The organism is Acinetobacter sp. I-MWF, assembly GCF_025433935.1.
Lineage (GTDB): Bacteria > Pseudomonadota > Gammaproteobacteria > Pseudomonadales > Moraxellaceae > Acinetobacter > Acinetobacter guillouiae.
On the sequence record NZ_JAMBAR010000001.1, the window covers coordinates 1,359,907 to 1,417,577 of the forward strand.

The window sequence follows — 57,671 nt, forward strand, 5'->3', positions numbered from 1 at the left end:
AAGATAATCAGCCAATAATGGGTGCTATTTGAATGCTCTAGACGCCTATCAATAATTCTTTTAAACATATATAGAATAAAGGTTGTATTCCTTGTATTTAAGGCGTATAAAGGTGCTTCGTTGATGCGGGATGGAGCAGTCTGGTAGCTCGTCGGGCTCATAACCCGAAGGTCGTTGGTTCAAATCCAGCTCCCGCTACCAACGAAAAAAGATTTAAAGTTTATAGCCTAGTTTGCTTCATGCTTACTAGGTTTTTTTTATGCTTTTAAATCAGTTAGCTTTAGATCTTAATAATTAAAGCGCGGATAAATGCTGTGAAAAACTTGCAATTGAAAGCGAATTATGAGGTCAATGTCTAACTTAAAACAAAAATAATATGTAAAGGGTACTTTACATTACGCGATGTTTGACCTAAATTAATGTAAAGCTTACTTTACATGGGTGCCTGATGAAAAAATATAGATCTCTGATTGAGTTTAGCGCATCAATGCTGCTTTATCTTGTTGTGCTTATCTGTTCATTAAAATATTTAAAGAATGACGATATTCGCTATTCAACACAAATTTTTTTGACTTTATTGCCTATAATCCCTTGTATATTGGTGGGCTGGAGTGTAATTAGACAATTAGCTCGCTTAGATGAAATGCAACAACGCATCCAATTACAAGCTTTTGCGCTTGCGTTCGTGGGTACAGCACTCATTACATTTAGCTATGGTTTTCTTGAAAATATTGGCTTTCCTCATCTTTCTATGTTTTTTGTATGGCCCTTAATGGCAACGCTTTGGGGTGTTGGTATTGCAATTGGGACTTGGCGTTATCGATGAAAAATATCTTATCTGAATTAAGAGCAAAACAAGGCTGGTCTCAGCAGCAACTAGCTGAATATTTGGGGGTCTCTCGACAGACGATCAATGCGATTGAAAAACAGCGTTATGATCCTAGCTTACCTTTGGCGTTTAAAATTTCAAAAATGTTTGGCTTATCGATTGAAGCAATTTTTAACGCTGAAGATGATGACTAAAACTCATGATGAACGTCATTTTAAGACGCGATAAGATTGAATAAATCTTAAATAAGTATTGTAATAAATTTTTGTTATTTTCAAAAATGAAGACTATGGCTAAGAAGCAAATAATTACATTTGATGAGTTTACGCGTGAACAATTAATTAGCGCATTAAAAAAATATGCATTAAAGGAACTAGACTTGGATCTGGGTAACTTTCCAGCTCAATTTTTATTTGATTTTATCGTAGAAGAGTTTGGACATCATTTTTATAATCAAGCGCTCAATGATACCCATGAGTGGTTAGCAGAAAGATTTTCTCATCTAAATGAAGATTTATTTATCTTGTCTAAAGAAAAAATCAACAAAACAAAATAAGCAGCATCTTGGAAATCTTGTTCAGAATAGTGTCAATGCTCTAGGCCATAAAGTCATGAGTAGGGGGCAGTGATGAGTACCCAACGTATGCTGATAAGATTTTTAGAAAGCCCTATGTTGGGTCATGTTGATTTGATAAGGGGCTATTAAGCATTGAGTCGATCTCTGAAAAAATGTTCATTATTGATGCTGACCTCAGCATTCAATTTAAATCCTAGTGAATAGACTCCTTTTAACTTTTTGGTGTTGGGAGTACTAAAATTGTGATTGATTCAAAGCTCATTGGTTTAAATGCTTTATTTATAATTTTATCAAAAATTTACTTACCAATTCCCCATACAGAGGGGGTAGTGCTAATGCTAAGTCATTATCTCTATCTTCATATTGTAGTCCTTCCCAGCTAATAAATTGACCATCAACAATGATGGCGTTTTATGCAAGATTGAGCCAAGCTATATTGAGACTAAGTATAAAGATGAAGTGACACTGGTTTTACTTAATGCCAATTTAGCTGATGAAGTGTACTAATGATTTTCTAACTTTAGCTTAAGTGCATTATTCATTCGTTCAAAGCCTGGTTTGGTCTTTGTCTGTAAATTGTCTAGGAATGGTTTTACTAAAATTCCACTAAAAGCTTCACTATGGATTAACCTTGTTTGATTGGTGGTTATTTGTACTAATCTAAATTTATGTTCTCCATCAAATATTCCCTTCACTAATAATTTTCCGCGCCAGCTAAATTGTTTATTTTCCTGATTTTCAAGCACAACTGCTTTAAAAGACATTTTACTTGTTGCATCATTTTGTATGGTGACATTGATCTTACCGCCTTGATGGATGTCTCCTGAAAGGCTGATGATAAACGGATTCCAATTTTTATAATCTTCAAAGTTTGTTAAGGTTTTCCAAACAATATCAATAGGTGCGTTGATCAAAATTTCTGTTGTTATCTCAAATTTCATATCGGCTCTTTAATTAGCGTGTATTTTATACAATATACATGCCTTTTAATTTTTTAATATAACTAAAATTAAGATCACTTAACTGAAAATAAGAATATTAGAAACATTGAATTGTGTAAGTGTTATTTTATTGATTATTTATGTTATTGATTTATTTTGAAATTAAAGAATGTTTTGAATGATCAACTCAGCATTTAAATAATTAAAAATTTAGACAATTTCCTCGCTAGTAAGCATGCGGTATGAAGTCTGATTTGTAATAAAACATAATATTAGTGTGATATATTTCACGTAAATATTATTTAGTTTGAATCATAATACGTTTTTGTGTAAACTGTAGCAGTGGTTTTGTGATTTTAAAGAGGTAATAACGATGATTTGTTATGATGGAGAACATATTTTCCCAGAACGTGCTAATGAATTTAAAATTTTTTTAAAAGAATACCTTACAGAGCATCAAGCTGAATATTTACTAGAACAAAAAACCTTTGTATATGATAGTGATTGTGACGAGTTTTTAGAATCTGATATTCAGGAATTTTATAAAATTTGGTTGATTGTTTAACAAAACATGATCTGATATTTAGTGATAAAAGAGGTTTCTATAGCCTGATAAGCTTTAAAGCAAGTAAATGGGCGCTATCCTATTTCTTTATAGATTGAAATACTATCTAGAATAAAAATGTCCTGCACTCTGTAAGTTCTAAAGTAAATCATCAAGTCACTTTGGAAAATAATATCCTGCCACATTAGCTCTAAAAATTCATAGTTGATGGAAAGATGTAATGAGGCTTTATCTCATAGCACTGTTCATTACCATTTTTTTATAAAAAATCTAACCGTGTTTTCTTTAAATAAATTTTGCCGCCTCGATACGGCTAATTCAAAACTTACTTACATATTAACATTTTCCTGAGCATTTCCTCTCCATTGAGGAACATTCACAGAAATACTGTTCAGCTTATCTTTTGGGCTGATCGAGAGAGGATGTCTTCAGAATTCGCTTTCTGATTTACATATTATTTTTCTTTTAGTTGTTTTAAAGAACTTCTTTTGAATATGTAGGGAAGAATTGCTTGTAATTGGTGTGTTAAATATTTTAATGAAAAGTGTGGTAATAAATAAAAGTATAATTAAAGCTTATATTTGAATATATGTTGTTATTATTTGATTGTCATTAAATATATTATTTTCATAAGTATCTATATTTAATATTTTTTATCTTTAAGTTTTTGGTATTTTTTAGTTTTTATTCATGTTTTTATTCATTCTTATATCTGCATTATTAATTTTATTTGTTGGTTTTATTTTTTATTAAATGTTTTAAATATGGAATAATATTAACATAAGCCATTGTTTTTATTAAAATAAATTTACAAATTATTATCATTAAATAATATTTTATGGTAATTTTATGATACTTTTAAATATGAGTATGCTTTAAATCCTACTCATATTATCTCTACTTAATAAAAGGCATATATAAATGGCTAAAATTGACTTAACACCTTTAACCGAAATTGACGGATTCACAGCAGCAGCACTTGTTGATAGTACAAGTGGGTTATCATTGGCTGCATACGGAACAGGAATTGATTTAGAACTCGCTGCTGCTGGAAATACTGAGGTTTTAAAAGCAAAAATGAAAACAGCAGAAGCTTTAAAATTACGCGATACGATAGATGACATTTTAATTACACTAGGTAAGCAATATCACTTATTGAGACCGTTGGATAAAAATAATAATTTATTTTTATATTTAGTATTAGATCGTCAAAAATCTAATCTAGCAATGGCACGACATGAACTCAGAATTTTCGAAAAAGAATTAGATTTCTCTTAAAATAGGGGGTGGCTATTGCATCAATAATGTTGCGATAGCCTTTCATAATTTTCTTTTAAATTTAAATATTTGATAATATTTACAGTGATTTATAATGTTTTCTTGTTTTCATTGAAAATAGAATAATTTATTTAAATTCAATAGTATGGGGTAATGCTCCGAGTGTTATAGGATTAAAAGTTTTCATTGGAAATCTTGTAAATATTATTACAATTCTATAGCAAAGAAATCTAAGGAAAATGCGCTGTGGAAAATAAAACTGCAAGATTAACAATCCTGATTGATCCAAACAAAAAGCAAGCTTTTGAAGAATTGTGTAATCTTCAAGATTTAAAGCCATCTCAAGTTGTTCGTCAATTAATTCGTGAATATTTAGATAAGCATAATGTTGAATATTCAACTCAATCATCTGTAGCAAAGAAGAAGTAAAGATAATAAGTATAAATATTTCTGTTCGAAAATATTTTATTTGGCCTTAAATTTTATTTTATATTTCGAATTATTTTTAAAGTATAGAAATTAAATACTTCAATCACCGAAATTTAAGTTAGGATTGATTTCATCATGTCCGGTTTGTTGAATCACCCGTGATTAAGAAAATCATTTGCCATAAAGCTTTAATCATTTTTACCATACTTATTATATTTGGTCTTGGTATTCTGCTCAGTAAATCAGAGCTTCCTTTATCGCAAAAAGGGCATATTGAGACGGAATGCTTTGGTATCATCATTCCTGAAAATTTAAAGTACACCCAGTCTAGGCTGTACTGTAGGTGCTTTAAAAGCCGATTGAATTACAGCAATAGAAATGACATTCAGAAAATGTGTTTAGATAAATTGGGGCTGAAGGCACTGTAAAAATTGTATATTTGTCAAAATAAAAACACCTAAAAATCGAAGCTGAATAGGTATTAAATAGGCTTGGTTCTAGCCCATTTTTAAAAGCATAAATCAACATAAAATCCTCTGATCCTAATTTTTCTCAAAAGAGAGCTGGGATTTTTTATATCAAAATTCTCCATTCAGTATGATTGCTTTTGATTTATGAACAAGACATCTAAAGATGCTGAGGATGTATAAATCTTAATGATAATCAATAGAATAGGTTGTTTGGAGTCATGGGGTTATACATTTTTTTATAAAATAATTTTTGCTGGCTTGTCTTTTTTAATGTTATTTAGATTTTTTGATGTTTGATAAAACAGTAAATAAAATCAACAAAACTTATCTATTATCTACCAATTAAAAAAATATTCAATTTCAAAATTGCTGCAATATCGTTCAATAATGTTACTGCATCTTGCAGATCAAAATGTATCTGACTATATTAAAACTACAGTAGGTCGACAAGACGCTACGAAGTAGTTGGACAGATCAATGACGGCTTATTGAATTTGTGACTCCAGTTCAAATAAAAAATAAGCACTAGCTTTCCAACATAAAAAGCTCGCAGAAATGCGGGCTTTTCTTTTTCTGATTTTCTGAAACGTCATGAAATAATTCAATCAAGCTGTATTTACATAAAGTATTCAAAGCAACTCTTTATTTTATAAATAAAAAAAACAGTATTGTAGCTGAATTTTAACATTGCCATAAAATCTAACAACTTTCAGCTAATTTTTAGATTGGGGCATGCTATAAGAAAACAGTATATAAAAAAGAGGACAGAAAAATGACTGAAATGATTACAGTAAGGGTCAAGGATCAATATAGTAATGAGCTGAATGCGATGGCTTGGTTAAATAAACTGCAAGAGCATGAGGACACAGATAATTTATCATTGTTCCAAAAAATTGATCATATCGTTGTTGATGGCGAGAAGATCTTACCAAGTATCGAGTTGCTTTTTGAAAGTAAAGAGAGTGACAGCATTTATCGTGTGATTGAACAAGTCAGTTAATTTCTAGGATGAATTAAAAAAAGTGTTGGGGTAAATAGCCCAACACGTTTTATTTGTAACTTATTTAATAGAGATTAAGCAGCTTTAAAATGATCGAGTGTTACGGCAACAAGATGATATAAGGCTAAACGATTTTTGTTAGCATGCTCAATTGCATTTTTTTCAATTTTAAACTTATCTTGAAGCGTACCTCGAGAATAGCTTTCAACCAAAATATGTTGAGATGAAATAGGATCGCTTTTGATGCGTAGATCTTTTTGATATTTAATATTGGACACCGCAGTTAAACATTGTTCAAACGTTGGGTAAAAATTTGAAAGCTCTAAAGCTGTTTGGTTGGTCGATTTTGTAAGATATTGAGTCATAAGTGTCTAATTATTTTAAATCATTGGCTTATGATTCTACAGAATGCTTGTAAAACAGACAATGCGATTTTGTAAAGAGATATGAATGCATGGGAATAGGCTTGAGCTATTTTAAAAATTAATGTGTATTTCTCCTATTTAAACTTTCAAAGTTAGGATAACGTTGTGCCAATAAATCATCTCAATATACATACAACTTTGATTTATTGGCGGTAGCTTATTTGGCTTTAAGATTTTGATATTCGAAAATAAATCAAAAATACCCTTAAATAAAAAGACTTAGAATGACCTTAAAAGCACTTCATTTGTCATTCTAAGCACATTGAAATAAATATTTAGGAGCGATTTAAGATGATTGTAAATGTTGGAGTGAATAATTGATTTGTTGCATGGTCTGGTTTAATTCTTGAGGGGAGATTCGACTTTCTTGAAGTGCGGTAATCCACTGCATTTGACAAAATTTAATATCTCGAATTGATTTTGCCTGCTGTATTTGCATGACCAATTGTTTGGTCATCAAGCCGCAATGCGTTTGTAGCAGGGTAGACATTTTGTATTTGATGTCATCAAAATTTATATAATTCAGTTCAGGCGTAATTTCGGCATGCTCTACGTGTGTAGATGTGACCGTGCTAAAACTTTGCTGGATGGGGTTTGGATCTGCTGATTTTGTATTTTGACTTAGCTGGGTATCATTAATAATTGTTGAATTTTCAACTATTTTAGGCGACGGTTTAAAGCTAATTTCAGTTGTATGATTTGAAGGGGTTAAATGATTTGACTGTTCTAGCTTTAGTGATTCTGATGTTATTTTTGACTTTGTTTGAGATGCACCATTCACCTGATTTTGAAAAATTAGACCGAGTTCTTCTAGTTGCTGAATAAGTTCTGGTGTTGCAAGCCGTTGCTTTAGTGCACTATTCAAAATTTTAAAATCATCTGTGCCGATAAGAAGCAGTAACTGTCTTTGGCGAGCCGTGAGTTGAATTGAGCGGTGTTTTAAAGTCTGAATTCCCAAATCAGTTTTAAAATAGTGATCCATGAGTCAAATTATTCCCCAATAAATTGACCCCAGAATAAAGAATGAAAATTACACTAATATGACTTTTTTGTTACAAATCACCAGCTTAAAGTGTGACAATATTCGCATTCTCCAAAGCTTTACGTAAATAGGGGTCTAGCTCATCTTGACGAAGCAGCCATTGAACATAGTCTTTCGGTAACTCTGCAATCGCAGTCCCACGATGCTTACCAAAGTTAATACTACGTGGGATACGCGCATCTTCTGAGGCTTTATATAATTCTTCAATGGTCTGAATTTTGAGTTGGTAAACAATATGCATGAGAATATTTGCAGTTAAAATAATATCTGCATCTGCACGATGCGCACCTTTTAACATTTCACGTGCTTTCTCACTGCCTTTACTGATCATATAAATCAGTGCGGATATATTGTGTGCTTCAGCATCAGGCCAAACAAGACGAGCAAGTGCCAGCGTACAAATGGCTTTGATATGAGATGTATCTATTCCACACTGCTGTATAGCCCGAATATCGTAATCAATATTGTGCCCAATGATGTAAATGGTTTGTTGAGGAAGTTCAAAACTGGAAAAATTAGGTTGCCCTACAAGATCAGATTCTAAGATGTGATGAACTGCCATTGAGCCAAAAGAAATTTTTTCATTGCCAATACTATAAAGTTGATCGAACATTTGTTCTCGATCTAAGCTTAATTTCCCTTGTTGAATTTGAATTGGTGCATAAGCAATTTCAATGGGCAATCCATTGAGTGTATGAGTTTCAGTATCTAAAATAATGGCTTGCATACCTTTGTTCCTCAACAAATAGATAGGAAAGAGCGCCATATTAAACTAACTTTTTTAGGTGCGAAATACAAATGAAACCCATCTAAAATCAAGATAAGTGCTGACTTTTGCTTAAATCGCATTCAGTATCATTTTTTTAATGTGAAATATCTAAAAAATACTCAGAATTAATACTTTTAAATTGGTTGAAAGTTAAATCATAAAATCAAATATTGGTAAGAAATTGTTTATAGTTGAACTTGTTGAAATGTAATGAGCGTTGGGGTGTGTAGGTGATTTGTGAGAGGTGAGTGTATTTTAAAATATATTAATTTCAGTTGATTAATTAATAAATAATTAAATTATTAAAATAGTTAAGCAAATTTGTGAATTAAATTTCACTTGCCAAATTTATATTTATGGCTTAATCATAGTAAAGCTTAGCTTAAATATTTTGCGATATGACGTAGATGATAAAAAGTCATGGAGCAAATGATCAAGGGGTAGTGTTGACAAATGATTTGTTAGCACTGGAGTGATCGAAAAAATGATAAACAAGGATAGGATGAATCATATGAAATTAAATTTACTCTCAATCATGTTGCTTGGGTCTGGTTTATTTTTAACGGCCTGTGGTGGTGATGACAACAAGGGGGATAATTCGACCACAAGTCCAAATGTAAACGTTGATATAAACAATATTAAAAATCCTGTGGTGAATACACCAAAACCCTATGTCATTGAAAATTTTGATGAAGAATATTTTACTGTGCCGAATGCAGAAAAAGGTGTGGTGATGACCTATAAGATGAAAGGCATTAAAGGGCAAGAAACTCAGGCAACTGCATTGGTATTTACCCCAAAAACTGTACCGCCTGCTGGAGGTTGGCCTATTGTGGTTTGGGCGCATGGGACTACAGGTGTGGGCGACGAGTGTGCACCAAGTAGAAATGCATTAATTACGAATTCGATTTTAACTGGCGAAGATAGATCTATCTATAATATGATCGATAGCTTTGTTAAAGAAGGTTATGTGGTGGTTGCACCAGATTATGAGGGGTTGGGTGAGCCGAGTGGGAAAGAGATTCATCCATTTTTAAATTTAAAAAGTGAGGCTTATTCGATTACCGATGCAGTGGTGGCAACCAAAAGTTGGTTAGGTAATAAAGTCTCTAACAAATGGGCTATCTTGGGGCATTCGCAAGGTGGTCATGCTGCATTGGGTGCAGCACAGTATGCAGCACGTGCCAATATGGACTATAGGGGTGCAGTCGCAACCGCACCAGCAAACAATCTGGAGTTGATTGAAAACTTATCAGAAATGGCTTTGGCGAATAATAAGAATGTGCAAACTCAAATAAATGGCTATATGGTGCTCGATACGCTTACAGCCTATATGGCAGCAGGTATGAAAAGTGTTTATCCGACTGAACCTGTATACAGTATCGTATTTAAATCACCGACTGATAAAATTGCTGAGCAAGCAGAAGGCGAGAGGCAATGTATTGAATCGATGGCTTTTGGGTTTAGGATACCAATGATAAGTTATAGTAGGAAAAATAAAGGAAGTCTAGTTGGTTATCCACGTAAAAATGAGGGTTATACCCAGCATCCGATTGTAAGACAATTTCTTGATAAAGACTCACCACCACTACAAACTGTGGTTAAAACGCCGATTATTATTTATCAGGGCGGTAAAGATGTGATTGTATTGCCGCAGGCAACAGATGCCTTAGTGGCACAGGCGCGTGCTTTAACTACTAAAATTGATTATAGAACGGATCCGACTTGGGATCACTCTAGCGTATACTCAGTTAATGTTGAAAATGGTCAGTTGTTAAAAGATATTAAGACCTTGCTCGCCGATTAATCTTTGAGTATTTCTTGTTTTAATCCTTACAATGCAAAAATACCCTTATTTCTACGAATAAGGGTATTTTTTATATCATGGAGATCGGTATTTAATTTTAGAAAAAGCTCAATTGGAGACTTTTGGTCTATCTCTAGGCTATTCCTGTGATCTATCTCATTCATTGCTTCTACTAAAAGGCAGATCTTTGATTGGGTGATACAAAATTAAGATGGGTACTGCTTTTGGCTTAAATCACACTCAGGATCATTTTTAATGTGAAATATCAAAAAATACTAAAAAATTAATTCCTTAGAATTGACTGAAAGTTAAATAATAAAACTAAAGATTGATAAGAATTTGTTTATAGTTAAGGTTACGAAAAATATATTAAAAATAGGGTGTTAATAAGCAGTCCATGCAGGCTGATATTTTTTTAATGTTTTAACTTCAGTTAATTAAATAATGAAAACTTAAATTAATGAGATAATTTAATATATTTTAATGATTAAATTTCACTTGCTAAATTTATATTTATATCATAATTGTAGTAAAGCCTAGCTTAAATATTGCAAGGTATTATGAAGTAATAACTACACAAACATTAAACAAAGATGAGTGATCTATTGGATCAGCGTAGGCAAACGATTGGTTGACCCTGCTGAAGTGATAGAAAAAATGATAAAAAGGAAGAATTATATGAAATTTAAATTAGTTTCAGTCTTATTGGCTGGATCGACTCTATTTCTAACGGCGTGTGGTGGTGATGATAAAAGTGATCATTCATCCACTGGTCCAGATGCGAATACAGATGTGAACAATATTCAAAATCCAGTAGTAAATACACCAGTCCCCTATAATATTAAAAATGATGTTCTTCCGCCAAATGCGGATGAGAGTGTGGTGATGACCTATAAAATGAAAGGCATCACAGGGCATGAAACTCAGGCAACTGCGTTGGTATTTACCCCCAAAACAGCACCGCCTACTGGAGGTTGGCCAATTGTGGCTTGGGCACATGGAACGACAGGTGTTGCTGACACATGTGCGCCGAGTAAAAATAAATTATTTGTGGCTGGAATAGATGAGCATACTCAAAAAATGATCGATAACTTTGTTAAACAAGGTTATGTGGTGGTTGCACCCGATTATGAAGGTATGGGTGAGCCGAGCGAGAAAGAGATCCATCCGTTTTTAAATTTAAAAAGCGAAGCTTATTCGATTACTGATGCTGTGGTGGCAACCAAAAGTTGGTTAGGTAATAAAGCATCCAACAAATGGGCTGTTGCAGGACTCTCACAAGGTGGTCATGCAGCATTAGGTGCAGCGCAGTATGCAGCCCGTGCCAATATGGATTATAAAGGTGCAGTTGCAATGGCACCCGCAAATAATCTGGAATTGATCGAAAACCTTTCAGAAATGGCTTTAGCAGATCAGGATGGGGTAATTCAAATAGGCGGTTATGCTGCACTAGATACTTTAACAGCTTATATGGCAGCGGGTATAAAGGCAGTAAATCCAACTGAAGCTGCATACAGTATTATATTTAAAACACCAACTGATAAAATTGCTGAGAAAGCAGAAAAAGAATGTATTGCGGGAATGGGAGCAGCTTTTGCACTACCGATGACTGTTTATAATATTAAGAACGGCAGTCTTAAAGGTTATCCACGTAAAAAAGAGGGTTATAAGAATGTTCCAATCGTAAGACAATTTTTGGATAAAGATTCACAGCCGTTACAAACTTTAGTTAATACGCCGATTATTATTTATCAGGGTGGTAAAGACACTGTTGTATTGCCACAGGCAACGGATGCTCTGGTGGCACAAGCGCGAGCTTTAACCACTAAAATTGATTATAGAACCAATTCGAGTTGGAGCCATACAGGCTCATTCACAGCGAATGTTGATAATGGACAATTGCTAGAAGATATTAAGACCTTGCTTGCTAATTAATTTTTGATCATTTTAATTCTAACAGCGTAGAAATGCCCTTATGACTAAAAATAAGGGTATTTTTATATCATTAAGATCAGCCTTCAATCTTTCTTTGAAAAAATGACTTTAGAATTTTTGTTTTAATCTAGTTATTGATTATTTCTATTGAAATCAGTATTGGTTTTTGATTTACTCATCATCAGTGTTAGTTTTTAATATACATTAACTAAAAAGTCGAAATATTAAGTATTTAAAATTGATTGAAAATTAAGCAATAAAAATAAATATTGAGAAGAATTTATTTAAAGTAAAGTGAGGAAAGATACATTCCTATATTAACCATAATTCACAATATTTGTAGATTGTGTGAATTTAATTGTATTTTAAAATGAACTTAAGGTAAATATAAGGTTATATAAAATAATGCAATATTTCTGTGAATAAAGTTTCTTTAAGCTAAATAGTTAAAAAATAATTCAAATAATGTAAATGTTAAATTTCACTTGCAAATTTATATTTCCAATATAAATATAATGAAGCTTAGCTTAAATATTGCACAATGCAATGTGACGAATAAAACAAACATTCACTATGCATCAGGCTAGCGATTCGTTGATTAGAGTCGGTAAATTGAATTTGCTGACACTGAGGTAATAAAAAATATTATAGGCAAGGATGAATCAAATGAAATTAAATTTACTCTCGGCCATGTTGGCTGGATCCTCTTTTTTATTCCTAACAGCTTGTGGAGGAGGAGATGGAAATAGTGATAGTCCATCCACCACTACAAATGTAAATGCAGATATAAACAATATTCAAAATCCTGTAGTGAGCACACCAGAACCGTATAAGATCGAAGGTAATACTCTTCCGCCAAATGCTGCAGACAGTGTGGTGATGACTTATAAAATGAAAGGCATTACGGGCCAAGAAACTCAGGCAACAACCTTAGTATTTACTCCCAAAACGGCACCTCCGACTGGAGGCTGGCCAATTGTGGTTTGGGCACATGGTGCAGTGGGGGTTGCCGATAAGTGTGCACCGAGTAAGCAGAAATTAATTACGAGTCTACTTCCAGGTGTGGAAGATAAGTCTACCTACAATATGATCGATAGCTTTGTTAAAGAAGGCTATGTGGTGGTCGCGCCAAATTATGAGGGACTAGGTGAACCTAGTGTGCCGGAGGAAATTGTCGATAAGGAAATTCATCCATTTTTAAATTTAAAAAGTGAAGCCTATTCAATTACAGACGCTGTGGTGGCAACCAAGAGTTGGCTAGGCAATAAAGCCTCGAATAAATGGGCAGTGGCTGGGACCTCGCAAGGTGGTCATGCAGCGCTAGGTGCAGCACAATATGCGGCGCGTGCCAATATGGACTATAAGGGGGCGGTCGCATTTGCACCAGCAAATAACCTAAAATTGATTGAAGAACTGTCGGAAATGGCTTTGGCAAACATGGAGGATTTGTCACTCCCTCAAACATTAGGCTATGTGGTTTTAGATACTTTAACGGCATATATGGCTGCGGGGATGAAAAGTGTTTATCCGAGTGAGGCTGTATATAGTAAAATATTTAAGTCGCCGAGTGATAAAGTTGCTGAGCAAGCAGAATCACTGTGCCTTATCGAGTTGGGGCTACAGTTTCTGGGGCCGATTGCAACCTACACAAATGCAAATGAAGGGAGTTTGAAGGGTTATTCATGGCGTAAAAATGAAGGCTTTAAAAGTGATCCGATTGTGAAGCAATTTCTGGAAAAGGACTCACAACCACTACAAACAGTGGTGAAAACCCCGATTATTATTTATCAGGGTGGCAGCGACACTATTGTATTACCACAGGCAACCGATGCCTTGGTGGCACAGGCGCGGGCTTTAACCACCAAAATTGATTATAGAACAGATCCAACTTGGACTCACTTTAGTGTATACACGGTTAATGTTGAAAATGGAAACTTGTTAAAAGATATAAAAGCCTTACTTGCTGATTAATATTTTGAGTGTTCAATACTTCATTGTAGCAATGTAAAAATGCCCTTATTGCTGGTTGATAAGGGTATTTTTGTGACCTATGTTTAAATCTCATAAAAAAGATTGCTAGAAAAATAATTATTTGATCTTGCTATTTATACTTCGCATGATTCTTCAATATTTTTTGTAGAAGTGAACGGTTATCATTGCGATAAGACATAAGCTAGAAATAAGACGCAAATAAAGATAAGAAACAGGCTGAAAAAAGATTTTATTAATTACTATGTAATTGATTTTGGTTGTGAAAAATTTTAATTTTTAAAAAGTTTAAATTCTGATATTGGCATCAAAGGCTAAAAAATTGCTGTTGCATTAGTTTCGATTTTGGAAGAAGATGCACATTTTAATCTATTGAAAAATGTTTAAAAAATAATAAGAAAAAAGCTTGTATAACAGATTTTTTTGACGTATTTATGAAAGAATTATACGCGTTAAGTCGTATATAATTACTTTTAAAAAAATTGTGCTTTAAGGAATAAGTCACATGAAAAAAAATCTATTATCAATTTTAATTCTAAGTTCTGGTTTGGTTTTATCCGCGTGTAATAACGGTGGTAGTGGGGGGAATTCTTATGAATCACCTTCGAATACGGATGTAAATAATATTGCAAATCCTGTTGTTGGCACACCTACAGCATATACCAAGACAGATTTTTCTGCTGTCGCTGCTGATAGTGTGGTGATGACTTATAAGATGAAGGGGATTAAAGGGACTGAAGTACAAGCAACCTCATTGGTATTTACACCTAAAACAGCACCACCAGCTTCGGGCTGGCCTATCGTGGTGTGGGCACATGGTACAACTGGCGTTGCCGATGTATGTGCGCCAAGCCGCAATGCGACGAATGTTTATATTAAAGGGATGATTTCTAAATTCCTAGCTGAAGGCTATGTGGTTGTTGCACCAGACTATGAAGGTTTAGGGGAGCCAAGTGGAACTGAACTCCATCCATTCTTAAATGTAAAAAGTGAAGGTTACTCGATTACAGATGCTGTAGTCGCAACACGTAATTGGTTAGGCAATAAAGTCTCGAAAAAATGGGTGACTGTTGGACACTCTCAAGGTGGACAAGCGGCTTTAGGTGCTGCGCAATATGCTGATCGTGCAAATTTAGATTATAAAGGTACAGTTGCTGTCGCACCTGCGTCACAATTGAGTTTAATTTTAAATGCGGGTCAATTATCAGTTATAGATGGAACGCCAGCTCAACAAATTCCAGTCTATGCATCATTGGATACATTTACAGCGTTGATTGCAGCGGGTCTACGCAATTCAAATCCAACTTTAGACTATAGCCAAGTCTTTAAAGTGCCGACTGATGCAATTGCAAAGAATGCTGAGTCTGTTTGTTACGATACACTGGGGCAACAGTTTGGTGTAGCAATGGGGCAATATGCTGCAGTCAATGGCTCATTGAAAAATTATCCAAGAACAACTGATACGTTTATGTCTTTGCCAGCGGTTAAAACTTTCCTAGAGAAAGATTCGCAACCGTTGCAAGTGCAAATCAAAACGCCGGTGATTATTTATCAAGGTGGCGCTGATACAACTGTACCGAAAGTGGCAACAGATACTTTATATGGTACGGCTAAAGCACTGACGACGCAGGTGAACTACATTACCAATCCAGCTTGGGATCATAGTACAGCTTATGCCTTGAATATCGATAATATTGTGGCTGATGTAAAAGGAATGTTTGCAGCACAATAACTATTTTAAATTGTAGATTTTAGCAAATGGCTTATGTTTTCAACATGAGCCATTTTTATTTAAAACGGAACAAACTTCATTCTGTTTAATTACAAACTTCATGCTACAATACGCGCAATCTTAGCACGGCTTAAAAGCCCTAATTCATAGGACCTCGCTAATGTTCGCCAATATCTCTATTTCTGAATTTGATCCAGAAATTGCTCAAGCAATCACTCAAGAAGATGCCCGTCAAGAAGCTCATATTGAATTAATTGCATCTGAAAACTATTGCTCACCAGCTGTTATGGAAGCACAAGGGTCAAAACTCACTAACAAATATGCGGAAGGTTACCCTGGCAAACGCTATTATGGCGGTTGTGAATATGTTGATGTGATCGAACAATTGGCGATCGATCGTGCTAAAGCATTATTTGGTGCTGACTATGCAAATGTTCAGCCACACGCAGGTTCTCAAGCAAATTCAGCAGTTTATCTTGCTTTACTTAACCCAGGTGATACTGTTTTAGGTATGAGCTTGGCACATGGTGGTCATTTAACCCATGGTGCTAAAGTCAACTTCTCTGGTAAGTCATATAATGCTGTTCAATATGGTTTAAATACAGAAACTGGTGAAATTGATTACGAAGAAGTTGAGCGTTTAGCTGTAGAGCATAAACCACGTATGATTGTTGCGGGTTTCTCTGCATATAGCCAAATTGTAGATTGGCAACGTTTCCGTGAAATTGCGGATAAAGTTGGCGCTTATTTATTTGTAGATATGGCTCATGTTGCCGGTCTCGTTGCAGCAGGTGTATATCCAAGCCCTGTTCAAATTGCTGATGTAACAACGACAACTACGCATAAAACTTTGCGTGGCCCACGTTCTGGTTTAATCCTTGCAAAAGCAAACGAAGAAATTGAGAAAAAACTTCAATCTGCTGTATTCCCTGGTAACCAAGGTGGTCCATTGGTTCATGCGATAGCAGCAAAAGCAATTTGCTTTAAAGAAGCAATGATGCCTGAATACAAAGAATATCAAAAACAAGTGGTTGTAAATGCTAAAGCAATGGCTGAAGTGTTGATTTCACGTGGTTATGATGTTGTATCTGGTGGTACAGAAAACCATTTATTCTTGTTGTCTTTAATTAAGCAAGATGTGACTGGTAAAGATGCTGATGCTTGGTTAGGTGCTGCTCATATTACGGTAAACAAAAATGCCGTACCAAATGATCCACGTTCTCCATTTGTCACTTCTGGTATCCGTATCGGTACGCCAGCAGTAACAACACGTGGTTTTGGTGAAGCTGAAGTTCGTGATTTGGCAGGTTGGATTGCGGATATCCTCGATGCAAAAGGTGATGAAGCTGTTATTAATGCTGTGAAAGCAAAAGTTGAAACAGTTTGTGCAAAATTCCCCGTTTATGCTAAATAAGCATTAACTTGAGAAGGCCTCCTCTCAAGGGGGCTTTTTTTATGGTTGTTCAATAAGTTGAAAAGCTTCGGGTCTGCTGACAATTCGTCTACGTTTGCGACTAGGAGTGGTTTTTAGATGATACAAGGCACGAAATATGAAATTTAGTCATTCTAAATGAATAGTTCGTAACAATGTAGCGGCAAAAACCACTCTAGTCCCGAAGGGTTGTGGCTAAAACTATCTCAGCCTGTGTTATGAAACTTGAAAATAGTCTCGCTATTCTCATCGTTTCATGCCTTGCCTGCTCAATTTTAGCCTACAACGCAAGCCATTTATGGAATGTCAACAGACCCTAAACATGGAAGAAAATATCTGTTATAAAAGAAGTAGATTATTGGAGTTTATTGATACTTCGCTTTACGTTTTCGACATATAGGTTGCATGCTGTAATTTACGGCTTGTAGCTTAATTCATTTATGAAATGTCAACAAATCCATTATAAACATCGCTGCTATACCCAAATGATGTGAAAGATCGAAGGAATTAGGCACATGGCTAGTAAACCAAATATTATTATTTCAGAACAAGATTTACATCGTTTAGAAACGATGTTGGAACATCAGTCGAAGTTGACTGTGACGATGCAACATTTAGAAGAGGAATTGGCACGGGCAGAAGTGGTTGCCCCTCAAGATATGCCGCCTAATGTAGTGACGATGAATGCAAAAGTTCTAATCACTGTTGCACCCTCGACAGAAGCAACCGAAATTACCTTGGTCTATCCGCATGATTTTCGTGGTGAGGCAGGGCAGGTCAATGTAGTTGCACCAGTAGGCACAGCAATTCTTGGTTTGGCTGAAGGGCAGGAAATTGAATGGCCTCAGCCTGATGGTCATTTAATGAAAGTTAAAATTGAAAAAGTCGTGTATCAGCCAGAAAGAGAGGGTGATTATCTCTAATAAAAATTTAAGAGATAAAATTTACCTGTTTAAATAAAGCCCAGTGATTACTGGGCTAAATTTTGTATATAAAGACTTAGAAACCTGAAGTTCTTCCTTTGCTTGGATACTTAAATTGGTGCTGAATATCTAATTTATAAATCTGTTTCGGATTTAAATCGATTTGCCATTGGTTGATATTGGGTTGTCCGTTCCATTGTGTTGCAGTTGGTGGAAAGCTATAACTAGACTGTGTGCTGAGTTTACCGTTCTGGCTTTGTGGTTCCGCTTCAAAAATCGTAACTTGAATTGGGTAGCTATGTAAGTTTTGCACTGAATATTGCTGTTTTCGGATGGTTTCAGATTGAGTACCTTTGACTGGATTTTTCTTATCAGTTAAATCAGTCACTTTAACTTGAATTTGATCATCTGTACCAAAGCTCATTTGTAGTGCTTCATCTGCGCTATTGCTCCAAGCTCTTTGTCCAATATAGTCGCCATCACGATAAAGTTTTACTGTTCCAGAAGGCCAATTTTGATCAAGTTTTGAAATTTCAGCGTTAATTGTCGCTTGAGTGCTTTGCTTAGGGATTGCCCAAACTGAAAGTTTTGCGGCATATTGTTCAGTACTTAAAGGTAAAAAGATTTGCTGTTGGCTGCTGGGAATGGAGGCGTTGGTTTCTGAACGGAATTCAGTGCTAAAATTTAAATCAGCCGCTTGAAATTGTGGAAATTGAGGCGGGGCTTTTTTGGCCTTAGCAGTCGACTTTTCATCATAACTCATCTCAGTCAAAGCCATAGGCGCTGGTGCAACGGGATAAATTGGTCGTACAGGTTCTGGTTCATAATAGTTGACCCACCATTGTTGTGGCTGCACTTGTTGAACGTAGTTTTGCGGTGTTGCTGTGGACAATGCCAATTTAACATTGTTCCAGTCTTCCCCAGTTTTTTGTGCAATCATCGCCATGCGCGTCAGTTTGATTTGCTTGGTTTGGGTGTTTAATTCTGCTTTATATATCGGTTGCCAACGTGCATAAGGCACCATATAGCTAATTTTAATTTCACCACGTTGTGGCGCATTGACATAAAATTTAAGTGTGCGTTGGTTAAACTCACTGTCTCCAATAGCATTTAAGTCTTGCTCAAGCTCTTGTAAACGTTGTTCTAATTTTTCTTTCTCTGTTTTGGCTTGATCAATGGCAATAAAAGCCTCGTAGGCTTGTTTACGTACTTTAGGTGCAGAGCCCTTGATGACATTTTCTAAAAACTTATTTTGTAATTCAGCTGCTTGAATAATTGAGTTTTGTTCAGAAATTTTCCTTTTAATATCCTCTATATTATTGCGCAATTGAGAGGATTCATTTCCTGCGGGTTTATCCAGTGCACTATCTGTATGAGAAACCGCATTGACTTCAATATTGCTACTCTGATATTGCAGTTGATCGATATTGAAGTTTGCTGCAAGCCCGTTCAGGGTAACGAGTTGTTCTCCTGCTTGTACAGGAATAGTTCGTTCAATTTTTGCCAATGTAGGATACAGCGTGACTTGTTGAATTGGCGAGTTAGATAAGTTGAGTGCAAAGCTATATGATGAAGGAATACATAAAATGCTGAGTTGTAGTGCTGTTTTTATATTCATTATATGAGGCCCTAAAATACCTGAAATCAATTTTAATAGTTAAAATGTAGCAGAAAGTGATACAAATCAAAATAGTGATCGAAAGCGAAAGCTAGTTGAGCTTAAATGGGAGGAATAAAAATATTAATTTTCACCATAATTCGTGGTTTATTTATTTTTATTTTGATGGATTATTCATTGAATTTTTGGGATTTAGTGGATCAATTTAAACAAAACAAAAAATTTCAGTTACACTAAGTTATCCAAAATTTAAAGGGCTGAACATTGAAACAATCATGCACAATACGGGATAAGACGTTTCCTCCTGAATTAAAAACATGGTTGTATGCTCAAGGTTCACTGACTCAGCAGCTGACGGATGCTGCGGGCGGACTATTTAAAGTTCAGCCGATTCAAGAGCATTATCAGAGAATGACCTTGCTAGATAGCCAATGGATGCTAATGCCACATCAACATACCTCTTGGGTACGTGAAAGCTATTTGTTTGGTTGTGATGAGCAACCATGGGTCAAAGCAAAAAGTATTTTTCCTATTCTTAGTATTCATGGCAAAGCACGTTTGTTTAAACACATTCGAACTAAACCGATTGGAAAGTTTTTATTTCAACGCACCAATCCGTTGTGTGAACGGCGTGTTTTAAAATTAGCAGAGGGTTGGACACGTCAAAGTTGTTATACTTGGCATGGTTGTAAATTTATTGTTCAAGAGACTTTTCTACCTGCTTTTGAGCAATTTTTACAACAACAGCATATTTCAAAATAGAGTATTGAAGGACTGTCATGTCGATCGCGCAACACACCACTTGGCAACAACGGTTAGAAGCTTATTATTATCTGTGTCGTTTTGATAAACCAGTTGGAACAGAGTTGGTTTTATGGCCGACCATGTGGGCATTATGGATAGCAGCAGAAGGCATCCCTGATATTGTGACGCTGGTTGCAATGGTCTTAGGCACAATTTTTATGCGTGCAGCCGGTTGTGCGATCAATGATTTTGCTGATCGTAAAGTAGATGCACATGTAGAACGTACTAAAAATAGACCCTTGGCAACAGGAGTAATCTCAGCCAAAGAAGCCATTTGGGTGTTTATTGGTTTGGTGGCCGCCAGTGCATGTACTTTATTTTTCTTGCCGATCGCAACTTTTTACTGTGCGCTTGCAGGATTAGTTCTCGCCTTTGTTTACCCCTTTATGAAGCGTTATACCCATTTACCACAAGTGGTCTTAGGGATGGCATTTTCTTGGGGAATTCCAATGTCATTTACCGCAATGGGAAAACCCTTAGATTGGACCTGTTGGCTGCTTTATTTTGGTAATTTAGCATGGACAGTGGCTTACGATACTCAATATGCAATTACAGATCGTGAATATGATTTAAAAATTGGGGTGAAATCCACTGCTATTCTTTTTGGAAAATACGATATTCAGATCATCTCTTTATTGCAATTGACCAGTGTATTGTTGATTGGTGCAGCATTGTATTTAGAAAATATTTTGATTCCATTTGGCTTGATGGCTTTATTATTGGTTGTTGCTGATTTTATTTATCAGTGGTCAAAAACCAAAGATCGCGATCCACAATTATGCTTTTGGGCATTTAGACATAACCGTTGGGTCGGTTTAATCATATTTGTCGGCATTTTTATTGCACTATTTTGATTTTAAATTATAAAAATAAACCACTGTTGAAATTTCATCTCTATTTATAATAATAAAAAATATAGGTGAAATTTCACGATATCAAGAAAATAATAGTTTTTTAAATGTGAAATATTTTGCTTTTTTATTAAAAAATATTGTAGTAAGACTCATTATTTTGTGCTTAATTAATGCTGTGAACAGGGAGCTGTTCAAACAATAAAAATTGAGGACTTTGTAATGAAAACATTATTTAAACGAACATTATTGGCAATGACTTGTGGTTCAGCATTATTTTTAACTGCATGTAATGATGATGATAACAAGGATAACTGGGGTTCGAATAAAAATTATGTGTCTGAAAGTGCATATAATTTAGAGGTGCTGAGTGAAGCTGCATCGATCAAAGTCATGACCTATAATATGCCGAACGTGCTCGGAGAAATAAAAAAAGAATCAGCGTTGATTTTTATGCCGAAAACCAAAAAACCTGCTGATGGTTGGAAAGTAGTGGTTTGGGTGCATGGCACGGTTGGTAATGGTGATAGTTGTGCACCGAGTAGAAATGTAATTAATGAACGTTTTAAGGTGATGGTAAAGAGCCTTTTAGCTGAAGGCTATGTCGTAATTGGGCCTGATTATGAAGGTTTGGGCACGCCAGGTATGCATCCGTATTTAAATTTAAAGAGTGAAGCAACTTCAGCAATTTACGCCATGAAAGCGTATAAAGAGCGCTATGGTAATCAGATCAATGGTCAATGGATGTCTGTGGGACAATCTCAGGGTGGGCAAGCTTCTTTAGGCACGGCCGAGTATGCTAATAGCGATACCAATTTTAAAGGTGCCGTGGCAGGCGCGCCAGCCTCAAGTTTGGGGCTGATTATTTCTGAGATTGCGCCTAAAGCGATTCAAGGACTACTTAAAGATGGGAAGGTGGATGCCGCGACTGAGGTTACGGCTACACTATTGACCTATGCATCTTATACTACTGCTGGTGTGACTGCTTATGAACCTAAGTTTAACTATCGAGAGTTGTATAAAGAGCGTTCAAGAGATATTGCAGCATTAGCTGAAGGTTCAACAGGTGAAAACGGTTTATGTTTTCTTGATTTGCAGAAGAAATTTATTGACGATATTAAAGGCTATTTAAAGGACAACAGTGGTAAAACCGTTTTAGATTATCCGGGCTTAGTTGATAACTTCCAAGAGAATCCAACGGTGAAAAAATTCTTATTCGATAACCAACCTGCAACCAAGAAAATCAATAGCCCTGTGATGATTATTCAGGGAACTGCTGATACTTCAGTGCCTTATGTGGTTACAGATGGATTACAAAAAGGCTTAAAAGCGATGGGAACAGATGTCACTTTTGTTGCTGCAGAAGGTGCAGCACATTCCGATGCTATCGTTCAAAAGAACGCTGATTTAGTTGCTTTTATTAAAAAACATATGCCAACCACCAAATAATTGTTTTAAGAGAAACATTCAACCATTTGCTTTTCTTGGCAGTTAAATAGAGAGTAGCAATTAAAAAAAAGCAGCGTTTTTATTAAAGCGCTGCTTTTTTATATTTAGGTATGGTCATTTGTAAGGTTTTATCGAAGATTTGATTGGCTTTTGATCAAGGCTATTTATATAGCATGATCGCTATTTGTCTCAACTGGCATTCGAGCTGACATTTTCTTGAGATATTTTATGATTCACAATTATGTATTTCTGCGTAATCCATGGAATGGTTTAAGGACTGGTGCTGGCGTTTCTATTGCATGAATTTGGTTTAAGCGAATTTAAATTAAAGCTAAGCATTTGTATCTAAGTATTATTTTACTCTTTGGTTAAAAGTATCCTAGCAAGATGCTTTTTTTTATGTTTAATTAGTAGCTTGAACACGGAGTTGTTCAAAAAATAAAAACTGAGGACTTAGAAATGAAAGCATTATTTAAACAGACATTATTGGCAATGACCTGCGGTTCAGCATTATTTTTGGCTGCATGTAATGATGACGATAATAACTGGAATAATTGGGGTTCAAATAAGAATTATGTATCTGAAAATACATACAATTCTGATGTAATCAATGAGGCTACATCGGTCAAAGTTATGACCTATAATATGCCGAATGTACTTGGTGAAACCAAGAAAGCTACAGCAATGGTTTTCATCCCCAAAACAACGCGACCTGCTGATGGTTGGAAAGTTGTGGTGTGGGAACATGGCACGGTTGGCGTTGGTGATAGTTGCGCACCGAGTAGAAATAAGTTTAACCCACGATTTAAAAATATGGCGCAAAGCTTGTTAAATGAAGGCTATGTGATTATAGCCCCTGATTATGAAGGCTTGGGTACACCAGGCATGCATCCGTATTTAAATTTAAAGAGTGAAGCAAATTCAGCGATTTATGCAGTGAAAGCGTATAAAGAACGTTATGGTAATCAGATCAATGGTCAGTGGATGTCTGTTGGTCAATCGCAGGGTGGACATGCTTCTTTAGGAACGGCGGAGATTTCCAATAGTGATGCCAATTATAAAGGTGCTGTCGCAGGCGCACCTGCCTCAAGTTTGGGTTATATTATTTCTGTCGTTGCGCCACAAGCAATTCGAGATATCCTTCAAAAAGAACAAGCTGGAACAGCTCCAGTGGGTACTGCTGTTGAAGTTTATGCAGAATTAATGGCATATGCAGCTTATACCACAGTTGGTGTGACTGCTTATGAACCTAAGTTTAATTATCGAGACGTTTTCAAAGATCGTTCAAAAAATATTGCACAATTTGCGGAAGGTTCAACGGGTGAAAATGGTTTATGTCTAGATGAATTGCATAATAAATTTGCTGATGATATCCGTGATTATATTGTTAAGAATGGCGGAAAAACTGTTTTAGACTATCCTGGATTAGTCGATAATTTCCAAGAAAATCCTACGGTAAAAAAATTCTTAGCTGAGAACCAACCTGCAACCAAGAAAATTAATAGCCCAGTAATGATTATTCAGGGAACTGCTGATATGGCAGTACCTTATCCTGTCACAGAAGGATTGCAACAACGTTTAAAAGATATGGGTACAGATGTAACGTTTTTACCTGTGAAAGATGCGAGTCATACTCAAGCGATTGTTGAAAAAAATCCTGAATTGGTTGCCTTTATTAAAAAGCATATGCCAACTACAAAATAATTGTTTAAGAAAAGCATCCAGTCATTTGCTTTTCTTGGCGGTTAAATAGAGTGTGGTAAATAAAAAAGCAGAGCTTCCATTTAAGCTCTGCTTTTAATATGAGTATGTAAAACTTAAATTAAAATAAATAAGGGGAAACTCAATATACTTTTGACTAAGAATATAATTAAATAATGAGAGGTTTGATTATGCAAATTGCTGTTAAAAATTTAATAAAACTTGGTGTATTTCCAAAGTCCGAAGATGCGGTGAATGATCCAAAAGGTATTGAGTATATTGATCATATTCAAGCATTAATTGATAGGATAAAGTTACCAGTGAGCAATGATGATGCGATAGACTTGTGCTCGATATTAAGAAACGATGAGGATGATTACTTTGGTTTAACACAAACTTTATTGCAAAAAATAGAGACGGCACCTGATTGGCCAATTAAGGAGTTATTTGTTAATAACAATAATTACTGGATGAGTGTACTTAAGAGTAGAGCGAGATTTGTATAGTAAATAATGCAGGTAGACATTTTCTAGTCATTAGAATAGGTAGTCTAAAATTAAGATTCTGACATTTATGTAAAATAAAAGCTAGATTATAGTAAAGTATAATATGTATGTTTTTAAAGTTTTCTTACGGAAAAGATTTATTGTAAAAAGGTAGTATTTTTTAGATAAGATTGTTACCTATTTAAAAATTATTTGTTTATTTTAAATATGGTGGAAATATGAAGAAAATGAGTTATATCGTGGCTTTTTTTCATTGTTAATGCTGTTTTTTTTTGATTTACAAGGTGATTTTCAAACATACTTGAAATACAAAAAGTATTTCAAAGCTTTGTATCTTGGAGAGAAAATGAAGAACGAAAACATGGTATTGAGAAACTGTTCTGATATATCAATTCAGGATGATTTACATAAAGCGTTTGAAAATATTCCAAAAGCTAATATTAACTGTCTAAATAAATCTAAATTAATCTATATTGGCCCATATTATGGAGATCATGCAGTTGCTACATTTATATGTTTTAATGATGATTTAGTTGTTGAGTATAGCTGGACTGATTTTCAGGAATCTTGTTCAATTATCGTTTCTAAGAAAAGCTGGAATATTCCTGAAAAAATAACAGTTGAACATCTTAATTCACCTTAAATTTAAAAAAAATCTAAAATTAATCAATTTTATAAGTAGGTGATAAAATGGGAATGAGATTATTTGCTACATCTGTGACAGGCGTTGAGCCTTATTTGGAAAAACTTCATAAAATAAATCGTTATTTTGACAATGAAAATAAAAAAGCACTCTTTCATAGTAATTATGGTGGAAATTTAATTCTATCGGTTTTAAAAGTTATCAGCGTGTATGAAGAGAAAGAATTAAATCAAAATTTATTTGATAAAGCAAAAAACCTAGAGAGAACGAAAGATATTGATGGTAATCCTGAAATTACTCTTATTTTTAATGTTTTAATTAGCCCCTTAGAGATAGAGAAGCTTTCGATCAACCAGTTAAGAGATCTTTATTGTTCCTTGTTTATTGAGCGTATAAACAATCCATTGTTTAAGATACCTAAGACCTTAGATTATGATCAATTAAAATCTGACTTATTGGTATTAATTGAAGACCTTAAAGATGTAGATTTGAGTTCTATTTCTTTGTAAAACCAAATAGAGGTGGGTTGGATGGAAGAGCTTTATGGTTTTCTCCGAACTCTGGAGTAAAAAACGTTGGAGATAAGGCTGTAATTAGATGTGTAGTCACAAAAATAGGATGCTGATATGGCAGAATCATTTTGGCCAAGTGGAAATGATCAAACGATTATCTGTACTGATTTAAACATCAAAGAATTTTGTAAGCTGTGGGGAAGTCCATTTATTCAAGAGTATGAAGATGGCTTAGGTTGGTTTGATTCTACATATCTCTATGATTCTCAATTAATAAATACGCCTATCGTTTTTATTAAATATTTAGAATCACCTTATAGTTATACATTGGTCATGATTGATGAGCAGATCAAAGATGTAAGGGCATATGAAGATTTTATTATTAATAAATATTTAATTAATTCTTATATAGATCGTAGAAAATCGGCGTATAAGGATAATTAATATCTTTATATAATCGTCGTTTAAAATTAATTTAATAGACACAATAAAACGTGCAGTTGTCAGATAGAAATAGTGATCATTTGTTAGATGCTTATCAATTTACTGAATTTAACAATCTATAAAAGCAGAGCTTCGATTCAAGCTCTGCTTTTTTATCTCAATGTATGGCCGTTTGTATTTTTTTGACCGAAGATCGAACAGGTTTTTTACCAAATGAAAGGTGGTTAAAGAAAATATTGAGTAATACTGCTGCTATACACGTCGCACTTATTCCTGAATGAAATAAGGTTTGGAATACTTTGGGAAAGGCATGAAAGAAATCAGGGCTGATTAAAGGAATTAAGCCGACACAGATCGACACAGCAACAATGATAAGATTGGATTGGGTTTGATAATCCACTTTAGATAATGTACGAATACCGCTTGCTGCAACGCTACCAAATAAAACAATACCTGCGCCACCTAAAACAGGCATCGGAATCGCAGCAATTAAGCGTCCGAAAATCGGTAATAAACCCAGTACAACTAAAATAGCACCACCTGTTGCTACCACAAAACGACTTTTAACACCTGAAATGGCAACCAGTCCTACGTTTTGAACAAAAGCACATTGCATAAATGAACCAAATAATGGCGCAATCGCAGAAGATAGCATGTCTGCTCTTAAACCATCTGCCAAACGATGACTATCCATTTTTGTATCAACAATTTCACCAATCGCTAAAAGGCTGGCTGTTGTTTCAGTAAGGATTACGATGGTCACAATACACATGGTTAAGATCGCAGGCATTTCAAAGCTGGGTAGACCAAAAGCAAATAGATGTGGGAAAGCAAATAAATCACCATTGCCCACTTTTGAAAAGTCGGCAACACCAAGCAGGATGGTAAAAATTGCACCAACAATAATTGAAATGAGTACGCCTAGGCGCGCCATTGTAGCTGAACCAAAGCGGCTCACCACAAGTAGTACACCGAGGGTAAAGGCTGCAATCCCTATATTTTCTAGGGAGCCCCATTCGGGTGCTTTAGGGTTACCGCCCATAATCCAGCGGATTGCAACAGGTAAAAGTGAAATTCCAATAATGGTAATAATTGAACCCGTCACAATCGGTGGAAAGAAACGTACTATTTTTGAGAAAAAGGGGGTAATCAATATCCCGAAAATAGAACTGACAATCACAGCACCGAAAATCGTTTGAATATTTCCCCCAGTTGTACCAATTGCAATCATGCTTGCGACAGCAGCAAATGAAGTGCCTTGTACAATTGGAAGTTTTGCACCAAACCACTTTAGTCCAAGCGTTTGTAGTAATGTTGCCAAACCACCCACAAGAATAGATGCCGTAATTAATAAGGCAATTTCAGCTGCATTTAGACCAATCGCCGTACCTACGACCAAAGGTGCCGCAATCAGACCACCATACATGGTGAGTACATGCTGTAAACCAAATGTCAGGTTCTTTCCCGCACTTAAAACTTCATCTTCAGGTTGAATTTTTTTAATTTCAGTATTCATCTTAAAACCTTTATGACTTTGCCATCCCTGCATTACAAAGAGCAATTTATATGCCAAATGGTCAATAACTGTGAGCAAAGTACTTTAAGTGAAAGCTAAAACTTATGTGTTTGAGATTGATATTTAAATTATTTCTTTGTGCAAAACCGTTACTTTACGATGGATAAGGCTTAGCGTGTTTAGATTGGCGCGATTCTAAAACGAAGCACTAGGCTTCTTTCATCTGTCCTTTTTTTAAGCATAGATTAAGATAAAGCACCCTCATCCTCATCTTCTTCAAAGGGGAGGAGAAGCTTTTAATAGCGATATGATTCACACAACATGATCATTTATTTTAGCTTTTATGCAGTTGTGCTTGATGGGTTTGAGAATAGATAAAAAATTGTGCTGTACCTACAGCGAGTACACATGAGGCAAGTATAAATTGCTGATGATAGGAGACACCCCAATGTTGCAAGCTACTAAAACAGATTCCACCAACCAATTGGGTTACGGCAAAAGCTAATGTTGCTATGCTCCATAGTTTTTTATAGGCCACATGATAAAGATGTAAAATGGTATATGAAGTAAGGAAAACCACAGCAGGATTAAGCAAACCTGTAAAAAAGGATGAGGTATAGGTAAGGATTGGATGGGTTGAAAAAATCGCAATAAAGATCGCCAAGACATACAGGCTATATAATATTTTTAATGCGGTAAAATTGCCAAATTTTCGTGCCAGTAAGTAAGCACTGATTGCACCTAAGGCACTGCCTGAACCATACAAAATCCAATTCAAGTTAATTAGATATAGATTAAGATGCAGGGTATTTTTAAGATAATCAATCCAAAACAATGAGTGGGGAACATAAGCAAAAGCGCTAGAAGCATAAACAATCAGCAAACTAAAATACATGCCATTGACTGTCCCCGTTTGATTGTTTGCTACGCTGATATGATCCAGATGATTTTTAAACAGATTGAGTAAATAAACAATGATCAAACAAATGACAGCAGAGAATACAAATAAAATCATCCAAGCAGATTGTGTGTTGATTCTGTCGAGATAAGGCAAAAACAGGGTTGCCAATAATACTCCGATGCCAATACCACTAAAGCCAATGAAGTTGATGGTTAAACGTTCTTCAGCTTTGCTGCAATGTGCAACGATACTGGGTGCTAGAATCATCAATAAGCCACCACTGATGCCAGAAATGACACGCCAAAAGACATACCAGCTTTCGGGAAGACCTGAAAAAGCACAACTGAGTAAACTCACCGTTCCAGAAAATGCCGCCAAAATGATATATCGAGGCATGGTAAAGTTTTGAGGCAGTTTCATTGCCCAAAATGCACCAATTAAATACCCCAACAAATTTGCACTGCTTAAGATACTGGCAAAACTGGAGTCCCAATGATAAGCAAGACGGGTAGAGGGCAATAATGCAGTATAGGAAAATCGGAGAATGCCAATGCCTAAACACATACACAGGCATAGAAAGATACTCAGCTGAATTTTATTCGATCCGATCTTGGTCATTGTGCAGATTATCCATTTTCCGTTAATTCACCTTAAGGTGAATTTAAAAAAATGACAATAAATAATCAGTATTTAGTTTGGGAATAATCAGGGCTTATTCACATAACTTAACCAGTTGGTAAAATCGGAGCTTACTCTGCGATAAGTATGATTAATATCAAGGGCTAAGTCTGTTTAGATCATTGAACAATGTATGAATTAAACGTGATTTAGAACAGATTGGCCCATCGACAAGCAAATTTTGTAAGGATTAAGCCTATAGATTAGCATCGACAGGATCACCGATCGTATAGTAATGCCCACCTGCAACATGATGTAGGCTTTTCCATTCAGCGCCAACTTCATGGTAATACCAGTGACCATTTCGAAATACGCGATCATCTGCATACGCAGCGACGACTTTGCCTATAAATAAATCATGGCTTTGTTGATTATGCGGTTCAGGAATCAGTTCACAGATCAACCATGCAGCACAGCCTTCAACCGCAGGGAGCTGAAATCCCTCAAATTGGAAAAGTGGCGTATGGCAGTGTGAGAGTTTTTCAGGATCATTAAACTGACTGATTGAGCCTAATTGTTGTACCAGCTTAAGTTGTTTGAGTGTTGGTACCTGTAGGATGAAATGACCTGACTTTTCAACTAATTCACGAGTTTTTGTACTTTTGTCTAAAACCACACTCACTTTGGCAGGCACAAGTTCTAAGGCACAAGCCCAAGCTGCTGCCATGACATTGTTTTCGGTTTCATACTGGGCTGAGACAAGCACGGTTGGACCATGATTTAACAGGCGATGAGCCTTAGAAAGTTCAACAGTTTGGATGTGTGAATTCATGAGATGGCCTATATTCTGAGTGTTAGTCTTTATTTGTATAAGCTTATACAAAAAATTCATGAGTGCGCTAAAGTGATGTTTTTATTATTAATAGTGCATGTTGAGAAAACAACACTTAAATATCAAAAAATGCTAAAGACTATTGGATATTTCACAATAAGCTTATAATAAAACGATCAAAACTATTGGAACTCGAATGAACTATACGCTCATTTTGAATATTGTCATATTCATTGCCTTGATCATACTGCTGATGCAAACCAGAAAGACAGATTGGAGTCTGGCTAAAAAAGTGTTTGCCGGTTTATGTTTAGGTGTGGTATTTGGGCTAGGATTACATTGGGTTTATGGTACAAATTCTGAAATTTTAACTGAGTCTATTCAATGGTTTAATATCGTTGGAAATGGTTATGTTAAGCTTTTGCAAATGGTGGTGATGCCATTAGTGCTGGTCTCGATCCTGAGTGCTGTGATTAAGTTACATAATGCATCCTCATTAGGCAAGATTAGTATTTTTAGTATTGGTACATTATTAATCACTACGTTTATTGCCGCTTTGGTTGGCGTGTTCGTGGTCAATCTATTTGGATTAAGTGCGGCTGGTCTTGTACAAGGGACACAGGAAACAGCACGTCTTGAAGCAATTCAATCTGAATATATTGGTAAAGTTACAGACTTAAATGTACCTGATTTTATTTTATCTTTTTTGCCGACAAATCCATTTGCTGAACTCACTGGGGCACATCCAACCTCAATCATTAGTGTGGTGATCTTTGCTACGATGCTCGGTTTGGCTGGGCTTAACCTGATCAGAGATGATGCCGAAAAAGGCCAACGTATCGTCACTGCAATTGATACATTGCAAGCGTGGGTGATGAAGTTAGTTCGATTGGTGATGACGCTTACACCTTATGGTGTATTTGCCTTGATTACGAAAGTCGTGGCAAGTTCTAAAGCCGCTGACATTGTTAATCTCGGTGGTTTCTTGGTTGCCTCTTATCTGGGTCTAGCCATCATGTTTGCGGTACATGCAATTGTATTGCTGCTGACAGGCGTTAATCCAATCCGATTCTTTAAAAAGGTTTTACCTGTATTAACCTTTGCTTTTACCAGCCGTTCGAGTGCGGCAAGTATTCCATTAAATATTGAAGCACAAACTCGCCGTTTGGGTGTACCTGAGTCTATTGCCAGCTTTTCTGCTTCATTTGGTACAACGATTGGGCAAAATGGTTGTGCGGGTTTATATCCAGCGATGCTTGCGGTGATGGTTGCCCCAACAGTGGGGATTAATCCACTTGATCCGATCTGGATTTTAACTTTAGCTTGCGTGGTGACTTTAAGTTCAATTGGCGTTGCAGGTGTCGGTGGTGGCGCAACCTTTGCAGCACTGATTGTTTTACCGATTATGGGTTTACCTGTGACTTTGGTGGCTTTGCTGATTTCCATTGAGCCTTTGATTGATATGGGGCGTACTGCGCTAAATGTTGATGGTTCGATGACTGCAGGTGTTGTGACCAGTCAATTGATGGGACAGACAGATCAAAGCATTTTACTTTCAGATGAGAGAGAAGAGTTAAAACATAGTTAACCTATTTTTATATATTATTTAAACGCCATAAAAAGCACCTAAATTACATTTAGGTGTTTTTTTTCAACTCAAGTTTATTCATTAAACGCTGATTTATTAAAACAAGTCAGAGTATTCACGACTATAAATAGCAGTTTATCACGATCATATTGCTGATAAATATGATGGCCTGCTGGCGCTAAAAGGTTCTATTTTGCTGCTTGATTACACTCAGCCAATTCTTTTGAATTTTTTGTCCAAATTTTTCCAGCAGAATTTTTATAGAAGGTGATTTTCCCAATTCGGGAGACTAAACTTTGGCATGAGTCTATTGAAAGTTGATTGCCCCAAGGACCAGACATTCGACATACAGTACCATCGCATTTCCAAACTACATTAGGGCCATTCTCTATAGGCACGGTCACTGTCCCTTTATGTGTGGTTCCAGCAATCCAAATGGTATCGGCTGCAAAAGTCAGTGGAGAGCATAGGATTAGGCTGCTTATAACGACGTTTCGGAGTTTTATGCTTATTTTCATCGTGTTTATTCCATAATTATTGATCTAGGAAAGCTTATAAACTTCAAATGAATCTATAAAACACGTGTATTTAAAATGGTCAATATGATCAAGCTCAAGTTTTAACTGTAACCATTTTAAAACATAGACTGTATCTGTAATCATTTTTAGTATCACTTAGAATAGATTAAAATGAGGAGTTTTGACAATGAAAATGTACCAAGTTGATGCTTTTACACAACAATTGTTTAAGGGCAATCCTGCTGCTGTATTGGTCTTAGATGATTGGCTGGATGATGCTTTGATGCAAAATATTGCCTTAGAAAATAATTTGGCAGAAACTGCTTTTGTAAAACGCATTGATGATGAAAATTATCAAATTCGCTGGTTTACACCACAGGTTGAAGTCGATTTTTGTGGGCATGCAACTTTAGCTTCAGCTTTTGTTTTATTTAAAGACTATAGCCAAGCGAAGACGATTCATTTTCATGTTAAAGATTTGGGTATTTTTATCATCCAGCAAGCTGAGGATGGAAAGATCCAGATGAATTTCCCAATTCGTCAGCCACAAAAAGTGATCGATTATCCAGAATTATTGAATCATGTTATTGATCAGCCTTTTAAAGAAGTCTATCTCAATGCGCAAGCGTATATTTTAGTTTGTGAATCTGCACAAGATGTGATAAATGCAAAACCAAACTTACCCAATATCCGAAAAATTGCAGAACAATATCATGTGAGTACCGCATTAACTGCGGAGTCTGCAGGCTATGATGTGACCATTACCGCAGCTTCAAACGATTATGATTATGTGGCTCGCTATTTTGCCCCGCATAAAGGGATAGATGAAGATCCTGTAACAGGTTCTATGCATACAGGTTTAGCGCCTCTATGGGCTGAAAAGCTGGGTAAAACACAACTTATCGGGTATCAGGCATCAGCGCGCGGTGGAAAATTGTTTTGTGCTCTTCAGGACAATCAACGTATCGAAATTTCAGGCTATGCACAGTTATTTATGCAAGCTGAGATTTTTATTTAGATTGATTTTAAGATAAAGATGTTCAAATCATTACAAAAGCCGTTGAAATAAACGGCTCTTTTTTCAAAACTTTACTATAAATTTTGTTCAGAATTTCTTAAGATGTTTAGCTTATAAATGTTTAAAATTTAAAAAATTCTGGATTCTCCTATGCTCATGCAGTTGAAAAAACTCACCTTGTCGCTTTGTATTCTTGGTTTTAGTGCGTCTAGTTTTGCTCAAGCCATCCTGGTTAAATCTGAACATAATATCGAAGAATATAAGCTAGAGAATGGCTTTAGAGTTTTACTTGCACCGAATGACAAAGAAAGTAAAGTCTTTATGAATACGGTTTATTTGACCGGTTCATTAAATGATCCACAAGGCAAAGGCGGTCTCGCACATTTACTTGAACATTTAGCGTTTAAAGGCACACAAGATGTAAAAGGCGATGAGTTTCAACGCCGTTTAGATCAATATACGTTAATGACCAATGCCAGTACCGATTATTATTCGACTAAATATACCAATATAGTACGTCCAGACCAAAACACCCTAAATGAAGTAATTTATTTAGAGTCACAACGTATGGACAAATTGGTGCTTCAAGAACAATTCGTTCCTTCAGAAATCAATATTGTGATGCGTGAACGCGAAGTGCGTATGGATCAGCCTTTTGCTGTGCTGATGGACCAAATGTGGAAAGCAGCCTATGGCAACAAGTCATTAGGTCGTTTGCCGATTGGTGATCTTGCTGAACTACAGTCAATTAAAATGAATGAATTGAACAAATTCTATAAAGACTGGTATGCACCGAATAATGCAGTGATGGTGATTGCAGGTAAATTTGATAAAGCAGAAGTTTTAAAAGCAATTGATAAAAACTTTAGTGCGATAGCTGCACGTAAGATTCCTCAACAAGCAACAGTACCTTTACTTGATTCTTCAACCATAAAAAATCGTAATTTTGTGGTGAAAAAGGGCAGTGATCTTGCCAAATTCAACATTTATATGAATGGTAAGAATGAAAAAATTCAGCCAGTATTAGCACTTGCGCCATATTTATATACCTTACAACCGAGTGGTCATCTATATTCCAGCATGGTGGAAACTGGCGTCGCGACCAATGTCCAGTCAACAACATGGTTAGATGATGATTTTAACTTGGTGTTTATGGGCGCAATTTATGCACCAAACCATGATGCTCAAAAAATTGACAGTGCGTTGATTGCCGGTGTAGAAAAAAATAAAAGTTTTGATGATGTTGAATTAAAACGGGTTAAAAATCTGATCCAGAATGCCAATGAAAGTTTATTGACCAGTGCTGCTGCTGTCGGTGGTATGTTAAGTGATTATGTGGTGTCATCGCATGGCAATTGGGCACAATATTTTAAAGATCAACAAGCCATTCAAAAGTTAAGTGTGGCTGAAACTAATGCAACTTTAAAAGCATTTTTAACTGAGCAGCACCGTTTTAATGGTGATATTCAACCGACACCTGAAGATCAGAAAAAGGCGTTGGAGCAAAAGCAAGCTGCTGAAAAACCAAAAACTTTAGATCAACAAGCTGCTGCTGTAGAACCGTTAAAAGATGTCAGTGTTTATCAAGCCGAAGTTGCTCAATATGTTGAAAAATCGAAACAATATTTAACTGCAACAGAGAAAAAGATTCAACGTGGCACTTTAAAAAATGGGATGAAATATGCTTTATTCCCAACCTCGACACGTGATGATAAAACCTATGCAACCATTGAGGTTAATTTTGGTACAGCTGAATCTTTAATGAATAAGGCGCAAATCCTCGATTTTACGGCTTATTTATTATTACGTGCTTCTGAGCAATATAGCTTACAGAACATTGCAGATAAAACCATTGAAGCAAGTGGTGGAGCAACTGCGACAGCATTGGATAACGGGATTACTATTCAAATTTCAGCGAAAAAAGAAAAATTTGAAGAGTTCTTTAAATATATCGTGTCGGTGATGAAGAGCCCTAAATTTGAACAATCACAATTTGATTTAATTAAATTACAAAGCTTATCTAGTTTGGATCGACCATATACTGAGCCTGAAACAGTATCCTCTTTAACCATTGCACGCTTACTTGAAACCTATCAGCCGGGTGATTTACGTTATCATTTTGAACCAGAGTTGGCTAAACAACAGATTCAAGCAGCAACCAACCAACAAGTTGTTGATTTATATAAAACATACTTTGCAATGGATCATGCCTTTATTTCTATCACTGGGCAGTATGATGCAAAACCGATCAAAAAATTACTTGAGCAACAATTTGGAAATTGGTCAGCTAAACAACCTTATCAGCGTCTATCAACAGAATTTACCACTTATAAAGCGCAGAAAGTGCATGCCCTTTCAGAGCAGCGTGAGTTTGGTAGTTATCAAGCTTTGCAGACCTTGCCTGTAGGTGTAGACAATAAAGATGCCGCAGCACTGATTGTCTTTAGTTATATTTTGGGTGACTCGCAATTGTCTTCACGTTTAGGACAAGAGCTTCGTGAAAAAAATGCGTTGGTTTATGGTTTTGGTAGTCAATTAAACTTGGACTCTTTTAATGAAGCAGGTGCATTGTCGATCGAAGCCAATTACACAGCAGGGAAATCTGCTGAAGTATCGCAAGTGGTGCGTAAAGTGCTGAATGAGTTATTAGCGACTGGAGTAACCAGCCAGGAGTTGGAAGCGGCTAAAGCCAATATCATGAAGCAACGTGTGACGTCTTTAGAAGATGAGCGTGTGATTCATCGTATGTTAAACAGCCAACTTGAACGCAATAAGAAAATGGATAGTCGCGCTTTAAGAGATCAAGAGTTTGCTCAATTGACCAAAGCAGATGTGGATGCTGTGATTAAGAAGTACATTAAACCTGATCAATTGGTTGAAGTAATGGCTGACCAATATGGTCAAGCTCAGAAAAATCTAAATTGATGATTTAAATGACTCATTAACGCAAGGAAAGCCATACATTTGTATGGCTTTTTTATAACGATACAAGATCAATAAAAATGAGCCATCAAGCTGTATTGATTTATATTGATTAAACGGAAAAAAACCGAGGTATTCAACCTCGGCTTTCAATTTAACACTGCTTGAAAAATAAATTATTTTTCAACAAAAGCGCGTTCAATCACGTAGTCGCCTAAAACGCCCATTTTAGGGGATTCTTTCAGGCCGTGTTGGTCAAGGAGCTCGACAACATCGTCAAGGAATGCTGGGCTACCACAAAGCATTGCGCGGTCAGTTTCAGGATTAAAACGTGGTAAGCCAATTTTTTCAAATAATGCACCAGATTCAATCGCAGTGGTTACACGACCTTGGGTATGGAAATCTTCACGGGTCACAGTTGGGTAGTAAACCAATTTGTCTTTAATACCCAGCTCTTCAAAAAACTCATTGTTTGGAAGTTCGTTGAGAATTAGGTCTTGGTAAGCCAATTCAGAAATAAAGCGTGTACCATGTACCACGATAACTTTCTCAAAACGCTCATAGGTTTCTGGATCGCGAATCGTTGATAAGAATGGTGCTAGCCCTGTACCCGATGAAAGAAGGTATAAGTTTTTACCCGGATTCAAATCATCAAGCACTAAAGTACCTGTAGGTTTTTTAGAAATTAGAATTTCATCACCAACTTTTACTTTTTGCAAAATAGAAGTTAAAGGACCATCAGGCACTTTAATCGAGAAAAACTCTAATTCTTCTTCGTAGTTAGCGCTTGCAATAGAATATGCTCGCATTAAAGGCTTACCATTGACTTCAAGACCAATCATCACAAATTGACCATTTTTAAAACGTAATGCAGTATCACGTGTGGTCTTAAAACTGAATAGAGTGTCATTCCAGTGGTGTACGTGAGTAATCTTTTCGACGTTGAAAGCAGCCATTAAAGGTCTCAATAAATTATCAAATTAGAACAGCCTGCTATTCTAATCTAAAATCATTCTCGATAAACTGAATATATTTAATTGAACTTATCAGAAAAAATGATTATGACTGAGTTAAGTCTCCCGATTATTGGGATTATGCGTTCTCCTTATGTTGAAAAATTTGGTATTCCTCGACAACCAAATCTGGTTCAGGTGGAGTCTTTTATCGAAATGCATGCACCCTACAATGTCTTGGAAGCATTTGAGGGAATCGAGGAATTTAGTCATTTATGGTTGATCTGGCAGTTTCATGACAATAAAAATCAACAAGATAAAGATAAATTCCGTCCTCAAGTGAGACCTCCACGTTTAGGTGGAAATAAAAAAATTGGTGTATTTGCAACACGCAGTATGTATCGCCCTGCACCGATTGGTTTATCTGTAGTACAACTTAAAGCTGTCAAAAAAGAGGGGAATGCAGTTCGTGTATATGTGACAGGCAGTGACCTTTTAGATGGTACGCCGATTGTCGATATTAAACCTTATATTCATTATTCTGATGCTGTGGATGCGGCGCAAAGTGGTTATGCCCAGTATGAGCCTGTTCGTAAACAAGTTATTTGGTCTGAGCATGCACAGCAATTAAAAAGTAAATTTCTTCAAACAGCTGATATAGACCCAAAATATATCGCTGAACTTGAGTCGGTACTGGCTTTAGATCCTCGACCAGCTTATCAGCATGATGATGCGCGTATTTATGGGATGCGTTTTGGGCAATTTAATATTAAATTTAGTTGTGCTGAAGAAGCGATCCTAATTCAGGGCATTGAGTCGTTCAGTTATTGAAAACGTGATTCCATATCCTGCTTAAAACTTATGCGCTTTTGTCCGCTGTGATCGGAGCATATCGGTTTAAAGAGCAGGATAGTAGCTACAATTACTCTAAAACGGCTGTCTTGGCAAATTGCAGCAAATCTTGTTGTGATTTCAGCAAAAGCCGCTGCTGTTCTGCGGCAATCCAGCCTAAAGCAAACCAGACTTGTGGTTCTGCTTTGACCAATTTTTTTAACACATCTTCAGCAACAATCAGGTCATTGTAGAGACCTAAACTTTCTTGAGCAGGCTTTATGGCTTTTAAATATTTTTTGATTTGGCTTTTATCTGATAATGATGCAACAAACTCAATACTATAACGTAAACGCTTTAAGTTTTTACGAGTAAGGTGCCGTGCTTCGATGTCTAAATTTAAATAGTTTTCCGCATCAGTTTGAATTTTGCGATGTAATTGTCTAACTTTTTTAAATGCTGCTTTATGTACAGCTATTTGAGATTTTTCACTTGATTCTTGGGCAATAAATTGAATCAGGGATAGGACCAAATAATTAAAATTAAAAGATCTAAACAGTTTGGTTAATTTTTGCGAATCGACATCTTGTGGTTCTGGAAGTTTAAACTTAGGTGCACCAGCAGCTTCAAGCTGAGGTAATAACTCCTCTCGAATCATATCTAAATCACGAGCCGAACCGAGTTGTCTAAAAAGTTCGGTTAACTGGGTTTGCCAAGTGGGGTCGATATGCAAAGACCAATTGGAAAAGGTTTTTAAAGCACTTCTTAAGCGACGAATTGCCACACGTGCCTGATGAATATGTTTGGAATTAAAGTTTCCAGATGCAATTGCTGTACTGTTGGGAAGTAGATGTGATAAGCAATTATTCACGATCTTTTTTAATGCATTCTCAGGATGATCCTTTGAATTAAGAACAAGTGGCATTTGCAACTGTACGGGATTGTCTGGAGAGTTTTGTGCAAGCTGAAAACCTTGCTGTGCTTTGCTACGGGTATCAAGCCATAAGTTATAGCGTTTCATCCGAGGTAAGATAAAAGAAATGAGATCTTGAACAGTGCCTTGTTTCAGTTCAAATTCTAATTCACGTAATGCGAGACGCTGTTGATGGGCGATGATATGACCATGATCATAACTGACTTCAATTTCACTATTTTGAAATTTAAATAAGCTGAGTTTTCTTTCAATGTCTGTTTGAAACTGAACTTCTAATCCGTCTTTATGTTGTTCTAATAAGCGTTTAATATTTTTAGCAATATGCTTATTGCTGAGATAATTTTTTAGATCTAATCCTGTTTCCGCGCTTCCGATATTTTCCTCAAATTCAGCACGTTTAAGCCTTTGTTCTGTTGGAAGTTTGAGGGTTTGTACCCATTGCTGATTTTCTTGATCATCTTCAAGCCGTTGACGAAGCGAAATTGAATGTTCAGACAAAATAAATTGTGCCGTATCATAGTATTTGGCTTGTAAGTGCTGAATATTGGTATCTTTTCTTTGAAACGCTTTAATGAGCATTTCTTGCTTTTCTTCAGGTATTTGGAATTTCAATTCAATTTCAAACATGCTTATCGTTCCATTCTTATTTTCTCGATTTTAATCCGATAAATTGTTTTTTTTGAGTTTTTAATGAATGATTACAAATTCGCAACGTGAATACTCACGCGACTACAAATATTCAATTTTATGCAGTATTTAAAGAGATGATTTTATTCAATAATTTTAATCAATAAAACCACCTCTTCTTGCTGCTGATTTATTTTAAAAACTTACGACTAACCAAGAACTGTTCCGTCGCTTCAAGCAGTTTTTCTGCATAAGCTTCTTGTTTTGCGGTAAGCCAGCCTAAAGCAAACCAATCACTGGCTTCTAGGTCGGTTTGTTGTAGGTAAGATGATGATGAAGCAAGCACTTGATATTGCTCACATGCTTGTTGAGCATCATTTAAAGATTTCGCATATTTTTGTAAGTTCTTAACATCATAGATATTGGTTAGGATCGGAAAGCTAAATTTTAATTCATTTAAATGTTGAGCCAGCGCTTCTAAACTTTCAAGGTCGGATAGATCAGCTTCATTTAAACTTTCTTGTAACTGTCGATACTGATTTTGCAATGTATTTTGCGCAAACCATTTTAAGTCATGGGTTGGCGCTTTCGCAGACTGTCCTAAACTGAACATGAGTAATTCTAAATAGTGCTGCACATTTTGAGTCGATTTGACCAAATTGATGAGTTTTTCATTGGCATACAAAATATCCCGATCTAAACTTTGTGCTGTTTTCGGATTTTGCAGTAACGCACCTAATGTGCGTTGCATATGTTCAAAATGCTGTAAGTTTTTAAAATGACTCTCAAACGCTGAAAGTTGATGTGACCATTTATCCGTTTTGGTATCTGTCCAATCTTTAAATAGAGAAAGACTTAAATGTAAGTGGTGTAGGGCAGTCTGTGCTTGAATAATATGTTCAGGCTGGGCAACTTGTGCAGAAATCGCGGCAATATTTGGCAATAAATGTTGTAATTGACTGGCAATAAGCACACGTAAATTTTTATCTGCAGTGTCTTTTTTATTTAAAATGGTTTCTTTACTGAGCTGTGCCGGGCTGACTTTTTGACCTACAGTCAATAAGTGTCCAAATTCAGCTTTGCTACGTACATCGAGCCACAAATGATACTTTTTAACCCATTCAAAACTAAAGGCTAAAAGTGATTGAATTGAGCCACTTTTTAATTCAAATTCTACTTCATGAATTTCTTGTTTGGAGGTTTCAGTTCTGACTTCACCAATATCGAGGCTGATTTCAATTTCAGCATCTTCAAACTGAATCACACGGATGGTACGTTGGATGTCAGTTTCAAATTGTAATTGGAGTTCATCAAATTTATCCCCCAATGCATTTTTTAACACAGCAAGTGCTTCGGGTTTATTCTGGTAAATATCAATATCTAAATGTGGGGCTTCAGCAAGCTCACCTAAATCAATATTGTCTTCAAAGCGTTGTAAATGGCTTTTGGTGGCGGCTTTTAATGTTTGTACCCAACGCGTTCCTTCTAAGCGTTGACGTAGTGCAGCGCCGTGTTGGGACATCTGACGATCAGGTGTGTCGTAGTATTTTGCTTGTAATTGAATAATTTGGGATTTTTTAGGATCTAATGCTTTGAGGAGTGCATTGCGGCGGGCTTCCGGAATTTGAAACTTTAATTCAACTTCAAGCATGTGAGGGTCCTAAGTGTTAATCATGGTTATTAGAGAGTTAAACATTCTTGAATGTTTAATCTGGCATTGTAACTTAAAATGTGTCATCAGAAGACTTGTATAGCATGCCATTTGAGTATTTTTTACCGCTATATCGTTACTAATTAAATATTTAGAATGACAAAATTTCCTATTCCGTGACTTGTATGGTCTGGGCAATACTTGAAGTCGCAAATATAGATGAATTGTCAACAGACTTGATATTGAATTTGGCTGTTATTGCAGCATAAAATAAACTAAGCTGATTAAAAATAAAACAGGATGATTGATCATGAACGCGTATGTTGAGCCTAAATCGGAATTAGAGCAAAACCCAAAGTTTGAATTACCAATTAAAAACTATTCAGAATTTTATCGTTTTTATTTAACTGAACACCGTAGCATGATGAGTCGCCGTTTGCATGCAGCTGGAAGTAGTCTCGGTATTTATTTCTTTAGCAAAGCAATTCGTCAACGTAAAGCAAAATATGTGGCCTATGGACTGCTTTCTGGCTATGCATGTGCTTGGGTGGGACATTTTGTATTTGAGAAAAATAAGCCAGCAAGCTTTAAGCAGCCTCTTTATAGTTTTATTTCTGACTGGCGTATGCTTTCCGATATTGTACGTGGCAATTTAAGTTTAAAAGACCGTAGTCTAGATAAAATTGAGAGCTAATCTTGCCAGTATGGTAATAAATTAAACAAAAAAGCTTAGAGATTTCTAAGCTTTTTTGTTTTTGTCACGTCTTCGCTGAGAAAACTTGCTTATAATCCATTTATTTGATTGTTTGAGAATATTGAATGCGCGGTCTTTACCTGATTACCAACGACGATCCAATCCAATTATTATTAGAAAAACTCGAAGCTGCTTTAAGCACTAAGCAAGTCGCTATTCTTCAGTATCGCCGTAAAAAAGTAGCTCAATCTGATCAAGCCAATGAAGTGAAGCAGATCAAGCAACTGTGTGAAAAGTATCAGACACCATTTTTGATTAATGATGATTTAGATTTAGCTGAACAATTTAGTTTAGGTGTTCATCTTGGGCAGTCTGATGGTGAAATTTCAGATGCAGTGCAACGTTTACCACAAGGTGTCATCATTGGGCGGACTTGCTTAAACTCAATTGAGTTGGCTGAAAAAGCAATCGCTGAAGGAGCAAGCTATGTGGCTTTTGGCGCAATTTATGCAACATCGACCAAACCTGAAGCAGGTAATATTGGCCTAGCGACATTACAGCAGGCATCTGAAAAGTTTGATTTACCTATTTGTGCTATAGGCGGTTTAACAGTTGAAAATTCTCAAGCTGTGATTGAGGCTGGTGCTGACCTTTGCGCAGTGATTAGTGATATATTAGCTTTATCAGTTGAAAATATTCCTGCCCGTGTCGCAGCTTGGGCACAGTTATTTGCAGAAACTGCAAAATCTTAATTTGTATCGTGATTTTTTATATCATTTTGAAATTTTAGTATTCTACAGGATTGAGTCGATTTATGAGCCTATCTCCAAAACAAGAGCAATTGTTTAAACAAGCCAGTAAACATATTCCAGGTGGAGTGAATTCTCCAGTACGAGCGTTTAATGGGGTGGGTGGTACGCCAGTATTTATCGAAAAAGCCAAAGGTGCTTATTTATACGATGTCGATGGCAAGCGCTATGTGGACTATGTGGGTTCTTGGGGGCCGATGATTTTAGGTCATGCACATCCTGATATTATCCAAGCAGTACAAGAAGCAGCAGTTGATGGTTTAAGCTTTGGTGCACCGACAGTACATGAAACCACACTGGCTGATTTGATCTGTGAAATCATGCCATCAATTGAATTGGTTCGTATGACCAACTCAGGTACTGAAGCAACCATGACGGCTATTCGTTTGGCGCGTGGTTATACAGGTCGTGACATGATTGTGAAATTTGAAGGTTGCTATCACGGACATTCAGATTCTTTATTGGTTAAAGCGGGTTCAGGCATGTTGACCATGGGTGAGCCAACATCAAAGGGTGTACCTGCTGATTTTGCCAAGCATACGGTGACCTTGCCATATAATGATATTGAAGCTGTTAAAGCTTGTTTTGCGAAATATGGTCAAGAGATTGCAGGGGTGATTGTTGAACCTGTTGCTGGAAATATGAATCTGGTTAAACCAATCAAAGGTTTCTTAGAAACGATTCGTGAGCAATGTGATCAATACAAATCAGTATTTATTATTGATGAAGTGATGACCGGTTTCCGTGTAGCACTCGGTGGTGCGCAAGCATATTATAATGTAAAACCTGATTTAACGACTTTGGGTAAAATTATTGGTGCTGGATTACCAGTCGGTGCATTTGGTGGAAAACGTGAAATCATGGAATGTATCGCGCCTTTAGGTGGGGTTTACCAAGCAGGAACCTTGTCGGGTAATCCTTTGGCTATGCGAGCAGGGATCAAAATGTTTGAAACCCTTCGCCAACCTAACTTCTACACTGATTTGTCTGCAAAATTAGATCAATTATTACAGGGGCTACAAGCGGCTGCGGATGAAGCTGGAATCCCATTCTTTACTCAACAAGCTGGTGGTTTATTCGGTCTTTACTTTACAGATCAGACCGAAATTAGTAGTTTTGACCATATTTTAAAATGCGATATTGAAGCATTCCGTAAATTCTTCCACGGGATGTTAAATCGTGGTGTAAACCTTGCTCCATCTGCATTTGAGGCAGGCTTTATTTCAGCTGCACACAGTGATGAAGATATTCAATTTACCATTGATATGGCTAAACAAGTCTTTGCTGAAATGCAAGCTTAAGGGGATTTAAGGCCGCTTCGATTGCTTGAATAAATGAGCAGAATGGACAGTCTTTTTGCATCAAGTTTGATTTAGAATAAAAGCCTGTAGTCTAAAGGACTACAGGCTTTTTTGTGATTTTAGACATTATAATTCAGGAAGAAAATATGCAAACCAAACACTATTTAACCTTATCTGATGCAGAGTTTTTATTGAATAAAGCACATCAATATGCAATTGATCATTCTTTTAATGTCAGTATTGCCATCGTTGATGAAACGGGCAATTTATTGGCAATGAAGCGTATGGACGGCGCTTCTGCATTGACGTCGAAATTCTGTTTGGACAAAGCCAGATGCTCTGCATTAAGTCGTAGACCGTCAGGATCATATGAGACCCTTATCAAAAATGGTCAAATGGGATTTTTAACCATGCAGAGCGGCTCAGGGATGTTGGAAGGTGGTGAGCCTATTTTGTATCAAGGTCAGTTGGTTGGTGCAGTGGGTATTTCAGGAGTGAAATCATTTGAAGATGCTGAAATTGCACGACATGCAATTCAAGCCTTTCTTGCTCAATGTAATTAAACTTCTATACTTAAAAAATTATGCGTATAGGTAAAGTCAGTAAATAAGTTTGAAGAGGTGTTTAAATAAACACCTCTTTTATCTTGTAAAATTACAAACGATAGAATTGTTTGGCATTATGATGGAAGACATTTTCCAGTGCATTTTCATCATATTGCATCACGATATCACTAAACGCATCAATGATATTCACCAGACTGGTATTAACCCGATCCATTGGAAAATTGGAAGCAAACATCACCCGATAGGTGCCAAAACTTTCCAAAGCATGCAGAATCAGTGGTGCAACTAGATCAGTGATTTGTTGCTTAGAGGCCAGTTGTTTTTTCTTATAAAATTGATGACCAAGTACTGGCATAAATAGACCTGACATTTTGGTATATACATTTGGATAAGCGGATAATTCAGCAATAGCATCTTGCCATTGATAAAAAATATTTTCACGTGCTGTTTTAGACAAGCCTGTATTTTGTCCAATTTTACCAAACAAGCCTGCTGGTGTACCAAAGTGGTCTAAAACAATTGAGGTTTCTGGGAACTTTTTTGCCAGCTCAATTACATCGGGAATTTGATGAGAATACACCCAAGCATCAAAACTCAGGTTATGTTGCGCGAGTTGTTCAAAACCTTTTAAGAATTTTTTCTCGGTATACAGGTGCGGGATATCTGTCCAATTATGCACGCCTTTATCTTCATGAAAGGCAGCCATACGGCGTATACCGCGCAAACGTTTAGATGCTTTTTGGTGTAACTTTAAAATCTTTTTGAAATTAGGATCGCACGGGTCGGCGCTAGCCACGATGCCACCAAGTTTTACAGTATTTTCATTAAAGGGTAAGGATTCAATAAATTCTGTTTCACCCACGACGCCTTTGCCTTTCTGTTTGGCCCAACTGGCTTCAATATGCACCACTTGTTCGACTGTATATGAGCCAAGATCATGTTTATAGTCTTGTGGTAAATAGGGGCGGGTGATGTGCTCAGTTAGTCCAACCGTTTCAATCAAATCTTTAGCTTTGACTAAACGCACCATTTTATCGAGTAGGAATGGACGCTTGCCCAAAAGCTTTACCGCAAATGCTGCTGCATGAGGGGTGTTGTAGGGATCCCACTGGTGAATATGTGGGTCAATGATTGGAAAATTCAAATCTTGCATATAACGTCCAAATTGTTATTTATTATCAAAATACAATACATGAATTTTATAAAAGGTGAATATTGTCACTTGGTAAATTTATGGGATAAGGTCATTGGGAGGATCAGTTGATTTTATTGTTTTGGGATGACTGCCAAAAATTGTTATAAAAAATAGCCTCATTAAAGAGGCTATTTTATCAATGCTTTGATTGATCTAAGATGAATTAATTCAATCAGTGTTGATGATCATGGCCATCATGATCATGCTTGTGGGTATGAAAATCTTCGTTTTTACGGAAACGGAGATAATTTTCAAACTGCTCACAATACTCATCATAATTGTCTTCAAGCATCATTTGGAATTGTTGCAATATATAAGACATGACTTGTTCTTTCGCGTCACGCATTTCATCACCATCTTTAAAGGTGTTTGCAGCAACCCAGGTATTAAAACGTGCAGTAGCGAAGAGCATTGCTGAGCTGACTTGTCCACGAAGTTCTTCTGGCTTAGGTTGCTGTCCTTTCGCTGGGCGGCAAAACTCATTGGCTTGTTTGATAAACTCATCCGCACGCTCAAAAAAAACAGCATTTAAAGCTTCTTCTTCGGTGACATCAGTAGCATCGATTTTTTGAGACATGACTTTTCCACATAGCGTATTTCATTGGTGGGCTATTATAGGCAATCCAAGGGTTAAACGAAACGCTTTACTTCTTCTGTATCTGAATTTGCAAAATAGCTGTCAAAATTTTCTTGATATTCATCAAGATGATCTTCAAGCATGAGCTTAAATTGTTCTACATAATAGTCTAAGATGACTTGGCGATCCGCTTTAAAATCTGGCGCTTGATTGTAGGCACATGCCGCATGCCAAATACTATAACGAGCATTGGCATACATAAATGAAGCACTGATCTTTCCAGGATGTGCTGTCAAATGCGAAACTTGATGATTTTGTTCTGCAAATTGATTGGCGAGAGCAATAAATTCATCAGCACGCTCATAAAAGTATTCGTCAGATTCAACTTCTTCAGTTTCTTCAAAAAAATCATTATTTTCGGACATTATCATTCCTTTTCATAGACTTGTTTCATTGATATAACTATAGCATACTCAAATAGCCTAAGCTTAATAAATACTCAAGGAGTAGATAATGCAAGATGCGATTGCCATACAAAGCTTGAAAAGTGATATTGCATTATTACGCCAAAATATTTGGCCGCCTGTAGACTTAAGCAATGTTGAAGGTTTGCCAATTTATTATGGAACCCAATCCGCAGTAGAGGCTTACTATAAACAGTGGCTTGGGTTGCTAGAAAGGGCACAAACCTTGTATCAACCTTTTATGCAGGATGAGGCTTTAGATGTGGCTCAATTACCCAGCCATTTAAATTTACCTTTGTTCTTTTTTCATGTAGATCGAATTCGAATTAATAAAACCCGTGCCAAAGAATCAAAAACTTTTCGTGGGATTGCTTCACTGGTTGAGAAATGTGGGCAATTTGAACCCAGCCAAATTAAAAATATGTCGCAGTGGTTAAACAGTGATGATAGCGCAGCCTTGGTTGCGCATCGTGAGTTTATTGATTTAAGAACCTATATTTTCCAGTTTGGACAAAGTGAATATACCAGAACACGATTTTATGTGAATGGTTTAGTGCTGAGTACTGAAAAAGATTTTGAATTGGTCGATGCCCGCGATAAGCCGCGCAAGCCACGTAATGATAGCTATGCTGATCCTTTAGCGGATAACAATCTCTGGAAAGTATTTGGCAAATATCGTTAGGCTGTTGTGAAATAGACGGTTGTAGATTTTGTTAAATAGGCTGTGATTTTTAACTTTGTTGTTTTTCTAGCTACAAAATGAAACGAGTAGATTATTTTAAGCACTGACTAAAAATAAGATTTAGTCAGTGCTTTTATATAAAAGAATATCTTTTATTTTACAGCATCAATTGCAACACTTGCTGTTTTGTTAAACAGCGTACATTCTGACTTTAAGCCATTTAGATAAGCTTCTGCTAACTGCGCATTTATACTGTTTTTACCAAACTCAGCAACAGCATCTTGATAATCACGTTCATATTGCTTAATTTGGTTTGCAAGTATGTCATATTCACCCGCAGTATAATAACTTGCTGGGTAATAGTCAGAGCCGATTTTAGCTACGGCATCAACCGATGTATTCAGTTGCATGTCTCTGGATAAATCTAAGTTGAACTTTCCTAGCGTCGTTGAAATATAACCATCTTTAAAATATTTTGATGGGTCGTAATTATTCAGACGATAGCCTGAATAAAAATCAGCAAAGTTTGTATTTGTTGAAGAGGAAATTGATCGTAAACACGTTGATCCAGACGGGAATGTTTTGCCTTTTAGTTTTTGCACATAATATGAAGAATAAGCGCCAACTACTGAGCTAAGTGCTATGTTTGAACCAGCATAATGCTCAAATCCATTGATGTATGGACTAATTGCTTTGCCTGTTAAGTTCACTGTTTCAAATTTTTCAGTTAATTCCAATTGGTTATAGTTACGAGATGAATAGGGTGTAAATGTCCAAACTGTCGCTGTTTTCGATTTCAACGTTGCATATTGATAGCCCAAATCAGTTTTACTTTTAGGTGCATCATAGAGCCCATCTGTTGCTAGATAATCACTTAAAAGATCTGATGAAAGGAACTGTGTTGAACCATCAACGTTATATTCACCATTGATGTACATCTGCTTATTGTTAAAGCTAAACTTTACTTTAGTAAAGAGGTTAATGTCTTGGGTTGAAGCGCCAGTTTCATACCCAAACCATTCAGATTCGTTGTTCGTTGTATAATCCCCAGCATCTGAATCACCTCCACATGCGCTTAAAAATAATGAAGAAATGATGGTAAAAGACAGTAATTTAATTTTCATGAATTATTCCAAATTATAAAATATTAAAATTTATGAGTATAAAAATTCTCGCTGTCATCATATTTAAACATTTTATTTTTTCAATGTTTTTTTGATGAAATTTTAAAATTCTCTTAATTTTATATTGATCGAAAACTTAAAATGATTTTGCTGCTTTTCAATTTCATCCGTGCAAAAAAGTGCTTTAATATTGAAGAACCCAAACAAAAACGATGATAAACATGGTCATATGCAAAATTTGAATTGGAGCAAAGATCAAGGCATAGCGGCTGCCACCACTTAAAAATGCATTGATCGATTTCGCAATGGCATGTGCAGCTAAACCTAAAACAAAGGCGAGAGATAAGATGTGATTACTCGGTTCTCCCTGAATGACAATCGTGGCCAAAGCACCATGAATTTCAAATAATGAGGCCAAAAGCGTACCTGCAATTAAACCCGCATCGCCCAATAAAAGATTTAACCCATATACACCCGCCTGAATCAAGGTCAAAGACACTGCAATAATGGCTGCTTCTTTTAGACTAAACATACGGCTATCTGTAAGCTGATTATTTTCAATCGGTTGTGTATGACGCATAAACCATAAGGCAAAAATAGTCAGGATCGAAATAGCGATTAGACTGGGCAGTACAATGAGTTTGAACCATGTAATACTGACACCAATTACAATAATCATGAGTTGTAGTAGGGTTGCCACGCAAGACATTAATGCTGCCCCAGCATTGGCTTTGGCATCTGCACGTCCATTTCTGACTTCTAATCCTAAGCTGGCAATGGTTGCGGTACTGGAAACAAAACCTGAAGCAAGCGAAGACAACAGCATGGCATTTTTTGATGACAATAATCGTTTGGCAATATGTGCAAGTGCTTGCACCGCCAAGATTAAGGTGAGTAATTTTAAAATAACATAGGGGTTAAGCACAGCACCCCATAAAGCTTCGTTTGGTGTCAGTGGCAATGCAATTAATAACAATGCCAGTAAGAAAATTCCATCTTTAAATTCAGATTCTGTAATCCATTTCCCGGCAATGCCATGCATAGAATGTTTAGTCATCAACAAGACGGTGAGGATGACCGATAAACCTGCGGCAAAAGAAATATTCCAAACGCACATTCCACCGATAAAATAAGTGAGGATAAATGCAATTTCAGTGGTTACACCGGGATCATCAGTTTGATTCTTTAAAGAATAAATGACGATACCACCTGTAATGAATGCACCTGCAATGCCAAAATAGGGACCAAACAAAAAGCAAACAGCGCCAAGTAAAGCGCAAATGGCAAATGACCTTAAACCGGCAAAACTATTTTGATTTTCACGTTGCTGACTCCGTTCACGTTCAAGACCGATAAGTAGACCACAACCCAATGCAGCCGCAATGATGGTGAGGAAATCGGTATAAGAGCCAAATGAAAATGGATATAGCGATATAAAATTCATAGTGCTCTCCAAATAAGACCATGAATTAATAGAATGATTTCAATGTATCGCAAAGTATTAGAAAAACAAAAGTTTATTTTTTAGCCATGCGTTAAATACATTGTTGAATTTAGAAAATCCAAGAAATACAACAATTAATTTTGTTATAGTAGATTGAGTTTCGGGGATATAACAATGCAATTTAATTTTGAAATCGATACAGCTTGGTGTTTAGAACAATTATTAAAAGATGGTCGTATTACAGAACGTGAAAAACTATTGGTACAAACCACGCATCGACAACGCGATCAGTTGAAGTGGCATCCTTTACAATGGATAGCCAGCTTTAAGCTCGTCGATGCTAAAAATCCAGTTAAAAGACTGACATTGACCACGCTGACAGAATGGTTAGCTGAAAAAGCCGAACTCAATTCATTTACGATTGATCCGTTAAAGGCCGATGTGACTTCACTGACCAATGTCATGTCGCAAGAGTTTGCAATAAGAAATAAAATTTTAGCAGTTGAGGTCAGTGCCGATAAAATTCTGATTGGTACAGCACAGCCTTTTATGACGGATTGGGTACATAATTTAGAACGTAGTTTAAGCCCCAAAAAAATTGAAAAAGTAGTGTTAAATCCTGAGTTATTACAACGTTATTTAACAGAGTACTATCAAGTCAGTAAAGCGGTCAGCAATTCGCAAAAATCCAGTGCCTATGATAAAGAAAATAAGGGTGTAGAAGCACTTTTACAATTGGGTGATACCCAGAATCCAGATGCCAATGATCAGCATATTGTGAAACTGGTCGATTGGGTTTTACAGTTTGCTTTTGAGCAAGGGGCGAGTGATATTCACTTAGAACCGCGTAAGGAAAAAGGCAAAATTCGTTTTCGTATCGATGGGGTACTGCATACGATTTATAATATGCCAGCCAATACATTAACCGCAGTTATTTCACGGATTAAAATTTTAGGTCGTATGAATGTTGCAGAAAAACGTAAACCTCAGGATGGGCGTTTAAAAACACGTACACCGAAAGGGCAAGAAACCGAGTTACGTCTTTCAACATTGCCGACTGCTTTTGGCGAAAAGTTGGTGATGCGTATTTTCGACCCAGAAGTTTTGGTGCGAAGTTTTCAACAATTGGGTTTTGATGAACATTTATTGGCACAGTGGCATGCTTTAACGCAACATAGTCATGGCATTATTTTGGTGACTGGTCCCACTGGTTCAGGTAAAACCACCACGCTTTATTCTTCGTTAAAACAATTGGCAACCGAACAAGTGAACGTCTGTACCATTGAAGATCCGATTGAGATGTTGGAGCCAAGTTTTAACCAGATGCAGGTCAATCAAGGGATTGAGCTCGGTTTTGCTGATGGTATCCGTGCGTTGATGCGTCAAGATCCAGATATTATTATGGTTGGGGAAATTCGTGACCAAGATACTGCCAACATGGCGATTCAGGCAGCATTAACAGGTCATTTAGTACTTTCAACCCTGCATACCAATGATGCACCATCAAGTTTGACACGTTTGCATGATTTAGGCGTGCAACCTTTTTTAACCGCTGCAACGATTTTGGGAGTATTGGCTCAGCGTTTAGTGCGTAAGCTTTGCCCTCATTGCAAACAAGAAACCTTTATCAATGAACAAGAGTGGAAGCATTTGACATTTGGCTATCAGACCAAAATGCCTAATTTTGTATATAAAGCAGTTGGGTGTGAGGAATGCCGTCAAACAGGTTATAAAGGTCGTGTCGGGATTTACGAGTTTATGCCGATTAGCCTTGAAGCAAAGCAGCGAATTAGTGCGGGCGTGACTTTAGATGATTTAAAAATGCAGGCAAAAAAAGAGGGTATTGAACCATTAAGAATTGCTGGTGCACGTAAAGTATTGGAAGGCGTAACAACGCTGGAAGAAGTCCTTAGAGTTGTGCCTTTAAATTAATTTTGACTTAAAATAGCAAATGAAGAAATCCTAAGATTCACCTCATGTTGGTTTGTTTTAATGCTTCTATCGAAACAATGAACCGATATGAGGACACAACAATGAACGTCATTGCGAAAACAATTTTAACCACAAGCTTAATTGGTTTAACAAGTTTTGCTACTGCAAACACAGCGGTAAATCAATCAGCGCTTACACCAAGTTTAACCACAGTAAAACAAGCGTTAACATTAAAAGACGATACTAAAGTGCAGCTTCGTGGCAACGTGGTTAAAGCAATCGGTGATGAAAAATATCAATTCCGTGATAGCACTGGTAGCATTACTGTCGATATTGATGATGAGTTATGGCAAGGTAAACCGATCGCAGCAAATGCTACAGTGACATTGTTTGGTGAGGTCGATATCGACTATAAGCCGACGAAACGTGTAGAAATTGATGTGGATGCGGTGAATTTTTAATTATTTTATCCATTAATAGTAAGTCACAGCAGATTCTCGTTATATTCGCTAAGACTACATGTGTATGCATGTGGTCTTTAGCAATGTTTAACAAGTATGAACAGCAACAAACTGAACATTTTATTTTGATCAAGGCTTTATCTGCCTAAAAGAGAGATGGTCTATGCGAATTTTGCTCGCTGAAGATGATAGTTCACAAGCTGAAAGTATTAAATCTTGGTTGGAAATGGATGGCTACAATATAGATTGGGTCGAACGTGGTGATCATGCAATTTTAGCCATAGAACAGCATCAATATGATTGCATCTTGCTAGATCGTGGTTTGCCGAAAGCCACTGGCGATGAAATTCTTAAACTGTTAAAACGTCAATTTCCAGAAATTCCTGTGATTTTTCTTACAGCGAGAGACAGCATTCAAGATCGTGTGCAAGGTTTGGATCTCGGCGCAAATGATTATTTGGTAAAGCCTTTTAGTTTAGAAGAATTATCTGCCCGAGTACGGGCACAACTCAGACAAACCCAAGTCACAAATTTACATGAAATAAAATATGAAAATTTAGTGCTAGATACTCAAGCAAAAACAGTATTTCAAGATCAGCAAGTTGTTCATCTCACTGCAAAAGAATTTCAAATTTTATATAAATTGATGCAAAAGCCTGAACATATTGTGACACGAGAGCAATTGGAAGAATCTCTTTATGCTTGGGGGGATGAAATTGAAAGTAATGCGATTGAAGTTTATATCTATCAATTGCGTAAGAAGATCGGCGGACATTTGATTAAAACAATCCGTGGCTTGGGCTATCGTATGAATAAAGAGCAAGACTGAGTATTTCACCAAGTACTTTGAATGATTTCAATAGGATGAATATGACCCAGGCAGTATCACTACAAACCAAGCTGATTAAGACCTCCATGCTCAGTTCAATTGTGGCAGGTGTTTTTGCGCTGATACTTTTGGTCAGTCTTTCGATTTATCACAACATGAAGGTACAAGATGAAATCATGGATGAAGTTGCAGATATGCTTCTGATTTCAGATTTAAGTGCGACGTCTGGTTTTCAATTGGATGAGTTAAGTGATGAATTTGATATTCAGTACCGATTGATGAATGGTGAGGTGATGTTGACCCAATCACCTGAATTTGATTTGCGACAAGGGCATGACAATCTTCTGGCGAAGGGTGAAGACAATGGATATGCATTTATTTGGGCAGAGAATAAGCTGTTACGTAGCTACCGAGCGATTGATCAGGATTCTCAGTTAAGCGTCTATGTTATACAGCCCTTAAGTGTCCGTTTTAAAGACTTATTGCAAAGTTTTATCAGCTATTTATTGGTTTTATTGAGTCTCTGGTTGCTGCAATGGTTGATTTTACATTTCTCAGTTAAAAAACAATTTAAATCTATTCAACTGCTTTCGACAGAAATTGCAGAGAAAAATGCCAATGATCTCAGCTTAATTCAGCAACAGCCTGCATTTAAAGAACTTGAGCCGATGGTCAATCAGCTCAATCAAATGCTTGCGCGACTGGATCAAGCTTTAATTGCTGAACAACGCTTTACCGCAGATGCATCACATGAATTGCGCTCGCCGCTTTCTGCGATACAAATGCGTTTGCAGTTATTACAACGCAAATATGCAGAGGTTCCTGAGATTTATCAGCAACTCAATAGTATTCAAAATGATGTGAATCGAGGAACGCTAGTCCTTGAAAATCTTTTGCTTTTGGCACGATTAGATCCAGCGGATGCCAGTGAATTACCGAAGACTTGGATAAGTCTAGAGCAAATGACTCAGCATGTGTTAAGTAGCTTAGATCCATTTATAGATGAAAAGCAGGTTCAGATTCATATTCAAAGCGAAGATGTTCAGGTCTATGTAAATGAAGAATTACTGTTTATTTGTATTCGCAATCTTGTAGATAATGCGATTCGTTATACGCCAGTACAGGGCAATATTTATATTCAGATTGGACCTTTAAACAATAGCAATAGCTTTGAAATTCAAAATGATGGGGAGGGTATTCCTCAAGACATCTTAGATCGTTTAGGTGAACGTTTTTACCGAGCGTTGGGGACTAAAACACAAGGTTCAGGTTTAGGTTTGTCAATTTGTAAAAAGGTGATCGATTTACATCATGGACAGATTCAGTTTGCTGCTTCCAAATATGGCGGTTTGAGCGTTTGTGTTTATTTACGTTAAAGCTGTGCGATTGAATCGGGCATTTTTATTGAATGTTTAACATTTCATTGGATCGTTTTATAGAGATTGGGTGTTGTATAAAAATCAATAGACAAGCATTAAAAATCAACTGACAAAATTAAAAAGCAGTATGCGCTGATTCATACTGCTTGTTCCCACGTTTTTTGTTTTAACTTAATGTTTTTATAGTTATTTGGTCAAAATTAGACGATTGTTACGTGTTAAACGTAAGCGATATTCTTCTCCAGCATGCATGATGCGAATTTCGCGCCCTAATGCAAATAAGTTATTTGAATGTAACATCGGAAGAGATTGGTGAGCTTCAGTGTTACGTGTGAATAGGCTAAAAGGTGCGTTCATTATTGTTACTCCGTGTGGGGTGCTGTCTAAGTGATTTAAATGATAATCATTATCGAATAGGTCTGTCAACGATAATTTTTATCATTTATAAAATTTCTATAATTGCTTACAATTCATTAAAAATTCAGGTGTCGATTTTTATGTCTAAACCCAGTATTCATGTGGCTATCGCTTTATTACTTTATCGTGGGAAAGTGCTGGTCGGTTGGCGCAATGCAGATCAGCATCAGGGCAATAAATATGAATTTCCTGGTGGCAAAATTGAAGCAGGGGAAACGCCTGTTGAAGCATGTCGTCGAGAGATCTTTGAGGAAGTGGGAATTGGCATCCAGCAATGGCATGCTTTTGATGTGATTCATCATGTTTATGATGATGTTGAAGTGTTTCTCCATCTTTTTCATGCCACGGTTCCTGAACAATATTTGCATGATATTCAGAAACCTTGGACATGGTATGGACGTGATCAACTATTCGCGCTGAATTTCCCTAAAGCCAATCAAGCGATTATTCAACGCTTGTACTGGGCGCATCAAATTAAAATCTCCGACAATCTTTCAGCATTGAGCATAGAAAAAAGTCTAGATGACAACGCGCAATTTTTTTATTTTAGAACGACTGCAGATCAGGTTGCTGTAACACAAATTTCGCAGTTAGCTGCAAATGCCTTATCTCGCTTGATCGTCAATATAGAGCTATGGCAACAGTTGCCTGAACATCTTCAAAAAAATATAGCTGCTGTACATTATAAACAGCATCAATTGATGGATTTACACATCGGGCAGTTACCAATCGGTCTACGTTGTATAGCAGCATGTCATGATTTGGTCTCTTTACAGCGAGCACAGAGCTTAGGCTTTGATGCTGTGATGTTAAGTCCAGTATTTGCAACCCAGACTCATCCTGAAGCCAATGCACTTGGATGGGAAAAATTTGCCGAATATGCCAAGACCTGTGATTTACCCGTCTTTGCATTGGGGGGATTAAGCCAAGCTGATTTAGCGATTGCACAACAGCATTATGCATACGGGATTGCTGGGATTCGAAATTTTTAATCGAGCAGAGATATTGGCTTAAACAGTTATAAACGTTGTAACTGTTTTTGCGCTTCTGCGATGGTCTGTTGATTTTTTAATTGCTGAGCAGCCTGCAAGATAACATTCCAAAAGGTTTTCTTCTGGGATGGACTTTGCGCATAACTTAAACCACGTCGCGCTAAAGATTCAGCATTCGCATATTGTTTCTTCTGATTGGCAATTTGAGCCAAATAAGAGAACACTTGTGCTGATTGTGGTGCTATACGTTGTGCATGGATTGCATAACGTTCAGCTTCATCCCACTGGCCTTTTTGATATGCGGTTTGAGTTTGTTGGATGAGCTGTTTAAAGGCTGGGATATTTTCTCCATCCTCAAATTTTTGCGTTTGAGGCTTGGATTGTGGCGCAATCACAACAGGAACTTTTTCACGTTTAATTTCAGGGCGTTCATAAGGGGTAATTTTTACCCCATCTGGTGTCGCAACCCGATGGTCAGGCTGTTCAGATTTTGGCTTTTCAACAGATTTGCTTGGTTTAGAATTTTGTTGGGGTGTTGTTTGACACCCGGCCAAAGTTAATATTCCACTTAAACTTAGAATATAAGCGATTGTGCTTACATTTCGTTTCATCACAAATTCCTATTTAAAAGCCAATTTACCGGTATATCCAACACGTTTAGATTAGTTGTTATAACTACCACTTGAGATCACATGACCTCTTGAGTCCTGATCTAAACTGTCTTCACTTTCGCGAATATAGTTTTCTATACTATCACTTGAATGCGGCTGTGAAGTGTTTTGTTGCGTATCAGGCGTGGATTGAGGATCAACTTGATAATATGGCATGCCGCACTCTGTTGCACGATTAGGGACTGTGTGACGTAATAATGGAATATATAGTGCGCCTTCACAGCCTTGTGCTGAAAGCTCCCCAGTACGAGAGTCAATCCATTGCCATGAAATATCATCAGTTTGACGTAAATTCACTGGTTTTTGGCGTAATTGCTTCATGACATTGATCCATACAGGTAATGCACCTGATGAACCTGTAAGCCCAGTGATTTTATTGTTGTCTAAGCCTAACCACACCACTGCTAAATTACTGCCTGAATATCCAGCAAACCAAGAATCACGGGTATCGTTGGTTGTACCTGATTTGCCCGCAAGTTTGAGATCAGCAGGTAATGTGTTGTAAGCCGCTTTACCTGTACCCGCAGACATGACTTGTTGTAAGCCAAAGTTCA

The 57,671-nt window shown here is 36.5% G+C and carries 55 protein-coding genes and 1 tRNA gene (1 of these 56 running past the window's edge); 36 read left to right on the forward strand and 20 right to left on the reverse strand.

Annotation, left to right across the window (positions count from 1 at the left end; genetic code table 11):
* Positions 1-124 precede the first annotated feature (124 nt).
* From M2R48_RS06455 to M2R48_RS06470, 4 genes are all read left to right on the forward strand, one after another.
* Positions 125-201: transfer RNA gene (locus tag M2R48_RS06455), tRNA-Met, on the forward strand.
* A 247-nt stretch (positions 202-448) separates the two neighbouring features.
* Positions 449-826, forward strand: coding sequence for a hypothetical protein (locus M2R48_RS06460; protein WP_262085478.1), 378 nt, complete (start codon positions 449-451; stop codon positions 824-826).
* Positions 823-1,023 carry a helix-turn-helix transcriptional regulator gene (locus M2R48_RS06465; RefSeq protein ID WP_262085479.1) on the forward strand — a complete coding sequence of 67 codons (201 nt, stop codon included), beginning with the start codon at positions 823-825 and terminating at the stop codon, positions 1,021-1,023. Before M2R48_RS06460 ends, M2R48_RS06465 begins: the two co-directional genes overlap by 4 nt.
* A 95-nt stretch (positions 1,024-1,118) precedes the next feature.
* Complete coding sequence (locus tag M2R48_RS06470; protein WP_262085481.1) at positions 1,119-1,385, forward strand: DUF2164 domain-containing protein; 267 nt, start codon at positions 1,119-1,121, stop codon at positions 1,383-1,385.
* 524 nt (positions 1,386-1,909) lie between these two features.
* On the opposite strand, the gene M2R48_RS06475 is transcribed toward M2R48_RS06470, so the two are convergent.
* On the reverse strand, positions 1,910-2,347 hold the full coding sequence (locus tag M2R48_RS06475; protein ID WP_262085482.1) for an SRPBCC domain-containing protein: 438 nt from the start codon (positions 2,345-2,347) through the stop codon (positions 1,910-1,912).
* 373 nt (positions 2,348-2,720) lie between these two features.
* Here M2R48_RS06475 and M2R48_RS06480 point away from each other — a divergent pair, with 373 nt between their 5' ends.
* The 4 genes from M2R48_RS06480 (at position 2,721) to M2R48_RS06495 (ending at position 6,089) form a co-directional block, all read left to right on the forward strand.
* Positions 2,721-2,912 (forward strand): hypothetical protein, encoded by a 192-nt coding sequence (locus M2R48_RS06480; RefSeq protein ID WP_262085483.1) that lies wholly within the window; start codon positions 2,721-2,723, stop codon positions 2,910-2,912.
* Positions 2,913-3,833: 921 nt separating this feature from the next.
* Positions 3,834-4,190, forward strand: a complete 357-nt coding sequence (locus tag M2R48_RS06485) for a roadblock/LC7 domain-containing protein (RefSeq protein ID WP_262085484.1) — start codon at positions 3,834-3,836, stop codon at positions 4,188-4,190.
* Between the two features lie 246 nt (positions 4,191-4,436).
* Positions 4,437-4,619, forward strand: a complete 183-nt coding sequence (locus M2R48_RS06490; RefSeq protein ID WP_262085485.1) for a CopG family transcriptional regulator — start codon at positions 4,437-4,439, stop codon at positions 4,617-4,619.
* A 1,242-nt stretch (positions 4,620-5,861) separates the two neighbouring features.
* On the forward strand, positions 5,862-6,089 hold the full coding sequence (locus tag M2R48_RS06495) for a hypothetical protein (protein WP_004721965.1): 228 nt from the start codon (positions 5,862-5,864) through the stop codon (positions 6,087-6,089).
* Between the two features lie 74 nt (positions 6,090-6,163).
* On the opposite strand, the gene M2R48_RS06500 is transcribed toward M2R48_RS06495, so the two are convergent.
* The 3 genes from M2R48_RS06500 to M2R48_RS06510 all read right to left on the reverse strand — a co-directional run bounded on the left by M2R48_RS06500 (position 6,164) and on the right by M2R48_RS06510 (position 8,283).
* Positions 6,164-6,454 (reverse strand): hypothetical protein, encoded by a 291-nt coding sequence (locus M2R48_RS06500; RefSeq protein WP_262085486.1) that lies wholly within the window; start codon positions 6,452-6,454, stop codon positions 6,164-6,166.
* 346 nt (positions 6,455-6,800) lie between these two features.
* Positions 6,801-7,496: a hypothetical protein gene (locus tag M2R48_RS06505; RefSeq protein ID WP_262085487.1), complete on the reverse strand. Its 696-nt coding sequence runs from the start codon at positions 7,494-7,496 to the stop codon at positions 6,801-6,803.
* A gap of 85 nt (positions 7,497-7,581) precedes the next feature.
* Positions 7,582-8,283: a DUF3820 family protein gene (locus tag M2R48_RS06510; protein ID WP_262085488.1), complete on the reverse strand. Its 702-nt coding sequence runs from the start codon at positions 8,281-8,283 to the stop codon at positions 7,582-7,584.
* Between the two features lie 553 nt (positions 8,284-8,836).
* On the opposite strand from M2R48_RS06510, the gene M2R48_RS06515 reads away from it, so the two are divergent.
* The 6 genes from M2R48_RS06515 (at position 8,837) to rnk (ending at position 18,143) form a co-directional block, all read left to right on the forward strand.
* Positions 8,837-10,132 carry an alpha/beta hydrolase gene (locus M2R48_RS06515; protein ID WP_262085489.1) on the forward strand — a complete coding sequence of 432 codons (1,296 nt, stop codon included), beginning with the start codon at positions 8,837-8,839 and terminating at the stop codon, positions 10,130-10,132.
* A gap of 678 nt (positions 10,133-10,810) precedes the next feature.
* Positions 10,811-12,067: a lipase family protein gene (locus M2R48_RS06520; RefSeq protein WP_262085490.1), complete on the forward strand. Its 1,257-nt coding sequence runs from the start codon at positions 10,811-10,813 to the stop codon at positions 12,065-12,067.
* 666 nt (positions 12,068-12,733) lie between these two features.
* Entirely contained in the window at positions 12,734-14,038 is a 1,305-nt protein-coding gene (locus tag M2R48_RS06525; RefSeq protein ID WP_262085491.1) for an alpha/beta hydrolase family protein, read from the forward strand.
* Between the two features lie 523 nt (positions 14,039-14,561).
* Complete coding sequence (locus tag M2R48_RS06530; RefSeq protein ID WP_262085492.1) at positions 14,562-15,788, forward strand: alpha/beta hydrolase family protein; 1,227 nt, start codon at positions 14,562-14,564, stop codon at positions 15,786-15,788.
* Positions 15,789-15,948: 160 nt separating this feature from the next.
* Positions 15,949-17,202 (forward strand): serine hydroxymethyltransferase, encoded by a 1,254-nt coding sequence (gene glyA / locus M2R48_RS06535; RefSeq protein WP_262085493.1) that lies wholly within the window; start codon positions 15,949-15,951, stop codon positions 17,200-17,202.
* Positions 17,203-17,735: 533 nt separating this feature from the next.
* The gene (rnk, locus tag M2R48_RS06540; RefSeq protein ID WP_262085494.1) at positions 17,736-18,143 is read left to right on the forward strand and encodes a nucleoside diphosphate kinase regulator; all 408 of its coding nucleotides are present in this window, start codon (positions 17,736-17,738) and stop codon (positions 18,141-18,143) included.
* A gap of 76 nt (positions 18,144-18,219) precedes the next feature.
* On the opposite strand, the gene M2R48_RS06545 is transcribed toward rnk, so the two are convergent.
* Positions 18,220-19,761 carry a DUF4139 domain-containing protein gene (locus tag M2R48_RS06545; protein ID WP_262085495.1) on the reverse strand — a complete coding sequence of 514 codons (1,542 nt, stop codon included), beginning with the start codon at positions 19,759-19,761 and terminating at the stop codon, positions 18,220-18,222.
* Between the two features lie 264 nt (positions 19,762-20,025).
* Between M2R48_RS06545 and M2R48_RS06550 the strand changes: the two genes are divergently transcribed.
* The 8 genes from M2R48_RS06550 (at position 20,026) to M2R48_RS06585 (ending at position 26,671) form a co-directional block, all read left to right on the forward strand.
* Positions 20,026-20,523: a chorismate--pyruvate lyase family protein gene (locus tag M2R48_RS06550; RefSeq protein ID WP_262085496.1), complete on the forward strand. Its 498-nt coding sequence runs from the start codon at positions 20,026-20,028 to the stop codon at positions 20,521-20,523.
* A 17-nt stretch (positions 20,524-20,540) separates the two neighbouring features.
* On the forward strand, positions 20,541-21,419 hold the full coding sequence (ubiA, locus tag M2R48_RS06555; RefSeq protein WP_262085497.1) for a 4-hydroxybenzoate octaprenyltransferase: 879 nt from the start codon (positions 20,541-20,543) through the stop codon (positions 21,417-21,419).
* Between the two features lie 219 nt (positions 21,420-21,638).
* Entirely contained in the window at positions 21,639-22,865 is a 1,227-nt protein-coding gene (locus tag M2R48_RS06560; protein ID WP_262085498.1) for an alpha/beta hydrolase family protein, read from the forward strand.
* 459 nt (positions 22,866-23,324) lie between these two features.
* Positions 23,325-24,569 (forward strand): lipase family protein, encoded by a 1,245-nt coding sequence (locus M2R48_RS06565; RefSeq protein ID WP_262085499.1) that lies wholly within the window; start codon positions 23,325-23,327, stop codon positions 24,567-24,569.
* 188 nt (positions 24,570-24,757) lie between these two features.
* Complete coding sequence (locus M2R48_RS06570; protein WP_262085500.1) at positions 24,758-25,072, forward strand: hypothetical protein; 315 nt, start codon at positions 24,758-24,760, stop codon at positions 25,070-25,072.
* Between the two features lie 346 nt (positions 25,073-25,418).
* On the forward strand, positions 25,419-25,715 hold the full coding sequence (locus M2R48_RS06575) for a hypothetical protein (protein ID WP_262085502.1): 297 nt from the start codon (positions 25,419-25,421) through the stop codon (positions 25,713-25,715).
* Between the two features lie 47 nt (positions 25,716-25,762).
* On the forward strand, positions 25,763-26,224 hold the full coding sequence (locus M2R48_RS06580) for a hypothetical protein (protein WP_262085503.1): 462 nt from the start codon (positions 25,763-25,765) through the stop codon (positions 26,222-26,224).
* 117 nt (positions 26,225-26,341) lie between these two features.
* Positions 26,342-26,671, forward strand: coding sequence for a hypothetical protein (locus tag M2R48_RS06585; RefSeq protein ID WP_262085504.1), 330 nt, complete (start codon positions 26,342-26,344; stop codon positions 26,669-26,671).
* Positions 26,672-26,828: 157 nt separating this feature from the next.
* Here M2R48_RS06585 and M2R48_RS06590 read toward each other — a convergent pair whose 3' ends face one another.
* From M2R48_RS06590 to M2R48_RS06600, 3 genes are all read right to left on the reverse strand, one after another.
* Positions 26,829-28,187: a nucleobase:cation symporter-2 family protein gene (locus tag M2R48_RS06590; RefSeq protein WP_262085505.1), complete on the reverse strand. Its 1,359-nt coding sequence runs from the start codon at positions 28,185-28,187 to the stop codon at positions 26,829-26,831.
* Positions 28,188-28,521: 334 nt separating this feature from the next.
* Positions 28,522-29,706 (reverse strand): MFS transporter, encoded by a 1,185-nt coding sequence (locus tag M2R48_RS06595; protein ID WP_262085506.1) that lies wholly within the window; start codon positions 29,704-29,706, stop codon positions 28,522-28,524.
* 256 nt (positions 29,707-29,962) lie between these two features.
* Positions 29,963-30,538 carry a flavin reductase family protein gene (locus tag M2R48_RS06600; protein WP_262085507.1) on the reverse strand — a complete coding sequence of 192 codons (576 nt, stop codon included), beginning with the start codon at positions 30,536-30,538 and terminating at the stop codon, positions 29,963-29,965.
* A 196-nt stretch (positions 30,539-30,734) separates the two neighbouring features.
* Here M2R48_RS06600 and M2R48_RS06605 point away from each other — a divergent pair, with 196 nt between their 5' ends.
* On the forward strand, positions 30,735-32,126 hold the full coding sequence (locus M2R48_RS06605; RefSeq protein WP_034612245.1) for an L-cystine transporter: 1,392 nt from the start codon (positions 30,735-30,737) through the stop codon (positions 32,124-32,126).
* A 188-nt stretch (positions 32,127-32,314) separates the two neighbouring features.
* Here M2R48_RS06605 and M2R48_RS06610 read toward each other — a convergent pair whose 3' ends face one another.
* Positions 32,315-32,644, reverse strand: coding sequence for a hypothetical protein (locus M2R48_RS06610; protein WP_262085508.1), 330 nt, complete (start codon positions 32,642-32,644; stop codon positions 32,315-32,317).
* Positions 32,645-32,831: 187 nt separating this feature from the next.
* On the opposite strand from M2R48_RS06610, the gene M2R48_RS06615 reads away from it, so the two are divergent.
* Both M2R48_RS06615 and M2R48_RS06620 read left to right on the forward strand, forming a co-directional pair.
* Positions 32,832-33,662 carry a PhzF family phenazine biosynthesis protein gene (locus M2R48_RS06615; RefSeq protein WP_262085509.1) on the forward strand — a complete coding sequence of 277 codons (831 nt, stop codon included), beginning with the start codon at positions 32,832-32,834 and terminating at the stop codon, positions 33,660-33,662.
* 150 nt (positions 33,663-33,812) lie between these two features.
* Positions 33,813-36,587, forward strand: a complete 2,775-nt coding sequence (locus tag M2R48_RS06620) for a M16 family metallopeptidase (RefSeq protein ID WP_262085510.1) — start codon at positions 33,813-33,815, stop codon at positions 36,585-36,587.
* 173 nt (positions 36,588-36,760) lie between these two features.
* Here the strand turns inward: M2R48_RS06620 and M2R48_RS06625 are convergent, their stop codons facing one another.
* Complete coding sequence (locus tag M2R48_RS06625; protein ID WP_004721908.1) at positions 36,761-37,540, reverse strand: ferredoxin--NADP reductase; 780 nt, start codon at positions 37,538-37,540, stop codon at positions 36,761-36,763.
* Positions 37,541-37,639: 99 nt separating this feature from the next.
* On the opposite strand from M2R48_RS06625, the gene tsaA reads away from it, so the two are divergent.
* Positions 37,640-38,368, forward strand: coding sequence for a tRNA (N6-threonylcarbamoyladenosine(37)-N6)-methyltransferase TrmO (gene tsaA, locus M2R48_RS06630; RefSeq protein ID WP_262085511.1), 729 nt, complete (start codon positions 37,640-37,642; stop codon positions 38,366-38,368).
* A 91-nt stretch (positions 38,369-38,459) separates the two neighbouring features.
* Here the strand turns inward: tsaA and M2R48_RS06635 are convergent, their stop codons facing one another.
* Together M2R48_RS06635 and M2R48_RS06640 are read right to left on the reverse strand one after the other, a co-directional pair.
* A complete protein-coding gene (locus M2R48_RS06635; protein WP_262085512.1) occupies positions 38,460-39,929 on the reverse strand; it encodes a CHAD domain-containing protein in 1,470 nt (489 codons plus the stop codon).
* 190 nt (positions 39,930-40,119) lie between these two features.
* The gene (locus tag M2R48_RS06640) at positions 40,120-41,580 is read right to left on the reverse strand and encodes a CYTH domain-containing protein (protein ID WP_262085513.1); all 1,461 of its coding nucleotides are present in this window, start codon (positions 41,578-41,580) and stop codon (positions 40,120-40,122) included.
* 310 nt (positions 41,581-41,890) lie between these two features.
* Between M2R48_RS06640 and M2R48_RS06645 the strand changes: the two genes are divergently transcribed.
* The 4 genes from M2R48_RS06645 (at position 41,891) to M2R48_RS06660 (ending at position 44,947) form a co-directional block, all read left to right on the forward strand.
* Positions 41,891-42,274, forward strand: a complete 384-nt coding sequence (locus M2R48_RS06645) for a DUF962 domain-containing protein (protein ID WP_262085515.1) — start codon at positions 41,891-41,893, stop codon at positions 42,272-42,274.
* 125 nt (positions 42,275-42,399) lie between these two features.
* On the forward strand, positions 42,400-43,026 hold the full coding sequence (gene thiE, locus M2R48_RS06650) for a thiamine phosphate synthase (RefSeq protein WP_105714500.1): 627 nt from the start codon (positions 42,400-42,402) through the stop codon (positions 43,024-43,026).
* A gap of 62 nt (positions 43,027-43,088) precedes the next feature.
* Complete coding sequence (gene hemL, locus M2R48_RS06655; protein ID WP_004721899.1) at positions 43,089-44,384, forward strand: glutamate-1-semialdehyde 2,1-aminomutase; 1,296 nt, start codon at positions 43,089-43,091, stop codon at positions 44,382-44,384.
* 146 nt (positions 44,385-44,530) lie between these two features.
* Positions 44,531-44,947: a GlcG/HbpS family heme-binding protein gene (locus M2R48_RS06660; RefSeq protein ID WP_262085517.1), complete on the forward strand. Its 417-nt coding sequence runs from the start codon at positions 44,531-44,533 to the stop codon at positions 44,945-44,947.
* Positions 44,948-45,038: 91 nt separating this feature from the next.
* Here the strand turns inward: M2R48_RS06660 and M2R48_RS06665 are convergent, their stop codons facing one another.
* From M2R48_RS06665 to M2R48_RS06675, 3 genes are all read right to left on the reverse strand, one after another.
* Positions 45,039-46,103, reverse strand: a complete 1,065-nt coding sequence (locus tag M2R48_RS06665; RefSeq protein ID WP_262085518.1) for an amidohydrolase family protein — start codon at positions 46,101-46,103, stop codon at positions 45,039-45,041.
* A gap of 214 nt (positions 46,104-46,317) precedes the next feature.
* Positions 46,318-46,722, reverse strand: a complete 405-nt coding sequence (locus M2R48_RS06670) for a DUF3144 domain-containing protein (protein ID WP_004820141.1) — start codon at positions 46,720-46,722, stop codon at positions 46,318-46,320.
* Positions 46,723-46,775: 53 nt separating this feature from the next.
* Positions 46,776-47,147, reverse strand: coding sequence for a DUF3144 domain-containing protein (locus tag M2R48_RS06675; protein ID WP_262085519.1), 372 nt, complete (start codon positions 47,145-47,147; stop codon positions 46,776-46,778).
* 88 nt (positions 47,148-47,235) lie between these two features.
* Between M2R48_RS06675 and M2R48_RS06680 the strand changes: the two genes are divergently transcribed.
* Complete coding sequence (locus tag M2R48_RS06680; RefSeq protein WP_239046075.1) at positions 47,236-47,868, forward strand: hypothetical protein; 633 nt, start codon at positions 47,236-47,238, stop codon at positions 47,866-47,868.
* 152 nt (positions 47,869-48,020) lie between these two features.
* On the opposite strand, the gene M2R48_RS06685 is transcribed toward M2R48_RS06680, so the two are convergent.
* Positions 48,021-48,992, reverse strand: a complete 972-nt coding sequence (locus M2R48_RS06685; RefSeq protein WP_262085520.1) for a hypothetical protein — start codon at positions 48,990-48,992, stop codon at positions 48,021-48,023.
* A 184-nt stretch (positions 48,993-49,176) separates the two neighbouring features.
* Positions 49,177-50,436: an MgtC/SapB family protein gene (locus M2R48_RS06690; protein WP_262085521.1), complete on the reverse strand. Its 1,260-nt coding sequence runs from the start codon at positions 50,434-50,436 to the stop codon at positions 49,177-49,179.
* Between the two features lie 174 nt (positions 50,437-50,610).
* On the opposite strand from M2R48_RS06690, the gene M2R48_RS06695 reads away from it, so the two are divergent.
* The 4 genes from M2R48_RS06695 to M2R48_RS06710 all read left to right on the forward strand — a co-directional run bounded on the left by M2R48_RS06695 (position 50,611) and on the right by M2R48_RS06710 (position 55,034).
* Positions 50,611-52,368 (forward strand): GspE/PulE family protein, encoded by a 1,758-nt coding sequence (locus tag M2R48_RS06695; RefSeq protein ID WP_056516006.1) that lies wholly within the window; start codon positions 50,611-50,613, stop codon positions 52,366-52,368.
* Positions 52,369-52,469: 101 nt separating this feature from the next.
* The gene (locus tag M2R48_RS06700) at positions 52,470-52,829 is read left to right on the forward strand and encodes a NirD/YgiW/YdeI family stress tolerance protein (RefSeq protein WP_004721890.1); all 360 of its coding nucleotides are present in this window, start codon (positions 52,470-52,472) and stop codon (positions 52,827-52,829) included.
* 163 nt (positions 52,830-52,992) lie between these two features.
* Complete coding sequence (locus M2R48_RS06705; protein ID WP_004721888.1) at positions 52,993-53,658, forward strand: response regulator transcription factor; 666 nt, start codon at positions 52,993-52,995, stop codon at positions 53,656-53,658.
* A gap of 41 nt (positions 53,659-53,699) precedes the next feature.
* Positions 53,700-55,034, forward strand: a complete 1,335-nt coding sequence (locus M2R48_RS06710) for a sensor histidine kinase (protein WP_262085522.1) — start codon at positions 53,700-53,702, stop codon at positions 55,032-55,034.
* A gap of 189 nt (positions 55,035-55,223) precedes the next feature.
* Here the strand turns inward: M2R48_RS06710 and hemP are convergent, their stop codons facing one another.
* Positions 55,224-55,394 (reverse strand): hemin uptake protein HemP, encoded by a 171-nt coding sequence (hemP, locus tag M2R48_RS06715; RefSeq protein WP_004721884.1) that lies wholly within the window; start codon positions 55,392-55,394, stop codon positions 55,224-55,226.
* A gap of 140 nt (positions 55,395-55,534) precedes the next feature.
* Between hemP and M2R48_RS06720 the strand changes: the two genes are divergently transcribed.
* Positions 55,535-56,446: an NUDIX domain-containing protein gene (locus M2R48_RS06720; protein WP_262085523.1), complete on the forward strand. Its 912-nt coding sequence runs from the start codon at positions 55,535-55,537 to the stop codon at positions 56,444-56,446.
* Between the two features lie 26 nt (positions 56,447-56,472).
* Here M2R48_RS06720 and M2R48_RS06725 read toward each other — a convergent pair whose 3' ends face one another.
* Together M2R48_RS06725 and mrcB are read right to left on the reverse strand one after the other, a co-directional pair.
* Positions 56,473-57,057, reverse strand: a complete 585-nt coding sequence (locus M2R48_RS06725) for a tetratricopeptide repeat protein (protein WP_004820161.1) — start codon at positions 57,055-57,057, stop codon at positions 56,473-56,475.
* Between the two features lie 51 nt (positions 57,058-57,108).
* A protein-coding gene (mrcB, locus tag M2R48_RS06730) for a penicillin-binding protein 1B (protein ID WP_262085525.1) crosses the window boundary here: on the reverse strand, positions 57,109-57,671 show its 3' portion. It continues 1,831 nt past the right edge of the window; only the last 563 of its 2,394 coding nucleotides appear in the window; its start codon lies beyond the right edge, outside the window; it ends in the stop codon at positions 57,109-57,111.

What these genes read in the sequence shown, in the direction of transcription:
- M2R48_RS06610 (WP_262085508.1), bottom strand. Translation starts at nt 32,644, where the DNA reads ATGAAAATAAGCATAAAACTCCGAAACGTCGTTATAAGCAGCCTAATC.
- M2R48_RS06570 (WP_262085500.1), top strand. Translation starts at nt 24,758, where the DNA reads ATGCAAATTGCTGTTAAAAATTTAATAAAACTTGGTGTATTTCCAAAG.
- M2R48_RS06670 (WP_004820141.1), bottom strand. Translation starts at nt 46,722, where the DNA reads ATGTCTCAAAAAATCGATGCTACTGATGTCACCGAAGAAGAAGCTTTA.
- M2R48_RS06695 (WP_056516006.1), top strand. Translation starts at nt 50,611, where the DNA reads ATGCAATTTAATTTTGAAATCGATACAGCTTGGTGTTTAGAACAATTA.
- M2R48_RS06520 (WP_262085490.1), top strand. Translation starts at nt 10,811, where the DNA reads ATGAAATTTAAATTAGTTTCAGTCTTATTGGCTGGATCGACTCTATTT.
- tsaA (WP_262085511.1), top strand. Translation starts at nt 37,640, where the DNA reads ATGATTATGACTGAGTTAAGTCTCCCGATTATTGGGATTATGCGTTCT.
- M2R48_RS06530 (WP_262085492.1), top strand. Translation starts at nt 14,562, where the DNA reads ATGAAAAAAAATCTATTATCAATTTTAATTCTAAGTTCTGGTTTGGTT.
- M2R48_RS06615 (WP_262085509.1), top strand. Translation starts at nt 32,832, where the DNA reads ATGAAAATGTACCAAGTTGATGCTTTTACACAACAATTGTTTAAGGGC.
- ubiA (WP_262085497.1), top strand. Translation starts at nt 20,541, where the DNA reads ATGTCGATCGCGCAACACACCACTTGGCAACAACGGTTAGAAGCTTAT.
- M2R48_RS06525 (WP_262085491.1), top strand. Translation starts at nt 12,734, where the DNA reads ATGAAATTAAATTTACTCTCGGCCATGTTGGCTGGATCCTCTTTTTTA.
- M2R48_RS06595 (WP_262085506.1), bottom strand. Translation starts at nt 29,706, where the DNA reads ATGACCAAGATCGGATCGAATAAAATTCAGCTGAGTATCTTTCTATGC.
- M2R48_RS06605 (WP_034612245.1), top strand. Translation starts at nt 30,735, where the DNA reads ATGAACTATACGCTCATTTTGAATATTGTCATATTCATTGCCTTGATC.
- glyA (WP_262085493.1), top strand. Translation starts at nt 15,949, where the DNA reads ATGTTCGCCAATATCTCTATTTCTGAATTTGATCCAGAAATTGCTCAA.
- M2R48_RS06675 (WP_262085519.1), bottom strand. Translation starts at nt 47,147, where the DNA reads ATGTCCGAAAATAATGATTTTTTTGAAGAAACTGAAGAAGTTGAATCT.
- M2R48_RS06725 (WP_004820161.1), bottom strand. Translation starts at nt 57,057, where the DNA reads ATGAAACGAAATGTAAGCACAATCGCTTATATTCTAAGTTTAAGTGGA.
- M2R48_RS06600 (WP_262085507.1), bottom strand. Translation starts at nt 30,538, where the DNA reads ATGAATTCACACATCCAAACTGTTGAACTTTCTAAGGCTCATCGCCTG.
- M2R48_RS06690 (WP_262085521.1), bottom strand. Translation starts at nt 50,436, where the DNA reads ATGAATTTTATATCGCTATATCCATTTTCATTTGGCTCTTATACCGAT.
- M2R48_RS06565 (WP_262085499.1), top strand. Translation starts at nt 23,325, where the DNA reads ATGAAAGCATTATTTAAACAGACATTATTGGCAATGACCTGCGGTTCA.
- M2R48_RS06480 (WP_262085483.1), top strand. Translation starts at nt 2,721, where the DNA reads ATGATTTGTTATGATGGAGAACATATTTTCCCAGAACGTGCTAATGAA.
- M2R48_RS06465 (WP_262085479.1), top strand. Translation starts at nt 823, where the DNA reads ATGAAAAATATCTTATCTGAATTAAGAGCAAAACAAGGCTGGTCTCAG.
- M2R48_RS06575 (WP_262085502.1), top strand. Translation starts at nt 25,419, where the DNA reads ATGAAGAACGAAAACATGGTATTGAGAAACTGTTCTGATATATCAATT.
- M2R48_RS06685 (WP_262085520.1), bottom strand. Translation starts at nt 48,992, where the DNA reads ATGAAAATTAAATTACTGTCTTTTACCATCATTTCTTCATTATTTTTA.
- M2R48_RS06460 (WP_262085478.1), top strand. Translation starts at nt 449, where the DNA reads ATGAAAAAATATAGATCTCTGATTGAGTTTAGCGCATCAATGCTGCTT.
- M2R48_RS06645 (WP_262085515.1), top strand. Translation starts at nt 41,891, where the DNA reads ATGAACGCGTATGTTGAGCCTAAATCGGAATTAGAGCAAAACCCAAAG.
- thiE (WP_105714500.1), top strand. Translation starts at nt 42,400, where the DNA reads ATGCGCGGTCTTTACCTGATTACCAACGACGATCCAATCCAATTATTA.
- M2R48_RS06625 (WP_004721908.1), bottom strand. Translation starts at nt 37,540, where the DNA reads ATGGCTGCTTTCAACGTCGAAAAGATTACTCACGTACACCACTGGAAT.
- M2R48_RS06495 (WP_004721965.1), top strand. Translation starts at nt 5,862, where the DNA reads ATGACTGAAATGATTACAGTAAGGGTCAAGGATCAATATAGTAATGAG.
- M2R48_RS06635 (WP_262085512.1), bottom strand. Translation starts at nt 39,929, where the DNA reads ATGTTTGAAATTGAATTGAAATTCCAAATACCTGAAGAAAAGCAAGAA.
- M2R48_RS06640 (WP_262085513.1), bottom strand. Translation starts at nt 41,580, where the DNA reads ATGCTTGAAGTTGAATTAAAGTTTCAAATTCCGGAAGCCCGCCGCAAT.
- hemP (WP_004721884.1), bottom strand. Translation starts at nt 55,394, where the DNA reads ATGAACGCACCTTTTAGCCTATTCACACGTAACACTGAAGCTCACCAA.
- M2R48_RS06545 (WP_262085495.1), bottom strand. Translation starts at nt 19,761, where the DNA reads ATGAATATAAAAACAGCACTACAACTCAGCATTTTATGTATTCCTTCA.
- M2R48_RS06580 (WP_262085503.1), top strand. Translation starts at nt 25,763, where the DNA reads ATGGGAATGAGATTATTTGCTACATCTGTGACAGGCGTTGAGCCTTAT.
- M2R48_RS06720 (WP_262085523.1), top strand. Translation starts at nt 55,535, where the DNA reads ATGTCTAAACCCAGTATTCATGTGGCTATCGCTTTATTACTTTATCGT.
- rnk (WP_262085494.1), top strand. Translation starts at nt 17,736, where the DNA reads ATGGCTAGTAAACCAAATATTATTATTTCAGAACAAGATTTACATCGT.
- M2R48_RS06475 (WP_262085482.1), bottom strand. Translation starts at nt 2,347, where the DNA reads ATGAAATTTGAGATAACAACAGAAATTTTGATCAACGCACCTATTGAT.
- M2R48_RS06665 (WP_262085518.1), bottom strand. Translation starts at nt 46,103, where the DNA reads ATGCAAGATTTGAATTTTCCAATCATTGACCCACATATTCACCAGTGG.
- M2R48_RS06590 (WP_262085505.1), bottom strand. Translation starts at nt 28,187, where the DNA reads ATGAATACTGAAATTAAAAAAATTCAACCTGAAGATGAAGTTTTAAGT.
- M2R48_RS06710 (WP_262085522.1), top strand. Translation starts at nt 53,700, where the DNA reads ATGACCCAGGCAGTATCACTACAAACCAAGCTGATTAAGACCTCCATG.
- M2R48_RS06705 (WP_004721888.1), top strand. Translation starts at nt 52,993, where the DNA reads ATGCGAATTTTGCTCGCTGAAGATGATAGTTCACAAGCTGAAAGTATT.
- M2R48_RS06680 (WP_239046075.1), top strand. Translation starts at nt 47,236, where the DNA reads ATGCAAGATGCGATTGCCATACAAAGCTTGAAAAGTGATATTGCATTA.
- hemL (WP_004721899.1), top strand. Translation starts at nt 43,089, where the DNA reads ATGAGCCTATCTCCAAAACAAGAGCAATTGTTTAAACAAGCCAGTAAA.
- M2R48_RS06585 (WP_262085504.1), top strand. Translation starts at nt 26,342, where the DNA reads ATGGCAGAATCATTTTGGCCAAGTGGAAATGATCAAACGATTATCTGT.
- M2R48_RS06500 (WP_262085486.1), bottom strand. Translation starts at nt 6,454, where the DNA reads ATGACTCAATATCTTACAAAATCGACCAACCAAACAGCTTTAGAGCTT.
- M2R48_RS06505 (WP_262085487.1), bottom strand. Translation starts at nt 7,496, where the DNA reads ATGGATCACTATTTTAAAACTGATTTGGGAATTCAGACTTTAAAACAC.
- M2R48_RS06560 (WP_262085498.1), top strand. Translation starts at nt 21,639, where the DNA reads ATGAAAACATTATTTAAACGAACATTATTGGCAATGACTTGTGGTTCA.
- M2R48_RS06485 (WP_262085484.1), top strand. Translation starts at nt 3,834, where the DNA reads ATGGCTAAAATTGACTTAACACCTTTAACCGAAATTGACGGATTCACA.
- M2R48_RS06470 (WP_262085481.1), top strand. Translation starts at nt 1,119, where the DNA reads ATGGCTAAGAAGCAAATAATTACATTTGATGAGTTTACGCGTGAACAA.
- M2R48_RS06515 (WP_262085489.1), top strand. Translation starts at nt 8,837, where the DNA reads ATGAAATTAAATTTACTCTCAATCATGTTGCTTGGGTCTGGTTTATTT.
- M2R48_RS06700 (WP_004721890.1), top strand. Translation starts at nt 52,470, where the DNA reads ATGAACGTCATTGCGAAAACAATTTTAACCACAAGCTTAATTGGTTTA.
- M2R48_RS06510 (WP_262085488.1), bottom strand. Translation starts at nt 8,283, where the DNA reads ATGCAAGCCATTATTTTAGATACTGAAACTCATACACTCAATGGATTG.
- M2R48_RS06660 (WP_262085517.1), top strand. Translation starts at nt 44,531, where the DNA reads ATGCAAACCAAACACTATTTAACCTTATCTGATGCAGAGTTTTTATTG.
- M2R48_RS06620 (WP_262085510.1), top strand. Translation starts at nt 33,813, where the DNA reads ATGCTCATGCAGTTGAAAAAACTCACCTTGTCGCTTTGTATTCTTGGT.